General features: G+C 71.1%; 57 protein-coding genes and 1 pseudogene (1 of these 58 cut by a window edge). 8 read left to right on the forward strand and 50 right to left on the reverse strand.

Features of this window, described 5'->3' with window-relative positions; all coding sequences use genetic code 11:
• Positions 1-95 precede the first annotated feature (95 nt).
• The 18 genes and pseudogenes from ACZ7GJ_RS16615 to ACZ7GJ_RS16700 all read right to left on the reverse strand — a co-directional run.
• Positions 96-233, reverse strand: a pseudogene (locus tag ACZ7GJ_RS16615) (NAD(P)-binding domain-containing protein); the annotation flags it as partial.
• 48 nt (positions 234-281) lie between these two features.
• A complete protein-coding gene (locus ACZ7GJ_RS16620) occupies positions 282-1,775 on the reverse strand; it encodes an aldehyde dehydrogenase family protein (protein WP_470752284.1) in 1,494 nt (497 codons plus the stop codon).
• A 36-nt stretch (positions 1,776-1,811) separates the two neighbouring features.
• Positions 1,812-2,552, reverse strand: a complete 741-nt coding sequence (locus tag ACZ7GJ_RS16625) for a type 1 glutamine amidotransferase domain-containing protein (protein WP_470752286.1) — start codon at positions 2,550-2,552, stop codon at positions 1,812-1,814.
• 77 nt (positions 2,553-2,629) lie between these two features.
• Entirely contained in the window at positions 2,630-3,382 is a 753-nt protein-coding gene (locus ACZ7GJ_RS16630; protein WP_470752288.1) for a MinD/ParA family ATP-binding protein, read from the reverse strand.
• On the reverse strand, positions 3,383-4,642 hold the full coding sequence (locus ACZ7GJ_RS16635; RefSeq protein ID WP_470752290.1) for a PP2C family protein-serine/threonine phosphatase: 1,260 nt from the start codon (positions 4,640-4,642) through the stop codon (positions 3,383-3,385).
• The gene (locus tag ACZ7GJ_RS16640) at positions 4,624-5,079 is read right to left on the reverse strand and encodes an ATP-binding protein (RefSeq protein WP_470752485.1); all 456 of its coding nucleotides are present in this window, start codon (positions 5,077-5,079) and stop codon (positions 4,624-4,626) included. The genes ACZ7GJ_RS16635 and ACZ7GJ_RS16640 overlap by 19 nt, the downstream gene beginning before the upstream one ends.
• 19 nt (positions 5,080-5,098) lie before the next feature.
• A complete protein-coding gene (locus ACZ7GJ_RS16645) occupies positions 5,099-5,410 on the reverse strand; it encodes an STAS domain-containing protein (RefSeq protein ID WP_365918357.1) in 312 nt (103 codons plus the stop codon).
• A gap of 24 nt (positions 5,411-5,434) precedes the next feature.
• Positions 5,435-7,576 (reverse strand): glycogen debranching protein GlgX, encoded by a 2,142-nt coding sequence (glgX, locus tag ACZ7GJ_RS16650; protein WP_470752292.1) that lies wholly within the window; start codon positions 7,574-7,576, stop codon positions 5,435-5,437.
• Positions 7,573-7,953: an STAS domain-containing protein gene (locus ACZ7GJ_RS16655; RefSeq protein WP_470752293.1), complete on the reverse strand. Its 381-nt coding sequence runs from the start codon at positions 7,951-7,953 to the stop codon at positions 7,573-7,575. The genes glgX and ACZ7GJ_RS16655 overlap by 4 nt, the downstream gene beginning before the upstream one ends.
• Positions 7,954-7,990: 37 nt before the next feature.
• Positions 7,991-9,817, reverse strand: a complete 1,827-nt coding sequence (locus ACZ7GJ_RS16660) for an AGE family epimerase/isomerase (RefSeq protein ID WP_470752294.1) — start codon at positions 9,815-9,817, stop codon at positions 7,991-7,993.
• On the reverse strand, positions 9,814-10,251 hold the full coding sequence (locus ACZ7GJ_RS16665) for a VOC family protein (RefSeq protein ID WP_470752296.1): 438 nt from the start codon (positions 10,249-10,251) through the stop codon (positions 9,814-9,816). Before ACZ7GJ_RS16665 ends, ACZ7GJ_RS16660 begins: the two co-directional genes overlap by 4 nt.
• Complete coding sequence (locus tag ACZ7GJ_RS16670) at positions 10,251-10,865, reverse strand: DJ-1/PfpI family protein (protein WP_470752298.1); 615 nt, start codon at positions 10,863-10,865, stop codon at positions 10,251-10,253. Before ACZ7GJ_RS16670 ends, ACZ7GJ_RS16665 begins: the two co-directional genes overlap by 1 nt.
• A complete protein-coding gene (locus ACZ7GJ_RS16675) occupies positions 10,858-12,474 on the reverse strand; it encodes a GMC family oxidoreductase (RefSeq protein ID WP_470752300.1) in 1,617 nt (538 codons plus the stop codon). Before ACZ7GJ_RS16675 ends, ACZ7GJ_RS16670 begins: the two co-directional genes overlap by 8 nt.
• Before the next feature lie 9 nt (positions 12,475-12,483).
• Positions 12,484-12,873 (reverse strand): nuclear transport factor 2 family protein, encoded by a 390-nt coding sequence (locus tag ACZ7GJ_RS16680; protein WP_470752302.1) that lies wholly within the window; start codon positions 12,871-12,873, stop codon positions 12,484-12,486.
• Between the two features lie 13 nt (positions 12,874-12,886).
• Positions 12,887-13,342: a nuclear transport factor 2 family protein gene (locus ACZ7GJ_RS16685; protein WP_470752304.1), complete on the reverse strand. Its 456-nt coding sequence runs from the start codon at positions 13,340-13,342 to the stop codon at positions 12,887-12,889.
• A 24-nt stretch (positions 13,343-13,366) separates the two neighbouring features.
• Positions 13,367-13,798 carry a nuclear transport factor 2 family protein gene (locus ACZ7GJ_RS16690; protein WP_470752307.1) on the reverse strand — a complete coding sequence of 144 codons (432 nt, stop codon included), beginning with the start codon at positions 13,796-13,798 and terminating at the stop codon, positions 13,367-13,369.
• A gap of 29 nt (positions 13,799-13,827) precedes the next feature.
• The gene (locus ACZ7GJ_RS16695) at positions 13,828-15,495 is read right to left on the reverse strand and encodes a thiamine pyrophosphate-binding protein (protein ID WP_470752309.1); all 1,668 of its coding nucleotides are present in this window, start codon (positions 15,493-15,495) and stop codon (positions 13,828-13,830) included.
• A 44-nt stretch (positions 15,496-15,539) separates the two neighbouring features.
• Positions 15,540-16,364 carry a type 1 glutamine amidotransferase domain-containing protein gene (locus ACZ7GJ_RS16700; protein WP_470752487.1) on the reverse strand — a complete coding sequence of 275 codons (825 nt, stop codon included), beginning with the start codon at positions 16,362-16,364 and terminating at the stop codon, positions 15,540-15,542.
• Positions 16,365-16,646: 282 nt separating this feature from the next.
• On the opposite strand from ACZ7GJ_RS16700, the gene ACZ7GJ_RS16705 reads away from it, so the two are divergent.
• The 5 genes from ACZ7GJ_RS16705 to ACZ7GJ_RS16725 all read left to right on the forward strand — a co-directional run bounded on the left by ACZ7GJ_RS16705 (position 16,647) and on the right by ACZ7GJ_RS16725 (position 20,122).
• Positions 16,647-16,919 (forward strand): UBP-type zinc finger domain-containing protein, encoded by a 273-nt coding sequence (locus ACZ7GJ_RS16705; protein ID WP_365918335.1) that lies wholly within the window; start codon positions 16,647-16,649, stop codon positions 16,917-16,919.
• Complete coding sequence (locus ACZ7GJ_RS16710) at positions 16,916-18,643, forward strand: FAD-dependent oxidoreductase (protein ID WP_470752312.1); 1,728 nt, start codon at positions 16,916-16,918, stop codon at positions 18,641-18,643. Before ACZ7GJ_RS16705 ends, ACZ7GJ_RS16710 begins: the two co-directional genes overlap by 4 nt.
• A gap of 60 nt (positions 18,644-18,703) precedes the next feature.
• Positions 18,704-19,231, forward strand: coding sequence for a hypothetical protein (locus ACZ7GJ_RS16715; protein WP_470752314.1), 528 nt, complete (start codon positions 18,704-18,706; stop codon positions 19,229-19,231).
• A gap of 82 nt (positions 19,232-19,313) precedes the next feature.
• Complete coding sequence (locus tag ACZ7GJ_RS16720; protein WP_470752316.1) at positions 19,314-19,643, forward strand: putative quinol monooxygenase; 330 nt, start codon at positions 19,314-19,316, stop codon at positions 19,641-19,643.
• Positions 19,640-20,122: a group II truncated hemoglobin gene (locus ACZ7GJ_RS16725; protein ID WP_470752318.1), complete on the forward strand. Its 483-nt coding sequence runs from the start codon at positions 19,640-19,642 to the stop codon at positions 20,120-20,122. The genes ACZ7GJ_RS16720 and ACZ7GJ_RS16725 overlap by 4 nt, the downstream gene beginning before the upstream one ends.
• 34 nt (positions 20,123-20,156) lie before the next feature.
• On the opposite strand, the gene ACZ7GJ_RS16730 is transcribed toward ACZ7GJ_RS16725, so the two are convergent.
• The 5 genes from ACZ7GJ_RS16730 to rpe all read right to left on the reverse strand — a co-directional run bounded on the left by ACZ7GJ_RS16730 (position 20,157) and on the right by rpe (position 23,260).
• Positions 20,157-20,570: a barstar family protein gene (locus ACZ7GJ_RS16730; RefSeq protein ID WP_470752320.1), complete on the reverse strand. Its 414-nt coding sequence runs from the start codon at positions 20,568-20,570 to the stop codon at positions 20,157-20,159.
• Positions 20,567-20,842 carry a guanyl-specific ribonuclease gene (locus ACZ7GJ_RS16735; RefSeq protein WP_470752489.1) on the reverse strand — a complete coding sequence of 92 codons (276 nt, stop codon included), beginning with the start codon at positions 20,840-20,842 and terminating at the stop codon, positions 20,567-20,569. The genes ACZ7GJ_RS16730 and ACZ7GJ_RS16735 overlap by 4 nt, the downstream gene beginning before the upstream one ends.
• A gap of 244 nt (positions 20,843-21,086) precedes the next feature.
• Positions 21,087-21,308 (reverse strand): CarD family transcriptional regulator, encoded by a 222-nt coding sequence (locus tag ACZ7GJ_RS16740; protein WP_365918320.1) that lies wholly within the window; start codon positions 21,306-21,308, stop codon positions 21,087-21,089.
• Positions 21,309-21,435: 127 nt separating this feature from the next.
• Positions 21,436-22,449: a sugar-binding transcriptional regulator gene (locus tag ACZ7GJ_RS16745; protein ID WP_470752490.1), complete on the reverse strand. Its 1,014-nt coding sequence runs from the start codon at positions 22,447-22,449 to the stop codon at positions 21,436-21,438.
• A gap of 124 nt (positions 22,450-22,573) precedes the next feature.
• Positions 22,574-23,260 carry a ribulose-phosphate 3-epimerase gene (gene rpe / locus ACZ7GJ_RS16750; RefSeq protein ID WP_470752322.1) on the reverse strand — a complete coding sequence of 229 codons (687 nt, stop codon included), beginning with the start codon at positions 23,258-23,260 and terminating at the stop codon, positions 22,574-22,576.
• A 129-nt stretch (positions 23,261-23,389) separates the two neighbouring features.
• Here rpe and ACZ7GJ_RS16755 point away from each other — a divergent pair, with 129 nt between their 5' ends.
• The gene (locus tag ACZ7GJ_RS16755; RefSeq protein WP_470752324.1) at positions 23,390-23,770 is read left to right on the forward strand and encodes a nuclear transport factor 2 family protein; all 381 of its coding nucleotides are present in this window, start codon (positions 23,390-23,392) and stop codon (positions 23,768-23,770) included.
• A 27-nt stretch (positions 23,771-23,797) separates the two neighbouring features.
• Here the strand turns inward: ACZ7GJ_RS16755 and ACZ7GJ_RS16760 are convergent, their stop codons facing one another.
• Positions 23,798-25,282, reverse strand: a complete 1,485-nt coding sequence (locus tag ACZ7GJ_RS16760; RefSeq protein WP_470752326.1) for an RsmB/NOP family class I SAM-dependent RNA methyltransferase — start codon at positions 25,280-25,282, stop codon at positions 23,798-23,800.
• 60 nt (positions 25,283-25,342) lie between these two features.
• Entirely contained in the window at positions 25,343-26,287 is a 945-nt protein-coding gene (fmt, locus tag ACZ7GJ_RS16765; protein WP_470752329.1) for a methionyl-tRNA formyltransferase, read from the reverse strand.
• 282 nt (positions 26,288-26,569) lie between these two features.
• On the opposite strand from fmt, the gene ACZ7GJ_RS16770 reads away from it, so the two are divergent.
• Complete coding sequence (locus ACZ7GJ_RS16770; RefSeq protein ID WP_365918310.1) at positions 26,570-27,100, forward strand: hypothetical protein; 531 nt, start codon at positions 26,570-26,572, stop codon at positions 27,098-27,100.
• A gap of 207 nt (positions 27,101-27,307) precedes the next feature.
• Here the strand turns inward: ACZ7GJ_RS16770 and ACZ7GJ_RS16775 are convergent, their stop codons facing one another.
• From ACZ7GJ_RS16775 to pyrR, 14 genes are all read right to left on the reverse strand, one after another.
• Entirely contained in the window at positions 27,308-29,407 is a 2,100-nt protein-coding gene (locus ACZ7GJ_RS16775; protein ID WP_470752331.1) for a primosomal protein N', read from the reverse strand.
• Between the two features lie 105 nt (positions 29,408-29,512).
• Positions 29,513-30,721 (reverse strand): methionine adenosyltransferase, encoded by a 1,209-nt coding sequence (gene metK / locus ACZ7GJ_RS16780; RefSeq protein WP_470752333.1) that lies wholly within the window; start codon positions 30,719-30,721, stop codon positions 29,513-29,515.
• A 193-nt stretch (positions 30,722-30,914) separates the two neighbouring features.
• On the reverse strand, positions 30,915-32,129 hold the full coding sequence (gene coaBC / locus ACZ7GJ_RS16785; protein ID WP_470752335.1) for a bifunctional phosphopantothenoylcysteine decarboxylase/phosphopantothenate--cysteine ligase CoaBC: 1,215 nt from the start codon (positions 32,127-32,129) through the stop codon (positions 30,915-30,917).
• Between the two features lie 110 nt (positions 32,130-32,239).
• On the reverse strand, positions 32,240-32,512 hold the full coding sequence (gene rpoZ, locus ACZ7GJ_RS16790; protein WP_004948662.1) for a DNA-directed RNA polymerase subunit omega: 273 nt from the start codon (positions 32,510-32,512) through the stop codon (positions 32,240-32,242).
• 71 nt (positions 32,513-32,583) lie between these two features.
• Complete coding sequence (gene gmk / locus ACZ7GJ_RS16795; protein ID WP_365918302.1) at positions 32,584-33,147, reverse strand: guanylate kinase; 564 nt, start codon at positions 33,145-33,147, stop codon at positions 32,584-32,586.
• A gap of 61 nt (positions 33,148-33,208) precedes the next feature.
• Positions 33,209-33,532 carry an integration host factor gene (locus ACZ7GJ_RS16800; protein WP_008740406.1) on the reverse strand — a complete coding sequence of 108 codons (324 nt, stop codon included), beginning with the start codon at positions 33,530-33,532 and terminating at the stop codon, positions 33,209-33,211.
• A 302-nt stretch (positions 33,533-33,834) separates the two neighbouring features.
• Complete coding sequence (gene pyrF, locus ACZ7GJ_RS16805; protein ID WP_470752337.1) at positions 33,835-34,677, reverse strand: orotidine-5'-phosphate decarboxylase; 843 nt, start codon at positions 34,675-34,677, stop codon at positions 33,835-33,837.
• A 2-nt stretch (positions 34,678-34,679) separates the two neighbouring features.
• Positions 34,680-35,789 (reverse strand): quinone-dependent dihydroorotate dehydrogenase, encoded by a 1,110-nt coding sequence (locus ACZ7GJ_RS16810; RefSeq protein ID WP_470752339.1) that lies wholly within the window; start codon positions 35,787-35,789, stop codon positions 34,680-34,682.
• Positions 35,790-35,884: 95 nt separating this feature from the next.
• Complete coding sequence (gene carB, locus ACZ7GJ_RS16815; protein WP_470752341.1) at positions 35,885-39,193, reverse strand: carbamoyl-phosphate synthase large subunit; 3,309 nt, start codon at positions 39,191-39,193, stop codon at positions 35,885-35,887.
• Positions 39,186-40,343, reverse strand: coding sequence for a glutamine-hydrolyzing carbamoyl-phosphate synthase small subunit (gene carA, locus ACZ7GJ_RS16820; protein ID WP_470752343.1), 1,158 nt, complete (start codon positions 40,341-40,343; stop codon positions 39,186-39,188). Before carA ends, carB begins: the two co-directional genes overlap by 8 nt.
• Positions 40,340-40,921: a PH-like domain-containing protein gene (locus ACZ7GJ_RS16825; RefSeq protein ID WP_470752345.1), complete on the reverse strand. Its 582-nt coding sequence runs from the start codon at positions 40,919-40,921 to the stop codon at positions 40,340-40,342. Before ACZ7GJ_RS16825 ends, carA begins: the two co-directional genes overlap by 4 nt.
• Positions 40,918-42,204, reverse strand: a complete 1,287-nt coding sequence (locus ACZ7GJ_RS16830) for a dihydroorotase (protein WP_470752347.1) — start codon at positions 42,202-42,204, stop codon at positions 40,918-40,920. Before ACZ7GJ_RS16830 ends, ACZ7GJ_RS16825 begins: the two co-directional genes overlap by 4 nt.
• Positions 42,205-42,206: 2 nt before the next feature.
• The gene (locus ACZ7GJ_RS16835) at positions 42,207-43,196 is read right to left on the reverse strand and encodes an aspartate carbamoyltransferase catalytic subunit (protein WP_470752349.1); all 990 of its coding nucleotides are present in this window, start codon (positions 43,194-43,196) and stop codon (positions 42,207-42,209) included.
• Between the two features lie 101 nt (positions 43,197-43,297).
• Positions 43,298-43,891 (reverse strand): bifunctional pyr operon transcriptional regulator/uracil phosphoribosyltransferase PyrR, encoded by a 594-nt coding sequence (gene pyrR / locus ACZ7GJ_RS16840; protein WP_470752351.1) that lies wholly within the window; start codon positions 43,889-43,891, stop codon positions 43,298-43,300.
• Positions 43,892-44,122: 231 nt separating this feature from the next.
• Between pyrR and bldD the strand changes: the two genes are divergently transcribed.
• Positions 44,123-44,623, forward strand: a complete 501-nt coding sequence (gene bldD, locus ACZ7GJ_RS16845) for a transcriptional regulator BldD (RefSeq protein ID WP_069929708.1) — start codon at positions 44,123-44,125, stop codon at positions 44,621-44,623.
• A gap of 178 nt (positions 44,624-44,801) precedes the next feature.
• Here bldD and nusB read toward each other — a convergent pair whose 3' ends face one another.
• From nusB to alaS, 11 genes are all read right to left on the reverse strand, one after another.
• Complete coding sequence (gene nusB, locus ACZ7GJ_RS16850; RefSeq protein WP_365918283.1) at positions 44,802-45,236, reverse strand: transcription antitermination factor NusB; 435 nt, start codon at positions 45,234-45,236, stop codon at positions 44,802-44,804.
• Positions 45,237-45,238: 2 nt separating this feature from the next.
• Entirely contained in the window at positions 45,239-45,805 is a 567-nt protein-coding gene (gene efp / locus ACZ7GJ_RS16855; protein ID WP_385224782.1) for an elongation factor P, read from the reverse strand.
• A 59-nt stretch (positions 45,806-45,864) separates the two neighbouring features.
• The gene (locus ACZ7GJ_RS16860) at positions 45,865-46,974 is read right to left on the reverse strand and encodes an aminopeptidase P family protein (RefSeq protein WP_470752356.1); all 1,110 of its coding nucleotides are present in this window, start codon (positions 46,972-46,974) and stop codon (positions 45,865-45,867) included.
• Positions 46,975-47,076: 102 nt separating this feature from the next.
• On the reverse strand, positions 47,077-47,859 hold the full coding sequence (locus ACZ7GJ_RS16865) for an AAA family ATPase (protein WP_470752358.1): 783 nt from the start codon (positions 47,857-47,859) through the stop codon (positions 47,077-47,079).
• Between the two features lie 97 nt (positions 47,860-47,956).
• Positions 47,957-49,048: a 3-dehydroquinate synthase gene (gene aroB, locus ACZ7GJ_RS16870; RefSeq protein ID WP_470752360.1), complete on the reverse strand. Its 1,092-nt coding sequence runs from the start codon at positions 49,046-49,048 to the stop codon at positions 47,957-47,959.
• Positions 49,045-49,563 (reverse strand): shikimate kinase, encoded by a 519-nt coding sequence (locus ACZ7GJ_RS16875; protein ID WP_470752362.1) that lies wholly within the window; start codon positions 49,561-49,563, stop codon positions 49,045-49,047. The genes aroB and ACZ7GJ_RS16875 overlap by 4 nt, the downstream gene beginning before the upstream one ends.
• Positions 49,560-50,744 (reverse strand): chorismate synthase, encoded by a 1,185-nt coding sequence (gene aroC / locus ACZ7GJ_RS16880; RefSeq protein WP_470752365.1) that lies wholly within the window; start codon positions 50,742-50,744, stop codon positions 49,560-49,562. The genes ACZ7GJ_RS16875 and aroC overlap by 4 nt, the downstream gene beginning before the upstream one ends.
• A gap of 163 nt (positions 50,745-50,907) precedes the next feature.
• Complete coding sequence (locus ACZ7GJ_RS16885; RefSeq protein ID WP_470752367.1) at positions 50,908-51,735, reverse strand: shikimate dehydrogenase; 828 nt, start codon at positions 51,733-51,735, stop codon at positions 50,908-50,910.
• Positions 51,732-53,441 carry an endolytic transglycosylase MltG gene (gene mltG, locus ACZ7GJ_RS16890; protein ID WP_470752369.1) on the reverse strand — a complete coding sequence of 570 codons (1,710 nt, stop codon included), beginning with the start codon at positions 53,439-53,441 and terminating at the stop codon, positions 51,732-51,734. The genes ACZ7GJ_RS16885 and mltG overlap by 4 nt, the downstream gene beginning before the upstream one ends.
• A gap of 127 nt (positions 53,442-53,568) precedes the next feature.
• The gene (ruvX, locus tag ACZ7GJ_RS16895) at positions 53,569-54,039 is read right to left on the reverse strand and encodes a Holliday junction resolvase RuvX (protein ID WP_215018880.1); all 471 of its coding nucleotides are present in this window, start codon (positions 54,037-54,039) and stop codon (positions 53,569-53,571) included.
• A 2-nt stretch (positions 54,040-54,041) separates the two neighbouring features.
• On the reverse strand, positions 54,042-54,451 hold the final stretch of the coding sequence (gene alaS, locus ACZ7GJ_RS16900) for an alanine--tRNA ligase (protein WP_470752372.1). 2,260 nt of this gene lie beyond the right edge of the window; only the last 410 of its 2,670 coding nucleotides appear in the window; its start codon lies off the right edge, out of view — the gene reads right to left on this strand; the stop codon is at positions 54,042-54,044.

Consider the following 54,451-nt stretch of genomic DNA (forward strand, 5'->3'; position numbering starts at 1 on the left):
CCCCCCACCCCCCCCCCCCCCCCCCAACCACCCCCCCCCCCCCCCCCACCCCCCCCCCCCCCCCCCCCCCCCCCCCCCCCCCCCCCCCCCCCCCCGGGGCCGAGTTCGGCGACCAGGGCCGCCAGGCTCTGCGGGCCACGGGCGTTGGCGAGCACGACCTCGTGGCCCGCGGCCACCAGGATCCGTGCGAGGGTCGAGCCGATCCTGCCGGTGCCGATGATGCCTGTCCGCATTGACGCTCCTCGGGTCCGCGCGGGGCCTGTCGTGAACGGGTCGGGGTGTCAGTCCATGCCGATCCAGACCGACTTGGTCTGGGTGTAGCTCTCCAGCGACTCGGGGCCGCACTCGCGGCCGTAGCCGGAGGCCTTGTAGCCGCCGTAGGGCACGGAGGGGTCGTACTGGTTGTAGCAATTCACCCAGACCGTGCCCGCCTTGATCTGCGAGGCGACGCGGTGGGCGCGGCGCAGGTCCTTGGTGTGGACCCCGGCGGCGAGGCCGTACGCGCTGTCGTTCGCGATGCGTACGGCGTCCTCCTCGGTGTCGAAGGGGATGATCGACAGGACCGGCCCGAAGATCTCCTCCTGGGCGATCCGCATGCTGTTGTCGACACCGGTGAAGACGGTCGGCAGGAAGTACAGGCCGGCCGAGAGCTCGCCGGAGGCGCCCTCGGGGGTCCACCCGGTGCCGCCGGTGCGCAGGACCGCGCCTTCCTTCTCGCCGATCTCGATGTAGGAGCTGACCTTGTCGAACTGGCCCCGGTGGGCGAGCGGCCCGAAGAGGGTGGCCGGGTCGCGCGGGTCACCGGGTTTGAGGGCGGCGGCCCTGCGGACGAGGCGTTCGACCATCTCGTCGTGGATGGGGCGGTGCAGCAGCAGCCGGGAGCCGGCGGTGCAGATCTCGCCCTTGTTGTAGTAGATGCCGAAGAAGGCGAGTTCCTCGGCGGCGTCGAGGTCGGCGTCGGCGAAGACGATGTTGGCGGACTTGCCGCCGAGCTCCATCGTCACCTTCTTCAGGGTGCCGGCCGCCTTGCGGATGATGGACTGGCCGACGGAGGTGGAGCCGGTGAACGCGATCTTGTCGATGTCCGGGTGGTCGGTGAGGGTCTCCCCCAGTTCCACGCCGGGACCGGTGATGACGTTCAGCACCCCGTCCGGGATCTCCGCCTCCTGGAAGAGCTCGGCGATCTTCAGGGCGGTGAGCGGGGTGGCCGGGGAGGGCTTGTGGACCACCGTGTTCCCGGCCGCGAGGGCTGGGGCGATCTTGGTCATCGACAGCAGCAGCGGGAAGTTGAACGGGGTGATGGCGCAGACCACGCCCAGCGGTTCGCGCAGGGTGTACGCGAGCTGCCCGCCGGCCGGGGCCCGCGAGGAGCCGTCCACCCGGGTCACGGCCCCGGCGTAGTAGTGCATGAGCTGGGCGGCCATGGGGGCGTCGACGGTGCTGGAGAAGGCGAAGGGCTTGCCCATGTCCACCGTCTCCAGGAGGGCGATCTCCTCCAGGTCCCGCTCGATGAGCTCACCGACCCGGTTCAGCCGCAGCGCGCGCTCCTGGGCGGAGAGTCTGCTCCAGGGACCTTCCTCGTACGCCTTGCGGGCGGCGGCAACGGCCGCGTCCGCGTCGGCGGCGGTGGCCTGGGCCACCGGAACGATCTCCTGTCCGTCCACGGGGCTGATGTCCGGCTCGGTACGGCCGTCCCGGGCCGGGACCCAGGTGCCGCCGATGAACAGTTTCCCGGGGTTGGCCAAGGGCTGGTCGCTGAGCTCGCGCTTGGTCATGGCTGCCTTCCGGTGTCGGGGTGCGGGGCGGTCCTGCTAGCCCTGCGCGAGCTGCCGTAAGAACGTCTCGGCAAGGGCCTTGGAGGAGTACGGGTTCTGTCCGGTCGTGAGCCTGCGGTCCACGACGACGTGGGAGTCCCAGATCGCCTCGGCCTTCTCGTACCGCGCGCCGAGCCGGGTGAGCTCGGCCTCCAGGATCAGCGGGAGGCGGCCGGCCATGTTCGTGACCAGTTCCTCGCTGTGCGAGAAGGCCGTCATCCGGTAGCCCTCGAAGGGCCAGCGGCCCTCGCCGTCGCGCAGCGCGAGCAGCGAGGTGTGGCCGTGGCAGACGGTGGCGAGCGGCTTGTCCTGGGCGATGGCCCAGCGCAGGATCTGGGCCAGCTCGTCGGACTTGGGGAGGTCGCCGATGGCGCCGTGGCCGCCGCTGATGTAGATGCCGTCGTAGTCCGCGATGTCCTTCTCGCCGAGGCCCTCCAGGGCGATGGGGGCTCTCAGCTGGGGGGTGTTCTCGATGACCCGGACGTACTCGGCGGCGTTGGCCGCGTCCTCGTCCGGCGAACCCTGGGGGCGGACCCACTGGAGGAACTGGGGGTCGATGCTGGTCTGGTCGACCGTGGGGGCCGAGCCGCCGATCGTCGCCACGTCCACGGTGTGGCCGGCCGCCCTGAAGAGGTTATAGGGCACGACGAATTCCTCGGCCCAGAATCCCGAGGGGTGCTGTTCCCCGTCCAGCAGATGGAGCGTGGCCTTGGCCGTCATGACGACGAGAATCTTCATGACTCTTCTCCTGTTCTGATGTGCCGGATTCGCTGCCGATTCAACACGCCCCCCGCTAGGGGCGTAAGGGGATGGCGTCAGGCCCGCGATACTTCGTCACGTGCGTCCAACGCCGATATGATGGTGCGGAATTCACCGACCAGGGGGTGGTCGGGGTGGGCTTCGGCGAATATGCGTTCGCCGTAGAGGGCCGCCATTTCCGGTACATAGGGAAGGATTCCGGCGAGGGGCGCGCAGTAGACCTCCTCCGCGCGCCGGCGGGCCGCCTCGCGGTCGATGCCCTCGGGGGCCATGCTCATCACCAGGGCCCGCCGGCAGGACAGCCGCCCGGTCAGGGCGATGGTCTCCTCGACCCCCTGGAGGTCGATCCGGTCCGCCCGGGCCATGATCATCAGCACGTCGGCGCTCGCCATGGCGGTCACCGACTCGTTGTTGAGTCCGGCGTGGGTGTCGAGCAGCAGCACGTCGAGGGCGTAGTGCCCGGCCAGCCGGTCGAAGCCCTCCGGCAGCAGCCCCACGTCGTAGCCGGTGGTCATGATCTCCCGCAGGGCGGCCGTCCCGGTCCGGGCCGGGACGACGTAGAGGCCCAGGCCGGGATCGGCGCCCACCTGCTGGGCCGTGGCCTCGATCTCGCAGCGTCCGAGCAGGTAGTCGGCCAGGGCGGGACCCGGGCCGAGCCGGAAGAGCAGGTCCAGGGTGGGCGACTGGATGTCCGTGTCGACCACCCCCACCCGGCGTCCCTCGCCCGCGATGAGCAGGGCGAGGTTCGCCAGTACCGAGGACTTTCCGGTGCCGCCGCGGTGCGAGTGCACCACGATGGTCCTGGCCATCTAGGCCACCACCAGGTGACCGGCACCGCCCGCGTGCGGCCCCCGCGCCGCACGTGGCCGGTGCAGGGCCAGCATGGTGACGTCGTCGTGCTGTTCGGCTGTGCCGGTGTGTTCGCGTACGGCCATGTCCATCCGGTCGACCACCTCCCTGCCGCTCGCCGGGGGTCCGGCGAGCAGCTCCAGCATCCGGTCGTCGCCGAGGAAGCTGCCGCTGGGGCAGCGCGCCTCGGGCACTCCGTCGGTGAACACGAAGAGGGTGTCGCCGGGGTTCAACTGGGCGTAGCCGAGGGTGTACACGCAGTCGGGGAGCACCCCGACGGCCGGTCCGGTGACGTCCAGCGCGCGCGGCACGCTGCCGTCGGCGGACAGCAGCAGGGGCGGGTTGTGGCCGCCGTTGATGTAGACGAGGCTGCCGGTGAGCGGGTCCAGCACCCCGAAGAACAGGGTGGCGAAGTAGCCCTGACGCAGGTGGTTGCGGGTCAGGTAGCCGTTGGTTGCGGTGACCGCGTTGAGCAGCGGCGTCGCGCCGACGACCGGGATCCGCCGGCTGCCGCCCGCCCGGCCGGCGGCCACCAGGTGCTGGAGGCCGCTGTTCTCGGCGGTGTGCCGCAGCAGGGAGCGGATGAGCGCCATGAACAGCGCGGCGCCCACGCCCTTGTCGCAGACGTCGGCCACGACGAAGGCGAGCCGTCGGCCGCGGGAGATCTCGAAGACGTCGTAGAAGTCCCCGGCGACCTGCCGGGCGGGCCGGAACCGCACGTCGATCTCCCAGCCCTCGGGGACCGGCAGCGATTCCGGCAGGAAGCCGGCCTGGATCTCCCGGCCGATCTCCAACTCCTTCTCGTATCCCATGAGTTCGGCCCGGGCATCGGCCTCGCGCAGGGTGCGGCCGAGTCCGGCGCGCTCCGAGCAGCTGTGCAGGCGGGCCCCGACCAGGGTGGGCAGGAAGGGCGGTACGAGGTAGTCGTGGCCGAGCCGGACGTGTTCCTCCAGGGCGCCGAACTCGGCCACGGTCCACACGACCACGATGGGGGCCCCGGCCCAGCGGCGCAGCCGGCGCACGGCCGTCCGTACGGAGTCCCCGTCGGCCAGGGCCGGGGAGAGCAGCACGTCCGCGACGGGCAGCTCCTCCTGTGGTCCCGACAGCAGTTCGGCGAGGGTGCGCGGGATGAGCTCCGCGTCCATCTCGCGCAGTGCGTCGAGCAGTTCGAGCGGAGGAGGCGGGTACTCGTCGAGGATGATCACGGTCGTGGAGGGCATCGGTCCGTCCCCTCGGCCTTCACGGTCAGCGTGCTGATGTTGCGGCCGTCCCTGTGGACGTAGGCGAACTCGTCCACGCTGGTCAGCGCCAGGTGGATGCCGAGGCCGCCGATCCGCCTGCGCTCCGGGGGAACCCCGGGGTCGGGCGGGAGGCGGCCCCGGACGGGGTCGAAGGGGGGTGCCGCGTCCTCGATGGCGACCTGCACCCGCCCGGCACCGGAGCTGCCGCGGACGGTGATCCGCCCGTCGCCGCCCCGGTACCCGTGCATCACGATGTTCGTGGCCAGCTCGTCCACGGCCAGCCGGATCCGGTACGCGGCGCCCTTGTCCAGGCCCGCCCGGGCGGCCAGCCGCACGACGAACGCGGCGATGTCGCCCAGTGCCCCGAGGGTGGCGGGCACCTCCAGTTCGGCAGGCGTCCTCGCCAGTTCGACCATGTCGGCCACGGGACCGGACTCACTCGTCCGAGAGGACGATGCTGCGGTCCAGCCCGGCCGTCCGGATGGTCCGGGAGACGGGCTCGATGGCGCCGACCACCTTGATGGTGACGTGGTTCGCCACCTTCTGCTGGGCGAAGACCAGGGAGCGCAGCCCGGCGCTGGCCATGTAGCCGACGCCCGCCATCCTGATCTCGACGGTGTTGGTGCCGTGCCCGGCGGCCTTCTCGATGGTCTGGTGGAAGTCCGGCGCGGTCTTGGCGTCCAGCTCCCCCGCCAGTTCGATCACGGTGGTGTCGCCCTCGATGCTCAGGGACACGGAAAGCGGCATGTCAGGTCTCCTTCGGTGCGGGGGCTAGAGCTCGGGGTCGGGGTCGGGCGTGCGGCCGACCAGGATCACGACGGAGCGCGGACCGATCAGGTACTTGCCGGCGTTCTCCAGTTCGAGCTCGGCGCCGGGGCTGCGGATGTCGTGCGGGGCCGCGGCCCCGGTGTCCGCGAAGAGGTGCCAGCTGCGGCCGCCGGGCAGGGCGGGCAGTTCCAGGTCGTGCGGTTCCCAGTGCGCGTTCATGGCCACGTACACCACGTCGTCGTCCCCGGTGCCGCAGCGGGCCACGGCCAGCAGCCGGCTCTGCGCCGACCAGTCGGGCTGCCAGGCCCGCTCCCCGTGCCAGCTGATGTCGGGCAGCCCGAGGCTGTCCCGCAGCTGACCGGTGGGGTGGGCGGTGGAGCGCAGCTCGCGGTGGCGCCTCCGGAAGGCGATCATCTCCCGGGTGAACCGGAGCAGTTCGGCGTTGTCGTCGACCTGGTCCCAGTCGAACCAGGACAGTTCGTTGTCCTGGCAGTACGTGTTGTTGTTGCCCTGCTGGGTGCGCGCGACCTCGTCCCCGGCCAGCAGCATCGGAATGCCCTGGCTGGTGAAGAGGATCGCGAGGGCGTTCTTCATCTGGCGCAGCCGCAGCGCGCCCACCTCGGGGTCGTCGGTCGGCCCCTCGACCCCGCAGTTCCAGCTGGCGTTGTCGTTGCCGCCGTCGTTGTTGCCCTCGCCGTTGGCCTCGTTGTGCTTGTCGTTGTACGAGACCAGGTCCGCGAGGGTGAAGCCGTCGTGCGCCGTCAGGAAGTTGACCGAGGCCGAGGTCCCGCGGCTGGAGTAGAGGTCCGGCGAGCCGGCGATGCGGGTGGCGAGCTCCCCGGTCACCCCGGGGTCGCCCTTGAGGAAGCTGCGCACGGTGTCGCGGTACTTCCCGTTCCACTCGGCCCAGCGGCCGTACGCCGGGAAGTTGCCGACCTCGTAGAGGCCGCCGGCGTCCCAGGCCTCGGCGATGAGCTTGGTGTGCCGCAGGACCGGGTCGAAGGCCAGCAGCTCCAGCAGCGGCGGGTTGGGCAGCGGAGTGCCGTCCAGGGACCGGCCGAGGATGGCGGCGAGGTCGAATCGGAAGCCGTCGATGTGGTAGTCGGCGACCCAGTGGCGCAGGCAGTCGAGCACGTAGTTGCGCACGACGGGGTGGTTGCAGTTGACCGTGTTGCCCGTGCCGCTGAAGTTGAAGTAGTACCCCTCGGGCGTGAGCATGTAGTACGTGGCGTTGTCGAGGCCCTTGAAGGAGATCGTCGGGCCCTGCTCGTTGCCCTCGGCGGTGTGGTTGAAGACGACGTCGAGGATGACTTCGATGCCTGCCGCGTGCAGGTCCTTGATCAGGGTGCGGAACTCGTCGCCCTGCATCCCGTAGCGTCCGGTGGCCGCGTAGCCGGCCTTGGGGGCGAAGAACGAGATCGTGTTGTAGCCCCAGTAGTCGAAGAGCCGTTCCCCCGTCTCCGGGTTGGTGCGCGGGTTGTCGCTCTCGTCGAACTCGAACACCGGGAGCAGCTCGATGCAGTTGACGCCGAGCTCCTTCAGGTACGGGATCTTCTCCCGCAGCCCCGCGAAGGTGCCGGGGGCGGTGACCCCCGACGACGGGTGCCGGGTGAAGCCGCGCACGTGCGCCTCGTAGACGACGAGGTCCTCGGCGGGAGTCCGCAGCGGGGTGTCGTCGCCCCAGTCGAAGTCCTGGAGGCAGACCCGGGAGCGGTACTGGTAGCCGCGACTGTAGTCCGGCTCCACGCCCCACACGTCGCGGCCGGCGATCAGCCGGGCGTACGGGTCGGAGAGGATCTGGCGGGCGTCGAAGCGGTGGCCGGTGACCGGGTCGTACGGGCCGTCGGCCCGGTAGCCGTACTCGATGTTCTCGTGGTCGAGGCCGAAGACCGTCATGGCGAAGACGCTGCCGGTGCGGAACTCCTCGGGGAATTCCAGCTCGGCCATCGGCTCGGGCTCTCCGCGCTTGAAGATGACCAGGGTCATGGAGGTGGCCTGGTCGGAGAAGACGGAGAAGCTGACCCCGCCCGGGACCACGTTGGCCCCGAAGGGGAACGGTTTGCCGGCGCGGACGCGGTACCCGCCCACCTCGTGGGTCGGGTACGCGTCGACGCGCAGGACCTGATCGGACTGGGACTCGGTCATCGTGCGGCCCGTGCCTTGGCGCCCTCGGCGGCCTTGGCGTTCGCGGCGGCCTTGGCATTCGCGGCCTCGGCCTCGCCGGTCGAGAAGAAGTCGAGGAACCCGGTGGCCGACATGACGAACCGGACTTCCTCGCTGACCCCGTACAGGGTCACCGCGACCCCGGTGTGCTGGGCCTCGCGGTAGACGACGAGCAGGGTGCGCAGCCCGGCGCTGGAGACGTACGTGACGGCCGTGAGGTCGATGCGAAGCGGCCGGCCCTCGCGGACCAGCGGCAGCAGGGACTGGAGGAGTGCTCCGGACGTCTCGCTGTTGATCTCGCCGGTGGCGACGAGCACGGTGCCCGTCTTGTTGCGGCGTTCCTTCACGTTCAGTGTCATTGCTTTCCCCTCATGTTGGGGCGCCCCCCGTTGAGCGCTATGAAGTCACCGGCCGCAGCCGGACCTTGACCTTGACCCGGCCCTGGACGTCGGGGAGGCGGACGGTGAGCCCGTCCGCGTCGAAGTCCTCGTACGGCTTCTCGTCGATCTCCACGGACGCGATCCGCACCGAGCCCGCGGGCAGCAGGTCGGGCGAGACGCGCAGGACGCGGTCGGGCAGGCCGGTCGGGTCGGGCTGGAAGTGGAAGTCCATCTCCCGGCCGTTGATGAGCAGGTTGTTGTAGACGGCGGAGAGGTAGCAGAGCTCGGCCGAGTGGTACATGGACATCGAGTGGCTGCCCTTGAGCCGCTCGGTGCCGAGCAGGTACGGCGTACCGCTGGCGAGCACGTTGAAGTAGACGGCTCCCTCGTCGTGGTCGAGGAAGAAGGTGTTGTAGAAGGACTGCGCCTGCCGGGCCTCGCGCAGGAACGCGTCGCCGCCGACCGTGCCGTGCAGGATGAGGTAGGCGAGGATCGCCTGCTCCTGCTGCCACCAGGCCTTGCGGTCGTGCCAGGCGAAACGATACGTCTCCTGGTCCCCCCGCTTCACCCGCTCCACGACGTCGTACCAGCCGCCGCGCTGGACGTCGCTGCCGACCGCCGGCATGATCTCGCCGATCTTGCGGGCGAGCTCCTCGTACGCCGGCTTGGCCTTCAGCGAGTTCATCCGCATCAGGTTCCAGGCGATCTTCAGGTTGTGGCCGACGACCGCGCGGTCCTGCTGCCAGCTGTGCGCCTTGTCGTGGGACCAGTCGCGGTTGAAGCGCTCCTGGACGAAGGGGCTGTTCTTGTAGTCCGGGAACTTGTCCGCGATGGTGTCGAAGGTGTATTCGAGGAAGTCGGCGTACTTCTGCTCGCCGGTCGCCAGGTACAGGTTGATCAGGTACGCGGGCGCGTGGTCGCCGACCGAGTTCCAGTTCTTGCGCTCGGCGTTCTCTCCCAGGGACTCGTGGTCCGCGCTGAAGAGGATCGGGTCGATGTGCGAGTAGTAGCCGCCCTGCTCCGGATCGAAGAAGAACTTGTCGAACAGCCGGATGGTGGCGTCCGCGTCGTTCTTGATCCGGATGTCACCGGTGACCCGGTACGTCTGGATGGGCCCGGCCAGCGCGTAGATCTGCTCGTACATCGGGATCGCGTCGTAGTCGTCGGAGAACTCCGAGGTGAACAGCTTGCGTTCGGTGTCCCCGTCGACGCTGATGCCGTGGTACCAGAAGACCACGTCCTCCTCGCCGTCCACGACCCGCATGTGCTTGCGCAGGTACTCCGTGCCGCGCTCCGCGACCTCCAGGTACTCGTCCTTGCCGGTCAGCAGGTAGGCCGAGGCCATGCCGTAGACCAGGCGGGAGATCGTGTCGGTCTCCTGGACGTGGCTGGCGGTCTTGTCGCCGCCGAGCCGGATCTCGGTGCGGTACTCGGTGAAGTCCACCGGTCCGTCGCCGAACTGGGCCCGCTTGTAGAAGTCGGCCAGCGACTCGATCTGCTTGACCCACCAGCTGGGCTCCTCGAAGCGGAAGTCCTCGGCGCCGCGGCCCAGGAACACCAGGCGCTTGGCGTCGAAGCGGCCGCCGTGCTCGGGGTAGTGGACCCCGTAGACGAAGAGGAACCGGCCCGGCGAGAGCATCTCGTCGATGTGCCCGGAAGCGTCGATGTAGGGCTCGTCGAGGTTGCGGACCAGTTCGGCGCTCGGGTCGCCGGCCAGCGAGACGTCGAACTCTCGGCCGTCCGAGGTCCTCAGCCGCAGCAGCCTGGTCCCGGAGTCGAAGCGGCCGACATAGCCCGCGATGGTGTCGGAGAAGGAGAAGCTCACGGCGTCCGCCATGGTCATGCACCGTCCTTATTCTCTGAAGGCGTGCGGTCGTCCTCGAATCCCTGGCTGACCTCGACGATCACCCCGTCGGGGTCGCGGACCCACACGGTCCGCCAGCCGCAGATGAAGTCGTCGAAGTCCAGCGGCCCCAGGGTCACTTCGGCCGCGTCGCCGAGCGATGCCAGGAACGCGTCCACGTCGTCGGTCTGGAAGGCCAGGTGGCGCATCCGCCCCGCTGCCTGCGGCCCGTCGTCGTGCGCCTCGCGGGCCGGTTCGCCGTCGGCCGCGAAGAGCTCCAGGTACGCGTCCCCCCGGCGCAGGAACACGATCCGGGCCTCCCCCAGGTCGACCACCCGGGCCCGGGCGAAGCCGAAGTACCGGGTGTAGAACTCCTCGGTGGTCTTCTGGTCCGTGCAGTTCAGGGCCACGTGCGACCACCGCAGCCCGGCCATCAGCCGGCCCCCCGCGCACCCCGCCCGGCCGCGATCAGCTCGATGATCCGGCGGGCGAACAGGTGGTGGTGGGCGCCGGTGCGGCCGGTGACCAGGTCCGCGTCCACGACCACGTCCTCGTCGACGTACTCGGCGCCCATGTTGCGGACGTCTCCGATGAGGTTGTTGTGGCAGACCACCTTGCGGCCGCGGATCTTGTCCGGGATCGAGGAGGCCAGCCACATGCCGTGGCAGATGATCCCCTTGAGGACCGTCGGCTCCTCGAACGCCCGGCGCAGCAGCTCCGTCGCCGGGGCCAGTACGTCCACGTCCTCGGTGTAGCGCAGCCGGTCGGCCACCATGCCCGAGGGCACGATGAGCGCCGCGTACCGGCGCAGCTCCTCGTCGCTCAGCCCTTCCAGGGACCGGCTCGCGGTGAACGGCGCCCGGTACTCGTGGCCGGAGAAGGTGATGGACTCGTTGCCCCACAGCCGGGTCAGGAAGTCGACCTCGGCGCCCTCCTCGGCGAAGCGGTGCTGGTAGTAGAAGATCTCGGGCTCGTAGAAGTCGCTCTCGACCAGGACCGCGATCCTGGTCCCGGACAGCGCGCCCTCGCGCAGCACGGCGTCAGGCACGGGGAACCCCCCTGTTCGAAGCGCGGAGGAAGTCCGCCGCGCGCTCGGCGATCATCGCGATGGCGGTGTGGCAGTTGCCCGACGGAACGGCGGGCATCACGCCGGCGTCGACGACGCGCAGGTTGCGTACGCCGTGCACCCGCAGCTCGGGGTCGACGACGGAGAGGTCGTCGATGCCCATGCGGCAGGAGCCGGCCTGGTGGTGGTAGCTCTCCGACTTCTGCTTCACGAAGCGGTGCAGGTCCGCGTCGGAGACGTGGCCGGGACCCGGCTGGAGCTCCTGCTTGTACCAGGGCGAGAAGGCCGAGGTCGCGAAGATTTCGCGAGCGAGCCTGACGCCCTGCACCATGCGCTCCAGGTCCCAGCGGTCGCCCAGGTAGTTCGGGTTGATGAGCGGGTGCGCCAGCGGATCGGCGCTCGCCAGCCTGATCCAGCCGCGCGAGACCGGGCGTACGACACCCGGCAGGATGGACACCGTGTTGGGGTGGTCCTGGCCGACGATCACGTCGAACGGCACGTGTACGAAGGCGATCTGCAGGTCCGGGGCGGGCAGCCCGGGCCGTGAGGACAGGAACAGCGCGCTCTCCGACAGGTTCTGCGCCGGCGGCGGGAGCTCCTGGGTGACCTCGGCCATCAGCCCGGTCAGCACGTGGTTGTGGAAGTTCTCGCCGACCCCGGGCAGGGCCGTGGTGAGCGCGATGCCGTGCTCGCGCAGCTGCTCGGGGTGGCCGATGCCGGAGAGCAGCAGCAGCTTCGGTGACTCGATCGCCCCCGCCGCCACGAGCACCTCCCGGCGGGCCCGTACGGTGTGCAGCCCCGGCTCGGCGGGCGAGCTGTGGCCGTCGCGGACGGTCCGGCCGGGGAACTGGGCGGGCGGCGCGAGCTGGACGTACTCGACGCCCGTGCAGGTGTCGCCGTCGAAGAGCAGCCGGGTGCTCTGCGCGCTGGTGCGCAGGGTCAGGTTGGGGCGCTCCAGCGCCGGCTCCAGGTAGGCGGCGAGGACGCCCTGGCGGCGGCCGTCGGCCACGTCGATGTGGTGCCAGCCGGCGCCGAAGAGCCCGCGCCGGGGTCCGTCGGTGTTGAAGTCGGCGATCTCCTCGTGGCCGAGCTCGACGGCGGCGTCGATGAAGGCGCGGGAGACCGGGTTCGGGCCGTGCTGCCCGGCGTTGGTGATCCGCTGCGGGCCGCGGGTGCCGGTGGTGGCCGCGGTGACGTCCTCCTGGCCCTCCAGGAGCGCGAAGTACGGGAGCACGTCCTCGTACGCCCAGCCGGCCGCGCCCTGGTAGGCCCAGTTGTCGAAGTCCGAGGCGTGGCCCCGGATGTGCATCATGATGTAGAGGTTGCTGCTGCCGCCGGGGGCCTTGCCGCGCGGCTCGTAGGTGCGGCGGCCGTCGAGGCCGGGCTGCGGGACGCTGGTGTAGCCCCAGTCGACGGGCCCGCCGAGCAGCTTGTACCAGGAGGACGGGTCGTCCACCTCGGGCGGGATGCGGGAGCCGCCCGCCTCCAGGACCAGGACGGAGACGTCGGGGTCCTCGGAGAGCCGGTTGGCCAGGACGCTGCCTGCGGTGCCGGAGCCCACGATGACGTAGTCGTACTCTGCCACGCTCACGGGTCCCCCTCAGCCCTGGCTCAGCACCTGGAAGGGAACCGTGTCGTGGTAGTTCGCCATGTAGGCGATCCTTCCGTCCACGATCCGGAAGAAGTTCATGACCTCGGCCTCGATGGCCTCGCCCGAGGCGCTGACCGCGGTCAGGTGGGAGACGGCCGCGGCCTTCTCGCCCTGCCCGTCGACGATGAAGTGCACGGGCTCGTTGCGGAAGACGCGGTACATCGTCCCCATGCCCTTCATCATCGAGCGCAGGACCTCCAGGCCCTCGATGTGGCCGGCCAGCTGCTCGTCCATGACCTGGTCGTCGGCGAACAGGTCGCACCAGCGGTCCCAGTCCCCGGCGTTGGCGTACTCGTAGTACTTGCGCAGGACTTCGGTATTGGTCTCGCGTGCATCCATCGCGCACATCCCCCTATCGGTCCCTACGGGTTCCGTCCGGCGCGAACGGCGCCCAGAACTGGCTGAAGGCGGTCGCCGAGTCGCCGAAGAGCCCGTCGCGGCCCTCGATGATCCGGCCGTCCTGCCAGCGCATGAAATGGAAGACCGGGTAGTCCATCCGCTCGTACGGGGAGCGGCTCCCCTCGGCCGCGCCGCCGCGCAGGGCGACGTTGCGGCACACGTCCGCGGAGCAGTCCTCGCCCACGAGGACCGCCTCCAGGTCCATCCGGAAGGTGCCGCCCGTGAGCTTGTGGGTCTGTCCCATCAGCTCCAGGAAGGCGTCCAGGCTCTCGTACCAGCCGGCGAGCGGATGGTTGCCCGGCACCAGCCAGCGCAGGTCCTCGGAGTAGTACTCCAGGATGCGCGCCCGGTCGCCCGAGCCGAGGGCCGCGTACGCCGCCTCGACCCGCTCCCGTGTCACTTCGGTCATCGTCGCTCCTCCTTCGCCGGCGGTTCAGAGCGAGCCGGAACCGGGCATCGGCGCCAGGTCGTTGACGGTGTACTGCTTGATCAGCGGTCCGTCGGGGCCGGCCACCACCGTCCAGGTCTGGTCGGCGTCGAAGCCGAGCCACTGGCTGCGGGCGGCCGGCGGGTCCCAGATCTTGGCCTGCCAGTTCACGAGGACCCGGACGACGGCCCGCTCGCCCTCGATGACGGGCTCGACCTTCGTGACCGTGTGCACCTCGTCGAAGAACCGGTTGGTGACGGCCGCGTACCAGCGGCCGAAGCCCTCGTACCCGAGGAAGGTGTCCTCCGGGACCTTGAACTCCAGGTCCTCGGTGATGAGGGCGAGCACCTGGTCCGGGGGGAGGTGCTGGTCCAGGGCCACGTACCACTTGTCGGCGAAAGCGCGGATCGCGTCCTCGGTCAGCCGCTCGGCGGGCATGCGGTCTCCTCCTGTCCGTTGCGGGGGTGTCAGATCTGGATGTCGACGAGGAACGGCCCGGAGTGGGACAGCATCCGGCCCACGGCGGCGACCGCCTCGTCCGGCTTCTCCACCCGCATCCCGCCGGCGCCGAGCGACCTGGCCAGTGCGGCGAAGTCGATCTCGGGGTGCGAGAGGTCGAAGGAGCCCGGGAAGCCGTGCTCGGGTATCTCCCGCTCCCGCCAGTACTGGGCGATGTTGTCGTCCAGCAGGCGGTACTTGCGGTTGTTGCAGACCACGAACTTGGCTTCGATGCCGTGCCGGGCCGCGGTCCACAGCGCCTGGTACGTGTACATCGACCCGCCGTCGCCCGCGAAGCCGACGACGAGCCGGTCCGGGTGGGCGAGCTTGGCTCCGACCGCGCCCGGGAAGCCCACGCCGAGCGAGCCGCCCCTGGTCAGGTGGTAGTCGCCCGGCCGTTCGGGCGGCAGGTACTTCGTCACCAGCGGGGAGGTGGTCAGCGCCTCGTCGAAGACGATCAGGTCGCCGGCGGTGCGCTCGGCGAGCGTCCGCAGGAAGACCGCCATCGGCGAGCCGTCGGCCCCGCCCGCGCCTGCGCCTGCGTCCGCGGCCGACAGGACGGCCCGGGCCCGCTCCCTGGTGCGCGTGTCCAGCCGGGCCGCGGCCGCCGCCCGCTGCCGCGGGGTCCGTACCTGCTCCAGTACGCCGGCCAGCGCGCGCAGCGCCTGCCTGGGGTCGGCGGCGAGCCCGAGGTCGACGGGGTGGTTCTTGGCGATCTCGTACGCGTTGAGGTCGATGTGCACGACCTTCGCGCCCGGCCGGAAGGGGCTCTCCAGCTCGGGGAACACCTCGGGGAAGACGTAGGTGCCGACGATCAGCACCCCGTCCGCGGCCCCGATCAGCTCCTTGCTGTGCGGGCCGAACATGTGGCCCGTCTGGCCGCGGCGCAGCGGGTGCGAGGCCGCGATGTTCACCTCGGAGGAGTCCACCTCGTAGACGTCGGCGCCCAGCAGCTCGGCGACGGCGGCGAGCTCGTTCTGCGCCCCGGAGAGCGAGACCCCGTCGCCGACCAGGACGAGGGGCCGCTCGGCGGCGGCGAGCAGCCCGGCCGCCCGCCCCACCGAGGCGGGCGAGGGCGCCACGTCGGTGAGCACCGTCGTGGCGGGCACCACGGGCTCGGAGTTGAGCTCGTCCAGCACGTCCATCGGCAGCGCCACGAACACCGGTCCGCGCGGCGGGGTCAGGGCGATCTTGACCGCCCGGCGGATGGTACGGAGCACCGAGTTCCGGTCGGTGACGCGGGTCGCGTACTTGGTCACCGGCTTCGCCATCGCCACCAGGTCGCACGCCATCTGCGCGTCCATGGCGTCGTAGCGGACCCCGGCGTCGCCGGCGACCACGACCAGTGGGGTGTGGCCGCGCAGCGACTGGTAGAGCATGCCGATGCCGTTGCCCAGCCCGACCCCGGAGTGGAGCTGGAGCAGGGCCGCGCCGCCGGTGGCCCGGGCGTAGCCGTCGGCGATGCCGGCGGCCACGGTCTCCTGGAGGGCCAGGATGTAGGTGAAGTCCTCCGCCGCGTCCACCGCGTCGAGGAATCCCTGTTCCACCGTCCCCGGATTTCCGAACATCACATTCAGGCCGTCGGCCTTGAACTGCTCGATCAGCCTTTCCCGTCCGGGAGTGGCTTCGGAACTCATCGAACTCCCCCTCTTTGCCCGCGTGTTTCCGGGACGCTCCGGAATTACCAGCCGTACCGGGTGAGACCGTTCTCCAGGACTTCCACGATCTTCTGCCCCGTGAGATACGAGTCGGGGGTGGAACGGCCGGTCACGAACGGGAAGTCGACGATCACCGACAGCGGGTGTCCGAAATTCCCGTGGTACGCCCCGCGCGGCCCGGTGGCGTCGCGCAGGATGTACTCCAGCGGGTAAGGCGGCGGCCCCATGTTGAAGTCGGTGCCGAGGAATCCGGTGCCGTCCTTGTAGTCGTACTCCTTGCAGTGGCCGGTCACGTGCTTGCCCCAGATGATGCTCCTGCGGTCGCCCCAGTCCCGGGCGAAGGCCAGGCAGGCGACGCCGTAGCACTCCGCGGCCACCACCTTGCCGGCGTTCTTGAAGGCCAGGATGAGGGCGTGCACCCGCTCGTTGTTGGCGAGGTCGGCGATCGGGCCGCTGCCGCCGACGACGAGGATCGCGTCGTAGCCGGCGATGTCGGCCTGGAGCTTGTCCAGATCGCGGTGGTACTGCTCCAGCTTGGGCAGATAGGCCGAGTCGCTCGTGTACGGGCGCTCGGGCGCCCACGCCTCGATGTCGAGGGGAGAGTCGAGCCGGCTCGACTGCTCGAACTCGCGCCCCAGCCGGGCGTTCTCCTCGGTGGTGACCGAGCGTCCCAGTGGAGGATCGATGTAGTTCGCGTCGAGGCTCGGCGGAAGGGCGTGCGCACGCTTTCCGGTCGGCGTGGCGAATACGACTTCATAGCCCTGTTCGTCGAACTTGGATACGGGGCCTATCAGTTCCTCGGCCCAGTAACCGTGTTCGGAGACAATGACCAGAATCTTTCTGCTCACGGATTCCTCCAGGCGCCGCCTGTTGTCGTTGGCGTCCCCCACACTGGCCGGGCCCGGGTCCTGCGTCAAAGCGCCGGTGTGCGACTTGGTGAGGTAGCGGCCCAGGTCGTGGGGGCACTTCAGGAAGTCGCGCACCGACGTCATGAAGTAGCTTCAGGACTACCTGACTTCGGCCGAATCACTGAACCATTACCGAGGGCCCGTTTTATGGTCTGGACGCGCCGTGAATCACGGGCGCGAGGGCTGTGTTGGTGAACGAGCACGAGGAGAGGGACGGGGACTATGACGATGGACCTGTTGTGCCGACACACCGATCAGATACGTCCGGTGAAGCCCGGTACCGAGGGCTGCGAGGAGTGCCTCGCCTCCGGCGACAGCTGGGTACACCTGCGGATGTGCCTGAGCTGCGGGCACGTCGGATGCTGCGACTCCTCGAAGAACCGCCACGCCACCCGGCACTACGGCACCACGGAGCACCCCATCGCCGCCTCGCACGAGCCCGGTGAGGAATGGGCCTGGTGCTACGCCGACAAGCTGATGCTGGACCCGGCATGAGCGCCGCCCCGGAGAGCGCGCCCCGGACGGGCGCCCCGGCGGCCGCGACCGGGCACGCGGAGAGCAGGAAGCCCGTCATCCTGGCCGTGGACGACGACCCCCAGGTGCTGCGCGCCGTCCGCCGGGACCTGCGCAGCGCCTACGGCGACCGCTACCGGGTGCTCGGCGCCTCCTCGGCCGCCGACGCCCTGAAGATCCTGGACTCCCTCGACGAACGCGGCCACGACCCGGCCCTGTTCCTCGTGGACCAGCGGATGCCCGACGTCACCGGGGTCGAGTTCCTCCTCGAAGCCGTCAGCCGCTTCCCGGACGCCCGCCGCGTGCTGCTGACGGCGTACGCGGAGACGGACGCGGCGATCACCGCCATCAACCGCGTGCGGCTGGACTACTACCTGCTCAAGCCGTGGGACCCGCCGCACGAGCGGCTCTTCCCCGTACTCGACGACCTGCTCTCCGACTGGCTCGCCACCTACCGGCCGGCGTACGACGGGATCATCGTCGCGGGCCACCTGGTCTCCCCCGGCACCCACGCCGTCCGGGACTTCTTCACCCGCAACGGCCAGCCGTTCCGCTTCCTGAACGTCGAGCGGGACCCCGAGGCGCTGACCGTGATCGCCGCCGCCCGGGCCGACGCGGCGCTGCCGCTGGTGCGCTTCCCGGACGGTTCGGTGCTCTCGGCGCCCACCGACACCGAGCTCGCCCAGCGCCTGGGGCTGGCCACCACCGCCTCGCGCCCGCACTACGAGTGCGTCATCGTCGGCGCGGGCCCCGCGGGTCTGGCCGCGGGCGTCTACTCGGCCTCCGAGGGCCTGTCCACCCTCATGCTGGACTCCCGCGCCCCGGGCGGCCAGGCGGGCACGTCCAGCCTGATCGAGAACTACCTCGGCTTCCCCTCGGGCCTCTCCGGCGGGGACCTGACCCGGCGCGCCACCATCCAGGCCTCCCGGTTCGGCGCCGAGATCCTGCACCCGGTGGAGGTCGTCTCGCTGACCCGCGACGACCCGGCGAAGATCCTGACGCTGGCGGACGGCACGGAGATCAGCGCCGAGACGGTGCTCCTGGCCACGGGCGTCTCGTACAACCGCCTCCAGGCCCCGGGCGCGGACCGCTTCGAGGGCGCCGGCCTGTACTACGGGGCGGCCACCACGGAGAGCTCGGCGTGCATCTCGCAGCACGTGTTCATCGTGGGCGGCGCCAACTCGGCCGGCCAGGCGGCGGTGCACTTCGCCAAGTACGCGGCCCGGGTCACGATCCTGGTCCGCGCGCAGTCCCTGGACGCCAGCATGTCCCGCTACCTGATCGACGAGATCGAGCGCACCCCCAACATCGAGGTACGGGTCCACACGACGGTGGTCGCCCTGGACGGGGACGAACACCTGGAGCGCATCACGCTGCACGACTCGCGGACGGGCCTGGACAAGGAGATCCCGGCGCGCTTCATGTTCACCTTCATCGGCGCCCGCCCGCACACCGAGTGGCTGTCGGGCGTCGTGGAGCGCGACCAGTACGGATTCGTGCTCACCGGCTCCGACCTGATCTCCAACGGCGGCGAGCTCCCGGCGGAATGGAGCCTGGAACGGGCCCCCTACCCCCTGGAGACCAGCGTCCCCGGCGTCTTCGCGGCGGGCGACGTCCGCGCCCACTCGGTCAAGCGGGTCGCGTCGGGCGTGGGCGAGGGCGCGATGGCGGTGTCGCTGATCCACCGCTACCGCTCGATGGGCTGAGGGCGAACGCGGACGCGAACCGCTTGCGATCAAGCCCGCAGCAGATGCAACGTTGATTACATGATTACATCCGAGCTGAACGAGCAGCAGGGCGAACAGCTTCGCAAGTGGTTCGCGGACCGCCTGCCGGTGGACGTCTACGAGTCCCTGACCGAGGTCGCCGTCGACCGCGAGGAGATCACGGTCGTCGGCACCGTCCCGGCGACCGAGTCGGTCAAGGAGTTCCGCGAGCGCACCCGGGAACAGCGCATCGAGGTCGCGCGGGAGGCGGAGGGCCTCTACCGCCGCAAGGTCGCCTGGGCCGTGCAGTCGGGCGAGGAGCGGACCGTCTTCACCCACCTCGCGGTGCCGGTGATGACCCGCCTGCGCCAGCCCGAGCGCCAGGTCCTCGACACCCTGGTCGCCGGGGGCGTGGCGCGCAGCCGCGCCGACGCGCTGGCCTGGTGCGTCCGCCTCGTGGGGAACAACACGGACGAGTGGCTCACGGAGCTGCGGGACTCCCTGGCCAAGGTGCAGCAGGTCCGCGCGCAGGGCCCCGATGTCGCGCAGGGCCCCGATGTCACAGACTCCAGGAAGTCTGCGGCATAAGGAGGAAAGCGCCCCACACCCGCGCATGATCCCGAAAGGGTTGGCGGCGACCCGTACCCGCTCCCAGGGAGAGGCACGCACCATGACCACGACCGTCGAATACATCCGCTACCGGATCGCATTGGACGACCAGTCCGCCTTCGAGGAGTCGTACCGCAAGGCGGCCGAGGCCCTGGCCGCCTCACCCGAGTGCATCGACTACGAGCTGGCCCGCTGCGAGGAGGAGAAGGAGCGCTACATCCTGCGCATCCGCTGGACCTCCGTCGACGCCCACCTCAATGGATTCCGCAAGGGCGAGCACTTCCCGGCGTTCTTCAGCGCGATCCGCCCGTACGTGACGGCCATCGAGGAGATGCAGCACTACCTCGTCACCGCGGTGGCCGGTCCGGGAAAGGCCGCCGACCCGTCATGAGCAGCACCACACCCGGCACCACTCCGACCATCTACGAGTGGATGGGCGGGGCCGAGGCGATGGACCGCCTCACGGAGGCCTTCTACGCCCACGCCCTGCGGGACGAGATCCTGGCCCCGGTCTTCGCTGGCATGGACTCGGAGCACCCCCAGCACGTCGCGGTCTGGCTGGCGGAGGTCTTCGGCGGCCCGAAGCAGTACACGGCCGGGCACGGCGGCCACCAGCACATGGCCACCAAGCACCTGGGCCGCGGCATCACCGAAACACAGCGCCGCCGCTGGGTGGACCTGCTGATGGACACGGCCGACGAGGTCGGCCTCCCGACCGACCCGGAGTTCCGCGCGGTGTTCGCGTACTACATCGAGTGGGGCACCCGCATGGCCCTGATCTACTCGGGCCCCAACCCGCCCTCGGTCGACGCGGCGGACATCCCCGTGTGGTCCTGGGGCCAGACCCCGCCCTGGATCCCAAAGGGCTGACTCCGTGGGGCAGAGGTCCGCCTCTGCCCCACCTTCAGCGCCCGGCGGCCGGCCTGCGGCGCGCCTTCGGCGCCGGCGGTGCCTGCGGCGCTTCGGCCAGCAGCACGGTCAGACCGGCCCCGTCGTCCTCGCGCCAGAAGTCCACGGCCTCCTCCAGCACCTCCCGCAGGGTGTCCCAGTCGTCCGGCCGCGCCTCGGCGAAGGCCCGCCAGGACGTCACGACCAGGAGCCGCCCCGGCGACCGCGGCAGCCAGGACAGGTCGCGCAGCACGTCGGCCAGCGCGTCCCAGTTCCCCCCGAAGTACTCCGGCACCCGGAGCGCGTCCCCGCACCGCCGCATCAGCGCGGCCTTGCTCCGTACGCCGTCCAGGTCCAGGCGCAGCGTGGTCCAGCCCGCCTCCTCGGCGGCGGCGAGGGCAGGGGCCAGCGGCTGCGGGTCCAGCGTCATCGGAGAACCGCCTTGAAGGTCTTGTAGTGGTCGTCCGTGTAGTAGAACTCCCCACCCTCACCGGTCACGATCCGCCGTGCCCCGCGGTCCCGCTCCCCCGGCGTCTTCACCGTGAACTCGTGGTAGTAGCCGCGCTTCTGCTTGGGCAGGACCTTCTCGAAGTTCCCGAAGACCGTGCCGTCCTGCCGGTACGCGTACGGCCCGCCCTTGTCGATCAGCACAAGGACGTCCTGGGCCTGCTGCGGCAGCGCGGCAGCCCGTACGGTCGCCATGCCCTTCGCCCAGCCGGGCGTCGGCGCCGACGAGGAGGGCGCGACGGCGCCCGCGGAGGCGGCACTGGCGGCGGGCGCGGGATTCTTCCCGCCGCATCCCACCGCACCGACCAGCACCGCGCAGAGGAACACGGCCCCCAGCAAGCGCAGCAACGATCGGGGCACGTTCCGAAAGATCATGCACCGATCGTGCCAAATATCCGATTCGCTCGCGAATCGCGTAATGCCCGCACCGGCCGAAGCCTCAGAGCGCGGCCATCTTGGTGTAGGGACTCAGGACGCGTTTTTGGACCGAACCGAAGTCAACGAGGACAGCGATCCCCTCCTCGATACCGACGACACGGCCGAGACCGTGTTCGTCGTGGGTAACCCGGTCACCCACGCTGAACTGCCGTACCGGCGGTTCCACGGGAGCCTTGAACGGGCTGGACGGCAAATGGCGGCGAGGTACTGCTGACTTTGTCATTGGAACCAGTATGCGCCCCAGAGGCCCCCGCACGGTCCGCCGTTCGGATCTCAATTACGGCACCATCCGCATCAGCGAACACCGCGGAGCCGTGTTTGGGCGCCATTCGTCCGAACAATCCGAACAATCACTCGTCGGGATCAGCGCGCTCCAGAGCCGGACGCAGCCCGGGAGCCGATTCCGTCAGCAGGTAGTCCGCGACGGCCGTGTCGGTGACGAGGCTGGTGACCAGCCCCGACCGCAGCACGGCCCCGATCGCCGACGCCTTGCGCAGCCCGCCGGCGATGGCCACCACCTCGGGGATGCGCCGCAGCCGGTCCGCCTCCACGGTGATGCACCGCTCACCGAGGTCCCGGCCCACCCGACGACCCTCCGAGTCGAACAGGTGGGCGGACATCTCCGCCGCGACACCGAGCGAGGCGTAGTGCGCCCGCTCCTCGTCGGTCAGCATGTCGTGGACGGTGGAGATGCCCGGCTCCCAGGAGCCGATCGACACCGCCGCGACCGTGACCTTGTCGAAGTACTCGAAGGCCCGCGCGATCCCCGTCTGGCTGCGCAGCGCGGCCGCGGTGGCCGGGTCGGGCAGCAGCATCGGCGCGTAGATCGGGTGCGCGTCGCCGCCCGAGACCTGGGCGGCCCTGCGTACGGCCTCCACGGACCCGCGCTCGGCGGTGCCCGCGTCGTACACCCCGGTCAGCTGGACGACGGTGCAGGGGGGCAGCCGGTGCAGTGAGGCGGCCATGTGGATGGTCGACCGGCCCCACGCCAGCCCGAGCACGTCGCCCTCGTTGACCAGCTCGCCGAGGAGATCGGCGGCGACCGCGCCCAGGTTCTCCGGGTCCGGCGCGTCCTCGGTGGCGTCGGCCGGGGACTCGACCACCACCGCGTGCCGCAGCCCGTACCGGGCGCGGAGCGCGTCGGAGCGCTCCGCGTCCAGATCGGCCGGCACCCGGATCTCGATCCGTACGAGGTCGCGCTCAAGAGCGGTCTCCAGGACCCGGGCCACCTTGAAGCGGCTCACGCCGAACTCCTCGGCGATCTGGATCTTGGACTTCCCCTCCAGGTAGAAGCGGCGCGCCATGGCCGCCGCCTGCACCAGCTCCGCGGGTCCCATCCGCAGGGCTGACCGTCCCGCCGACATTGCAGACACCGCGTTCTCCTCACTGCTGTTCACACTCTCGACTCGCCGTTCATCCTGTCAGATCCAACGACTGTTGATCAGCCTGGACAGCTTCCGTTCACCGAGCTGTTCACCAACCCTTGGTTCAGTGGTCGCAAGCCCAGGGTGCCGCGGCGATGGCCGCGCCCGCCTGCTCGCGGAGCGTACGCACGGCTGCCGACGGGTCGACCGCTCCGTAGACCGCGCTGCCGGCGACGAACACGTCGGCACCGGCCTCGGCACAGCGTTCGATGGTCGAGGCCGAGACCCCGCCGTCGACCTGGAGCCACACCTCCAGGCCGTGCTTGGCGATCAGCTCACGGGTGCGGCGGATCTTGGGCAGCATGATGTCGAGAAAGGGCTGGCCGCCGAAGCCGGGCTCGACCGTCATGATCAGCACCATGTCGAGCTCGGGGAGGATGTCCTCGTACTGCTCGATGGGGGTGGCGGGCTTGAGCGCCATGGACGCCCTGGCCCCCTTGGCCCGGATCTCCCGCGCGAGGCGCACGGGCGCGGCCGCGGCTTCGGCGTGGAAGGTGACGGAGCCCGCACCGGCCTCGACGTACTGGGGAGCCCACCGGTCGGGGTCCGCGATCATCAGGTGCAGATCCAGCGGAATGTCCGTCGCACGGCTCAGCGACTCGACGATCGGCACGCCGAGGGTGAGATTCGGGACGAAATGGTTGTCCATGACGTCGACATGCAGCCAGTCGGCCCCCTCGACGGCCTTCGCCTCCTCGGCGAGTCGGGCGAAGTCGGCGGACAGGATGCTGGGATTGATCTGAACGGCCATGCCCCAAGCGTGCCATGCCGTCGGCGGGTTCCGGCCACGACCCCGGAAGTCGCCGTCCTGGCGACTTCCGGGCCCCCGCCGGCCCCGTTCCCCCCTGCGGGGGCGGGCCGGCGGACCTACGGTGGCTCCATGAGCGACCCGGAGCGGAACAAGGCCACGGCCAAGGCGTTCTACGACCTGATGTTCAATCAGTGCCGCCCCGCCGAAGCCGTCGCCCAGTACGTCGGCGACACCTACATCCAGCACAACCCGCACGTCGGCGACGGCAAGCAGGCGTTCATCGACTACTTCGAGCGCATGGCCGCCGAGTACCCCGGCAAGCGCGTCGAGTACCGGCGCGCCTTCGCCGAGGCCGACCACGTCGTACTGCACTGCCGCCAGGTCTGGCCCGACGAGGAGTACGCGGGCATCGACATCTTCCGATTCGACGCGGGCGGGAAGATCGTCGAACACTGGGACGTCCTCCAGGTCGTCCCGCCCGCCTCCGAGAACGGCAACACCATGTTCTGAGCGGGGACCGCGCACCGGCCCCGGGCGTTACCCCGTGCGGCGGATCAGCGCCAGGTACATCGCGTCCGTACCGTGCAAGTGCGGCCACAGCTGGACGTCCGGGCCGTCGCCCAGGGCCGGTACGCCGCTCATGTACGGACGGGCGTCGATCAGCTCCGCGGAGACCGCGGACGCGCCCGCGCCGCGGCCCTTGAGGACGTCGTCCACCACCACACGGGTCTCCGCCAGGTGCGGCGAACACGTCGCGTAGCCCACGACACCGCCCACCCGGACCGCCGACAGGGCCTCCCGCAGCAGCGCCCGCTGGAGCGGCGCGAAGCCCTCCAGGTCCTCCGGGCGGCGGCGCCAGCGCGCCTCGGGCCGACGGCGCAGCGCGCCCAGGCCGGAGCACGGGACGTCCATCAGCACCCGGTCGAAGGAGCCCGGCAGCCACGGCGGGCGGGTGCCGTCGGCGGTGATGACCTGGTAGGGCCCCGGGTTGCCGGCGAGCGCCCGCTCGACGAGGCGCGCCCGGTGCGGCTGCTTCTCGGAGGCCAGCAGGAACGCCCCGCGCTGCGCGGCCAGCGCCGCGAGCAGCGCCGCCTTGCCGCCCGGGCCCGCGCACCCGTCGAGCCAGCGTCCGTCGCGGCCCTCGACCGGTACCGCCGCCAGGGCCATCGCCACGAGCTGGCTGCCCTCGTCCTGGACGCCGGCGCGGCCTTCGCGCACGGCCTCCAGCGCGCCCGGCTCGCCGCCCTCGGACATCCGGACGGCGTACGGGGACCAGCGGCCCGGCAGCGCCGAGTCCTCGCCCACGGCTTCGAGCAGCTCCTGCGCGGTGGACCGGCCCGGCCGCGCCACCAGCGTGACCTCGGGCCGCTCGTTGTCGGCCTCCAGCAGGTCCTCGATGCCGGCGCGCCCGCCGCCGAGGGAGTCCCACAGGGCGCTGACCACCCAGCGGGGGTGGGAGTGGTAGATCGCGAGGTGTTCCTCGGCGTCGTCCTCGTAGGGCGGGGCCACCCGCTCCAGCCACCCGTCCAGGTCGTGCGCGGCGATCTTGCGCAGGACGGCGTTCACGAACTTGGCGCGTCCGTCGCCGAGCACCACGCGGGCCAGCTCCACGCTCGCGGAGACCGCCGCGTGGGTGGGGATCCGGGTGCCCAGCAGCTGGTGCGCGCCGAGCGAGAGCACGTCCAGCACCGGCGGGTCGACCTCGCGCAGCGGCCGGTCGATGCAGGCCTTGATGACCGCGTCGTACGTCCCCTGGCGGCGTAGCGTCCCGTACACCAGCTCGGTGGCCAGCGCCGCGTCCCGCGCCTGGAAGTTCTCGTCCTGGCGGGCCTTGCGCAGCAGCGGCGGCAGCACGAGGTTCGCGTACGCGTCGCGCTCGCCCACCGCCCGCAGCGCCTCGAAGGCCAGCATCCGGACGGGGTCCTTCTGCGGGCGCCGGTACGGCTTGGCCTGCTTGCCGGACGGCTTGCCGCCCCCGCCGGCGGCGGGTCGGCGACGGGGCTGACGAGGCTGTTCGCTCACGTGAAAGGTGCTCCGGGGTTACGAGGTGCTCAGTGGTGAAAACGGAAGGTACGGCTCGGTTCAGCCTACGTCGGCCCCGCCGAGCCGCTCGCCGGGCGCGATGCGCACCCCGCGGGCCCAGTCGGCGCCCTTCATCGGCTTCTTGCCCTGCGGCTGCACCCAGAGCAGCTCCACGGCGTGCGATCCGGTGCCGACGTAGAGGTTGTTCTTGGCGGGGGCGAGCACGCCGGGCGCCAGGTCCGTGCGGTCGGTCACCAGGGCCAGCGAGATCAGCTTGAGCCGCTCGCCGCGGAAGACCGTCCAGGCGCCGGGCGCGGGCGTGCAGCCGCGCACCACGCGGTCCGCGCGCATCGCCGGGGCGTTCCAGTCGATCCGGGCGTCCTCGACGGTGATCTTCGGCGCGAGCGAGAGCCCCTCGGCGGGCTGCGGGACGGCGTGCAGGGTGCCGTCCTCGATGCCGTCCATGGTCGCGGTCAGCAGACCGGAGCCGGCGAAGGCGAGCCGGGTCAGCAGGTCGCCGCTGGTGTCCGTGGGCCTGACCTCCTCGGTCAGGATCCCGTAGACCGGTCCGGAGTCGAGGCCCTCCTCGATCTGGAAGGTGGACGCGCCGGTGACCTGGTCGCCCGCCATGATCGAGTGCTGTACGGGCGCGGCCCCGCGCCACGCGGGCAGCAGCGAGAAGTGCAGGTTGACCCACCCGTGGCGGGGGATGTCGATGGCGCTCTTGGGGATCAGCGCCCCGTACGCGACGACGGGGCAGCAGTCGGGAGCGATCTCGCGCAGCCGGGCCTGGAAGTCGGGGTCGCGCGGGCGGACGGGCTTGAGTACCTCGATCCCGGCCTCCTCGGCGCGCTCGGCGACGGGGCTGGCGACGAGGCGGCGGCCGCGGCCGGCCGGTGCGTCCGGACGGGTGACGACGGCGGCGACCTCGTGGCGCCCGGAGGCGATCAGGGCGTCCAGGGCGGGTACGGCGACCTCGGGGGTGCCTGCGAAGACGAGCTTCACCGGTGTCTACCTCGCTATCTCGGCTGTCAGCAGCGCACCAGTCTATGGGCTGTCAGGTGGGCGGCCCACCTGCGGTCATGCCGCGTCCGCGGCCGGGCGCCGACCGGGCCGCGAGGGGGCGTACGCACACACGCGCGCCTCTCGCATATGCCGACACGCCCCCATAGCGTGACCTGGGCGCCGGGTGGCGCGTTGGTCAAGAGAGATTGACCGAAACGGGCCGCGTTTGAACGGTGTCTGCGGCCCGATCCGCTCTTCAGCACCGGTTCGAGAGGCTTCTTCATGGCCGACCACGCCACCCACGACGCCCAAGCACGGGCCAGCCTGCACCTCCTGGTGCGGGACATCGAGCGGGTCCGCCGACAGGTGGATGCTCTGCGTACGCTCACCGCCCAGCTCGGCAACGTGTACCGCCCGCGCCGCTCAGGTCCCTCCACGGGCTTCGTCGTCTACGGCCGGGCGCCCGCGCCCACCGTCCGCCTCGCGCAGGAGCTGCGGGACAGCGTCGAGACGCTGGTCACCGCCGCGGTGGACTTCGACCGCTCGCTCGGCTTCTCGTGGGACGCGGTCGGCTCGGCGCTCGGGGTCACCAAGCAGGCCGTGCACCGGCGCTACGGTGCACGGCGCGCGCAGAGCGCCGAGTCCGCCGAGCGCGAGCAGCTTGCCGAGGGTACGACGACCCGGCCGCTGGGCCCCCTGCCCACGGTCCCGGCGGCCCGCTCGGTCCCGCCGCAGCCGATGCGCGAGGAATCCCAGCCCGCGGCCGCGGGCGCGTCCCGCTCCTCGGCCTTCCCGGGCCCCCGCAACGGCTGACCCACCCCGCCGCCGGGACGCCGACCCCCGACGGCCCCGCCCCACCGCCCCCGGCGGAGCGCCCCCAAGGCCGCCCCACCGGGGGCGCCGACGTACCCGCCCCCGCGCGGCAGATCCCACCCCCGGTCGGGCAAATCCAGCCCCCGCGCGGCAAATCCGGCCCGTCCGGCGCTTGAGGACCGGGTCCGGGCAGGGCCCGGCGGGGCGTCAGCCGATGTCCGGGGGGTCGATGCGGACGCGGACGGCTTCCGCCGCCGGAACCCCCCGCGCCAGCCGGGCCGCCTGGGCCGACTTCAGGGCCGCGGCCAACGCGGCGCCGCTGCCCGGCGGGACCCGGACCAGCGCCCGCTCCCCCGCCGAAGGCTCACCGCGCCGCCCGGGTATCGGCACCGGGCCCAGGACCTCCGCATCGGCGGGGAGCCCGGCGTCGGCCAGGAATGCCTCCACCGCCTCCCCGCGGCCGGCCACCGCCGCCATCCGGGACACCGGCGGGAAGCCGAGCTGGGCCCGCTCCGCGAGCTCCCGCACCGCATGCCCGACGGGGTCCCACCGCACCAGCGCCTGCACCGGCCGCAGCGTCGGCTCGGCGACCACGACGACCTGCCCGTCCCCCCGTACCAGCGAAGCCGCGGAGATCCACCTCCGCAGCGCGTCCTCCCCGGCCCGCAGGTCCGGCCGGGTCAGCATCGCCCAGCCGTCCAGCAGCAGCGCCGCCGCATACCCGGCACCCGCCGCGACCGGCTCGGCGCCGGGGGTGGACACCACCAGCGCGGGCCGGTCCGGCACCTCGTCCAGCACGTGGTCGCGCCCGGAGGTCCGTACGGGCACGGCCGGGAAGGCCCGCCCCAGCTCCTCGGCGGTCCGCCGGGCCCCGACCACCTGGGCCCGCAGCCGGAACGACCCGCACTCCTCGCAGTGCCACGCCGGCTCGCCCCGCCCGCACCATCCGCAGTGCAGGTCCCGCTCGTCGGGGGCCTCCAGCGGCCCCGCGCAGACCGTGCAGCGCGCGGGCGTCCGGCACCGCTCGCAGGCGAGCCGCGGCACATAGCCGCGCCGGGGCACCTGGACCAGTACGGGCCCGGTCTTCAGCCCCTCCCGTACGGTCTCCCACGCCAGGCTCGGCAGCCGGGCGGCCCGGGCGGCGCCGTCGCGGGCCAGCAGCTCATCGCCGACCGTACGGATCCGCGGGGCGTACGCCCGCACCGTCTCGCGGCTCGCCACCAGCGGGCGCGCCCAGCCGGACTCCACGAGCTGGGCGGCCTCGACGGTGCAGCTCGTACTGCCCGCGAGGAAGCCGCAGCCGTCGCTGACCGCGCGCAGTTCCAGCACCTCCCGGACGTGCGGGAAAGGGGCCCGGTCGTCGCTGTGGCTGGAGTCCCCGTCGTCCCAGACGGCGACCAGCCCGAGATCGCGTACGGGTGCGAACATCGCGGCCCGGGTGCCGACGACGGCGCGCACCGAGCCCCGGCTGACGGCGAGCCACTGGCGGTAGCGCTTCTCGGGACCCGACTCCGCGGTGAGCAGCGCGTGCCGCCCCTCACCGAGCAGGGCGGTGAGCGCGGCGTCGACGCGGCCGGCGGCGCGCCCGTCGGGTACGACGGCCAGGGCGCCGCGACCGGAGGCGAGGGTGGCGGCCATGGCGCGGGCCAGCTCGTCGGCCCAGCCGGGGCCGGGCAGGGCGGTCCACACGGCGCGGGGCGTCCCGCCGGTGGCCAGGGCGCGCAGGAAGCCAGGACCGGCGCCGTAGCGCTCCCAGCCGCCGGGCTCGGGGGCGGCGGGCGGCGGCAGCGGCTCGGGCGAGGGTTTGGCCTCGGCGCGGGCGCTGCGCGCGGGCAGGGCGAGCTGGAGCACGTCGGCCAGGCTGCCGGCGTACCGGTCGGCGACGGCCCGGGCCAGGGCCAGCATGCGGGGGCCGAGCACGACCTCGGGCGAGACGACCTGGGCGAGGGCGGCGAGGGCTCCGTTGTAGTCGGACTCGGCGCGCCGCTCGACGATGAAGCCGTCGATGAGCCCGCCTCCCTCGCGGCGGCCGCCGTGCACCCGGTGGGAGCCGGCGCCGAAGCGGACCCGGACGCGGACGCCGGGCTGGGCGGACTCGGAGAGCTCGGCGGGAACGGCGTAGTCGAAGAGCCGGTCGAGGTGGAGCACGCCCTTGTTCACGAGGACGCGGGCAACGGGAAGTTCCTCGGCGACGGCGGCCCCGCGCCAGGTGCGGGGCTTGGCCTTGGGCGCCTTGGCCTTCGCCTCGGCGACCATCTCCCGGATCAGCGCCAGCTGCTCCGGCGGGGAATCGTTCGCGCTGCTCACACCAGCATTCTTACCAAACCCCGCTGACAGCGAGGGCGTGCGAACGGCCCCGGACCAGAAGGTCCGGGGCCGTTCGGTACTTCTCAGCGCTTCTGGCTGCTGCGCCTACAGACCGGCGGCGGCGCGCAGGGCGTCGACGCGGTCGGTGCGCTCCCAGGTGAAGTCCGGCAGCTCACGGCCGAAGTGGCCGTAGGCGGCGGTCTGGGCGTAGATCGGGCGCAGCAGGTCGAGGTCGCGGATGATCGCGGCCGGGCGCAGGTCGAAGACCTGGGCGATGGCTTCCTCGATCTTCTGGACGTCGACCTTGGCGGTGCCGAAGGTCTCGACGAAGAGACCGACCGGCTCGGCCTTGCCGATGGCGTACGCGACCTGGACCTCGCAGCGCGAGGCGAGCCCGGCGGCGACGACGTTCTTGGCGACCCAGCGCATCGCGTACGCGGCGGAGCGGTCGACCTTGGACGGGTCCTTGCCGGAGAAGGCGCCGCCACCGTGGCGGGCCATGCCGCCGTAGGTGTCGATGATGATCTTGCGGCCGGTGAGGCCGGCGTCGCCCATCGGGCCGCCGATCTCGAAGCGGCCGGTCGGGTTGACCAGCAGGCGGTAGCCCTCGGTGTCGAGCTTGATGCCGTCCTCGATGAGCTGGGCCAGCACGTGCTCGACGACGAACTCGCGGATGTCGGGTGCGAGCAGCGAGTCCAGGTCGATGTCCGCGGCGTGCTGCGAGGACACGACGACGGTGTCCAGGCGGACGGCCTTGTCACCGTCGTACTCGATGGTGACCTGGGTCTTGCCGTCGGGACGCAGGTACGGGATGGTCCCGTTCTTGCGGACCTCGGACAGCCGCTTCGAGAGGCGGTGCGCGATGTGGATCGGGAGCGGCATGAGCTCGGGGGTCTCGTCGCAGGCGTAGCCGAACATCAGGCCCTGGTCGCCGGCGCCCTGCTTGTCGAGCTCGTCCTCGTCGCCCTCGACGCGCTTCTCGTACGCGGTGTCGACACCCTGGGCGATGTCGGGGGACTGCGCGCCGATGGACACCGAGACGCCGCAGGAGGCGCCGTCGAAGCCCTTCTTCGAGGAGTCGTAGCCGATCTCGAGGATCTTGTCTCGGACGAGCTGGGCGATCGGCGCGTAGGCCTTGGTCGTCACCTCGCCCGCGATGTGGACGAGACCGGTGGTGATGAGGGTCTCCACGGCGACGCGCGAGGTCGGGTCCTCGGCGAGGAGCGCATCGAGGATCGTGTCGCTGATCTGGTCAGCGATCTTGTCGGGGTGACCCTCGGTGACGGACTCCGAGGTGAAAAGGCGACGGGACACAACGCTCCCTGGGGTTGCAGCGGCTGCTGGCTGATCATTGGCGGAACTTCATCGGGAGCTGCGCCCGATCACGTTCCGGATGCAGTTTATCGGTCGCCACCGTACGCCGGACCACCCGTCTCGCCCTTTGGGAGCCGTGTGACCTGCGGCACTCCATTCTTGCGCAAGGATTTGTCCGCGGAAAGGGTGCCACTCAGGCGCGTCGGAATGTGAGCCTGTCCGCGACCTGGTCCCAAATCACCTGGGCCAAAGCTTCCTTCGGACCATAGGGAACCGCAGTCTCGGCCCCGTCGGAGGCGAGGATGACCGCCTCGTTCTCCTCGGAACCGAAGGTCTTGGATTCACCGACCTCATTGACGACGAGAAGGTCACATCCCTTGCGCAGGAGTTTTGCGCGCCCATTGGCGAGCACGTCGTCCGTCTCGGCGGCGAAGCCGACCACGATCTGGCCCTCGCGGGCCCGGTCGGCGGAGATTTCGGCGAGCACGTCGGGGTTGCGTACGAGCGCGACAGGCGCGGGGTCCTGCCCGTCCTTCTTCTTGATCTTTCCGTCGGCGTATTCGGCCGGCCGGAAGTCGGCCACGGCCGCGGCCATCACGACGGCGTCGGCGTCCGCGGCCGCCTTGAGCACGGCCTCCCGCAGCTGGACGGCCGTACCGACCCGTACGACGTCCGCCCCGGCCGGGTCGGCGAGCGCGGTGTTGGCCGCGACGAGCGTGACCCGGGCGCCGCGCGCGACGGCGGTGCGGGCGAGCGCGTAGCCCTGCTTGCCGGAGGAGCGGTTGCCGAGGAAGCGGACCGGGTCGAGGGGTTCGCGCGTCCCGCCCGCGCTGATCACCACGTGGCGCCCGGCGAGGTCGGGCTCGGCCGCCCCGCGCGCCAGGACCCCGCGGCACACCTCGAAGATCTCCTCGGGGTCGGGCAGCCGCCCCTTGCCGGTGTCCTTGCCGGTGAGCCGGCCGACGGCGGGCTCGATGACGACGGCTCCGCGGCGGCGCAGCGTGGCCACGTTCTCCTGGGTGGCGGGGTGCTCCCACATCTCGGTGTGCATGGCGGGCGCGAAGACCACGGGACAGCGCGCGGTGAGCAGCGTGTTGGTCAGGAGGTCGTCGGCGAGGCCGTGGGCGGCCTTGGCGAGCATGTCGGCGGTGGCCGGGGCGACGACGACGAGGTCGGCGCCCTGGCCGATGCGCACGTGCGGCACCTCGTGGACGGTCTCCCAGACCTCGGTGGAGGCCGGGTTCCCGGAGAGGGCGGCCCAGGTGGCCTCTCCGACGAAGTTCAGGGACGCCGCCGTGGGCACCACCCTGACCTCGTGACCGGACTCGGTCAGCCGGCGCAGCAGCTCGCACGCCTTGTAAGCGGCGATCCCGCCGCTGACTCCCAGCACGACCTTCGGCTTACCCACCAGGCACTCCCCTTCAGGATCCATCTCACTGTGACACCTATGGGGCCTATGACACACCACAGGCCCGGCAGATGCTCTGCCGGGCCTGTGGTGAAAGGAATTCTCGTGCCTTACTGGGCCGGGGCCTCGATGGCCTCGGAGGTCAGCAGACCCGCGTTGATCTCGCGCAGCGCGATCGAAAGCGGCTTCTCGTGGACGTGGGTGTCCACCAGCGGGCCGACGTACTCGAGCAGGCCCTCACCGAGCTGCGAGTAGTACGCGTTGATCTGACGCGCGCGCTTGGCCGCGTAGATCACGAGGCTGTACTTCGAGTCAGTTGCCTCGAGCAGCTCGTCGATCGGCGGGTTGATGATGCCCTCGGGCGCAGTGATGGAAGAGGACACGCTCTACCTTCCGAAGATGGGTGAAAGATTGGGCCGCCCTGGAATCGACCGATTCAAAAATCGATCAACGATCAGACAACTTCCATCAAGGCTAGCAGCTCGCGGGCCACGTCCTCGACGGAGGTGTTGACAAGGGTGGTGTCGAACTCGGACTCGGCAGCGAGTTCGATCTTGGCGGTGTCGAGCCGACGCGCGATCACCTCCGCCGATTCGGTGCCCCGGCCGGTGAGCCGGCGGACCAGCTCGTCCCAGCTCGGTGGGGCCAGGAAGACCAGCTGTGCCTCGGGCATCGACTCGCGGACGAGTCGGGCGCCCTGGAGGTCGATCTCCAGCAGTACCGGTTCGCCGTTCTCCAGGCGTTCCAGCACTGCGCCGCGCGGTGTGCCGTAGCGGTTGCCCGCGAACTCGGCCCACTCCAGCAGCTCGCCATTGGCGATCAGCTTGTCGAACTCGTCGTCGTTGACGAAGAAGTACTGGACTCCGTGTCGCTCACCGGGCCGCGGCTTGCGGGTGGTGGCCGACACCGAGAGCCAGACCTCGGGGTGAACCTTGCGCATATGCGCGACGACCGTGCTCTTGCCGACCCCCGAAGGGCCGGAGAGCACGGTCAGCCGCGGACGAACCTCTGCTGCCATAGAGCGATTATCCAGCTTCTCGGGACTGCCTGAGAACGCCGGGAGCCCTTCAGGTGGCGCGTCAGCCGGCAGGAGTGCCGAACTCACGCTCCAGAGAGGCGATCTGGTTGGAGCCGAGACCTCGAACACGCCGAGACTCGGAGATGCCGAGGCGCTCCATGATCTGCTTGGCGCGCACCTTGCCCACGCCAGGCAGGGACTCCAGCAGGGCGGAGACCTTCATCTTTCCGATGACGTCGTTCTCCTGGCCCGTCTTGATGACCTCTTGGAGCGAGGCGCCGGAATGCTTGAGTCGATTCTTCACCTCGGCCCGCTCCCGGCGAGCCGCGGCGGCCTTTTCGAGCGCGGCTGCGCGCTGTTCAGGGGTAAGGGGCGGAAGAGCCACGCCTACGTCACCTCGGATGTCGAACTGTCGGATACGGACCAGTGGGGAGCCCGAAGGCACCACACCAGGCGAGTGCCCGAACAACGGTTGTGCTCGATCGTTGTTCGTTCGCTCTGGTCGGAGACTAGCGGCCATGACCGCTCCAGTCAGCGAGAACGGACGAAAAGTCCTGGTCAGCCTCCACTGAACCGTACATCACGGACAAACCACCCTGGATTTGTCCGAGGAAAGACGTTCGAATTTCGTCAGGTGATGCGACGAGCCCGTCCGACGGCTTCCCGGAAAGACCCGAAACCGCGCGGCTAGGCCGCGACGGCCGCGCGGATCTCGTCCGCGAACTGCTTCGCCGAGGCGCGCAGCGCGGCCGCGTCCGGGCCGTGCTTCAGGACGCCCCGCGACACGTTGGGCACGACGTTGCGCACGGCCGCGCCGAAGACCGCCGGGAGGTCGGCCGCCGTCGCGCCCTGCGCGCCGATCCCCGGGGCCAGCAGCGGCCCGTTGATGTCCAGGTCGAAGGAGGACAGATCGCCGAGCGTGGCGCCCACCACGGCCCCGAAGGAGCCCATCGGGGAGGCACCGGCGTTCTCCGCCGCCAGGTGGGCCAGCATCGTCGCGCCGATCGAAGCTCCGTCGGCCCGCACCGCCCGCTGGACCTCCGCGCCCTCCGGGTTGGAGGTGAGGGCCAGTACGAACAGCCCCGCCCCCGACTCGCGCGCCAGGTCCACGGCCGGCTTCAGCGAGCCGTAGCCCAGGTACGGGGACACCGTCAGCGCGTCCGAGAACAGCGGCGAGGACGGGTCCAGGAAGGCGGCGGCGTACGCGGCCATCGTCGAGCCGATGTCACCCCGCTTGGCGTCCATCACGACCAGCGCCCCCGCGGCCCGCGCGTCCGCGACGGTCTGCTCCAGGACCGCGACGCCCTTGGACCCGAACCGCTCGAAGAAGGCGGCCTGCGGCTTGAAGACCGCCACCGAGTCCGCCAGTGCCTCCACGACGGTGCGGGAGAAGCGCTCCAGGCCCGCGATGTCGTCGTCCAGGCCCCAGGAGGCCAGCAGGGCGGCGTGCGGGTCGATGCCCACGCACAGCGGGCCTCGGGTGTCCATCGCCTCGCGGAGGCGGGTGCCGAAGGGGGTCACGGCGCTCACGGTCACTGCGCGGCCTTTCGGGTCTCGGCGCCCACCGCGTCGGCGAGCGTCTCGTACGGGCTGGCGGCCAGCCGTGCGGCCAGCCCCTTGTGGATGGCGCGGGCGTAGCACGGGCCCTCGTAGATGAAGGCGCTGTAGCCCTGGATCAGGGTCGCGCCGGCCAGGATCCGCTGCCAGGCGTCCTCGGCGTTCTCGATGCCGCCGACGCCCACCAGTACCAGCCGGTCCCCCACGCGGCCGTAGAGGCGCCTGAGGACCTCCAGCGAGCGCTCCTTGACCGGGGCGCCGGACAGGCCGCCCGTCTCCTTGACCAGGGACGGCTCGGAGCGCAGGCCCAGGCCCTCGCGCGCGATCGTCGTGTTCGTGGCGATGATGCCGTCCAGGCCCAGCTCCAGCGCGAGGTCGGCGACCGCGTCCACGTCCTCGTCGGCGAGGTCCGGCGCGATCTTGACCAGCAGCGGCACCCGGCGGTCGGTGACCACGCGGTCCGCGGCCTCGCGTACGGCCGTCAGCAGCGGGCGCAGGGACTCGGTGGCCTGGAGGTTGCGCAGGCCGGGGGTGTTCGGGGAGGAAACGTTCACGACGAGGTAGTCGGCGTGGCGGGCGAGGCGCTCGGTCGAGGCGACGTAGTCCGCGGCGGCTTCCTCCTCCGGGACGACCTTCGTCTTGCCGATGTTGACGCCGACGACGGTCTTGAAGACCGGCGTACGGGTGGCCAGGCGCTCGGCGACGGCCGCCGAGCCCTCGTTGTTGAAGCCCATGCGGTTGATCAGCGCGCGGTCCGGCACCAGCCGGAAGAGGCGCTTCTTCGGGTTGCCCGGCTGCGCCTGGGCGGTGACCGTGCCGATCTCGATGTGGTCGAAGCCGAGCATCGACATGCCGTCGATGGCGACGGCGTTCTTGTCGAAGCCGGCCGCGAGGCCGAAGGGGCCGTGCATCCGCAGGCCGAGCGCCTCGGTGCGCAGGGACGCGTGGCGCGGGGCCAGGGCCGCCGCCACGAAGGTGCGCAGCACGGGCGTGCGGGCCGCGAGGCGGATCCAGCGGAAGGCCATGTAGTGGGCCTGCTCCGGGTCCATCCGCTTGAAGACCAGGTTGAAGAAGAGTTTGTACATCGTCAGTCGAATCCTCGTGCGCTCATGAAGAGGGGGACACCCGTCGCATCAGCGAATCCGGTGTCCCCCTCCCCGTGTCCGGGCTGTACGGGCTGCTAGTCGCGGGCCGCCGTCAGGTGCTCCGCGTGCTCCTGGAGCGAGCGGACACCGACATCGCCGCGGTTGAGCGCGTCGATGCCCTGGACGGCCGCGGCGAGCGCCTGGACCGTCGTCAGGCACGGGACGCTGCGCGCCACGGCCGCCGTGCGGATCTCGTAGCCGTCGAGGCGGCCACCGGTGCCGTACGGGGTGTTGACGATCAGGTCGACCTGGCCGTCGTGGATCAGCTGGACGATGGTCTTCTCGCCGTCCGGGCCCTCGCCCTCGCTGAGCTTGCGCACCACGGTGGCGTTGATGCCGTTGCGGCGCAGCACCTCGGCGGTGCCGGAGGTCGCGAGCAGCTCGAAGCCGTGGGCGACGAGCTCGCGCGCCGGGAAGATCATCGAGCGCTTGTCGCGGTTGGCGACGGAGATGAAGGCGCGGCCCTTGGTGGGCAGCGGGCCGTAGGCGCCGGCCTGCGACTTCGCGTACGCCGTGCCGAAGACGGAGTCGATGCCCATGACCTCGCCGGTGGAGCGCATCTCCGGGCCGAGGACGGTGTCGACGCCGCGGCCGTGGATGTCGCGGAAGCGCGACCACGGCATGACGGCCTCCTTGACGGAGATCGGCGCGTCGAGCGGCAGGGTGCCGCCGTCGCCGGTCTTGGGCAGCATGCCCTCGGCGCGCAGCTCGGCGATGGTGGTGCCGAGCGAGATGCGGGCGGCGGCCTTCGCGAGCGGGACGGCGGTCGCCTTCGAGGTGAAGGGGACCGTCCGGGAGGCGCGCGGGTTGGCCTCCAGGACGTAGAGGATGTCACCCGCCATCGCGAACTGGATGTTGATCAGGCCGCGGACGCCGACGCCCTTGGCGATGGCCTCGGTGGAGGCGCGCAGGCGCTTGATGTCGTAGCCGCCGAGGGTGATCGGGGGCAGGGCGCAGGCCGAGTCGCCGGAGTGGATGCCGGCTTCCTCGATGTGCTCCATGACGCCGCCGAGGTAGAGCTCGGTGCCGTCGTAGAGGGCGTCGACGTCGATCTCGATCGCGTCGTCGAGGAAGCGGTCGACCAGCACGGGGCGGGTCGGCGAGATCTCGGTGGACTCGGCGATGTACGACTCGAGGCGGGCCTCGTCGTAGACGATCTCCATGCCGCGGCCGCCGAGCACGTACGACGGGCGGACGAGGACGGGGTAGCCGATCTCGTCGGCGATGGCCTTGGCGCCGGTGAAGGTGGTGGCCGTGCCGTGCTTGGGGGCCGGCAGGCCGGCCTCGGCGAGGACCTGGCCGAAGGCGCCGCGGTCCTCGGCGGCGTGGATGGCCTCCGGGGAGGTGCCGACGACGGGGACGCCGTTGTCCTTGAGCGCCTGGGCGAGACCGAGGGGGGTCTGGCCGCCGAGCTGGACGACGACACCGGCGATCGGGCCCGCGAGGGACTCGGCGTGGACGATCTCCAGCACGTCTTCGAGCGTGAGCGGCTCGAAGTACAGGCGGTCGGAGGTGTCGTAGTCGGTGGAGACGGTCTCCGGGTTGCAGTTGACCATCACGGTCTCGTAGCCGGCGTCGCTGAGCGCGAAGGAGGCGTGGACGCAGGAGTAGTCGAACTCGATGCCCTGGCCGATGCGGTTCGGGCCGGAGCCCAGGATGATGACCGCGGGCTTGGTGCGCGGGGCGACCTCGGACTCCTCGTCGTACGAGGAGTAGAAGTACGGGGTCTTCGCGGCGAACTCGGCGGCGCAGGTGTCGACCGTCTTGTAGACGGGGCGGACGCCGAGCGCGTGGCGGACCTCGCGGACGACGTCCTCGCGCAGGCCGCGGATCTCGGCGATCTGGGCGTCGGAGAAGCCGTGGCGCTTGGCCTCGGCGAGCAGCTCGGGGTGGAGCTTCTCGGCGGCGGCCAACTCGTCGGCGATCTCCTTGATCAGGAAGAGCTGGTCGACGAACCAGGGGTCGATCTTCGTGGACTCGAAGACCTCTTCCTGGGTGGCGCCGGCGCGGATGGCCTGCATGACGGTGTTGATGCGGCCGTCGGTCGGGCGGACCGCGGTGGCGAGGAGCTCGGCCTTGTCGCCGACCGGGCCGACGAAGGTGAACTGCGAGCCCTTCTTCTCCAGGGAGCGCAGGGCCTTCTGGAGGGCCTCGGTGAAGTTGCGGCCGATGGCCATGGCCTCGCCCACCGACTTCATGGTGGTGGTGAGGGTGGAGTCGGCGAGCGGGAACTTCTCGAAGGCGAAGCGCGGGGCCTTGACGACGACGTAGTCGAGGGTCGGCTCGAAGGAGGCCGGGGTCTTCTCGGTGATGTCGTTGGGGACCTCGTCGAGCGTGTAGCCGATGGCCAGCTTGGCGGCGATCTTGGCGATCGGGAAGCCGGTGGCCTTCGACGCGAGCGCCGAGGAGCGCGAGACGCGGGGGTTCATCTCGATGACGATGACGCGGCCGTCGACCGGGTCGATGGCGAACTGGATGTTGCAGCCGCCGGTGTCGACGCCGACCTCTCGGATGATCGCGATGCCGATGTCGCGCAGCCGCTGGTACTCGCGGTCGGTGAGCGTCATCGCCGGGGCGACGGTGATCGAGTCACCGGTGTGGACGCCCATCGGGTCGAAGTTCTCGATGGAGCAGACGACGACCACGTTGTCCTTGGTGTCGCGCATCAGCTCCAGCTCGTACTCCTTCCAGCCGAGGATGGACTCCTCCAGGAGCACCTCGGTGGTCGGGGAGAGCGTCAGGCCCTGGCCGGCGATGCGGCGCAGCTCTTCCTCGTCGTGGGCGAAGCCGGAGCCGGCGCCGCCCATGGTGAAGGAGGGGCGCACGACGACGGGGTAGCCGCCGAGGGTGTCGACGCCCTGGATGACGTCGTCCATCGAGTGGCAGATGACCGAGCGGGCGGACTCGCCGTAGCCGATCTTGGCCTTGACGGCCTCGACGACGCCCTTGAAGAGGTCGCGGTCCTCGCCCTTGTTGATGGCCTCGACGTTGGCGCCGATGAGCTCGACGCCGTACTTCTCCAGCACACCCTGCTCGTGCATGGAGATGGCGGTGTTCAGCGCGGTCTGGCCGCCGAGGGTCGGGAGCAGCGCGTCGGGGCGCTCCTTCGCGATGATCTTCTCGACGAACTCGGGGGTGATCGGCTCGACGTACGTGGCGTCGGCGATCTCCGGGTCGGTCATGATCGTCGCGGGGTTGGAGTTCACCAGGATGACCCGCAGGCCCTCGGCCTTGAGGATGCGGCAGGCCTGGGTGCCGGAGTAGTCGAACTCGGCGGCCTGGCCGATGACGATCGGGCCGGAGCCGATGACCAGGACGGACTGGATATCGGTGCGCTTAGGCACGCTCGGCCTCCATCAGGGCGGTTTCCATCAAAGACGTGAAGCGGTCGAAGAGGTACGCGGCGTCGTGCGGGCCGGCAGCCGCCTCGGGGTGGTACTGGACGCTGAAGGCCGGCTGGTCGAGCAGCTGGAGGCCTTCCACCACGTTGTCGTTGAGGCAGACGTGGGAGACCTCGGCGCGGCCGTAGGGGGTCTCGGAGACCTTGTCGAGGGGCGCGTCCACGGCGAAGCCGTGGTTGTGCGCGGTGATCTCGACCTTGCCGGTGGTGCGGTCCTGGACCGGCTGGTTGATGCCGCGGTGGCCGTACTTCAGCTTGTACGTGCCGAAGCCCAGCGCACGGCCCAGGATCTGGTTGCCGAAGCAGATGCCGAAGAGCGGGGTCTTGCGCTCCAGGACGCCCTGCATGACGGCGACGGGGCCGTCGGCGGTGGCCGGGTCGCCCGGGCCGTTGGAGAAGAACACGCCGTCGGGATTGACCGCGTAGACGTCCTCGACGGTGGCGGTGGCGGGGAGCACGTGCACCTCGATGCCGCGCTCGGCCATCCGGTGCGGGGTCATGCCCTTGATACCGAGGTCCACGGCGGCCACGGTGAACTTCTTCTCACCGATGGCGGGGACGATGTACGTCTCCTTGGTGGCGACCTCGGCGGAGAGGTTGGCGCCCTTCATCTGCGGGGCTTCCAGGACGCGGGCCAGCAGCGCCGCATCGTCGGCGAGGGTCTCGCCGGAGAAGATGCCGACGCGCATGGCGCCGCGCTCGCGCAGGTGGCGGGTCAGGGCGCGGGTGTCGATGCCGCAGATGCCGACGACGCCCTGCTTGACCAGTTCCTCGTCCAGCGAGCGCTGCGAGCGCCAGTTGGACGGGACGCGGGCGGGGTCGCGCACGACGTAGCCGGCCACCCAGATGCGGGAGGACTCGGGGTCCTCGTCGTTGACGCCGGTGTTGCCCACGTGCGGGGCGGTCATCACGACGACCTGCCGGTGGTACGACGGGTCGGTGAGGGTCTCCTGGTAGCCGGTCATGCCGGTGGAGAACACGGCCTCGCCGAAGGTCTCCCCCACAGCGCCGTAGGCGCGGCCGCGGAAGATCCGACCGTCCTCCAGGACGAGTACGGCGGGAGCTTTGGCTGCTCCCCTGGTGGAGGTCGTCATCGTTCGGCGCCTTCCGTCGTGATGGATGAGTTCATGAGGTTGAGCGCTTCGACCCATGCGGCGTGCTCGGCCGCGCGGTCGGAGCGGAATCCGGAGTCGATCAGCCTGTCGCCGTGCGCCCATGTGACGACGAGCAGACCGCCCTCGGTGAGTACCTTGCCCGCGATTCCCTTGTCGAGGCGGGCGCCGCGCAGTTGCGCGGCCGGTACGAAGAAGTCGGTGGCACCCGGACGGACCACGTCGAGGCCCGCGTCGGTGAGCGTGAGCTCGACCCGGCTGCGGACGCCCAGACCGTGGGCGACGATCCGGTCGAGCCACTGCCCGGCGGTGGTGGACCCGTGGTACCGGCCGGTCAGCGCCAGCCGGTGCGCGGGGAGACCGCCGGGGGCGACGGGCAGCTCCGGCAGATCGCTCTGCAGGGTGCCTCGCCATTTCCAGCCCTGCCGCATCAGCCAGTACACGAAGGCGATGAAGGCGAGCAGACCGATCACCCATGCGATGCGGGCGCCCCAGTCCGTCACCTCCGCCGACTGTCGTTCGGCGGCCTCGGCGGCCAGTTGGATTACTGCAGGTGTCACGCCAGCTTCCCGTCCACGACCGTTGCCCGGCCCCGCAGGAAGGTGTGAGTGACGCGACCCGGCAGCTCACGGCCCTCGTAAGGCGTGTTGCGGCTGCGGGAGGCGAAGTGTGCGGGGTCCACGAGTCCACGGTACGAGGTATCGACCAAGGTCAGGTTCGCGGGTTCACCTGCCGAGACGGGCCGGCCGTGGTTCTCCAGGCTGCCGATGCGCGCCGGAGCGTGCGACATGCGCTCGGCGACGCCCGCCCAGTCGAGCAGTCCGGTCTCCACCATCGTCTGCTGGACGACGGAGAGCGCGGTCTCCAGGCCCACCATGCCCATGGCGGCGGCGGCCCACTCGCAGTCCTTGTCCTCGTGCGGGTGCGGGGCGTGGTCGGTGGCGACGATGTCGATCGTGCCGTCGGCGAGCGCCTCGCGCAGGGCCATGACGTCGCGCTCGGTGCGCAGCGGCGGGTTGACCTTGTAGACCGGGTTGTACGAGCGGACCAGCTCGTCGGTGAGGAGCAGGTGGTGCGGGGTGACCTCGGCGGTCACGTCGATGCCGCGGGACTTGGCCCAGCGGACGATCTCGACGGAGCCGGCCGTGGACAGGTGGCAGATGTGCACGCGGGAGCCGACGTGCTCGGCGAGGAGGACGTCGCGGGCGATGATCGACTCCTCGGCGACGGCCGGCCAGCCGCCGAGGCCCAGCTCGGCCGAGACGATGCCCTCGTTCATCTGGGCGCCCTCGGTCAGGCGGGGCTCCTGGGCGTGCTGGGCGACGACGCCGCCGAAGGCCTTCACGTACTCCAGGGCGCGGCGCATGATCACCGCGTCGTCGACGCACTTGCCGTCGTCGGAGAAGACGGTGACGCGGGCGGCGGACTCGTGCATGGCGCCCAGCTCGGAGAGCTTCTTGCCCTCCAGGCCCACGGTGACGGCGCCGATCGGCTGCACGTCGCAGTAGCCGGACTCCTTGCCCAGGCGCCAGACCTGCTCGACGACGCCGGCGGTGTCGGCGACGGGGAAGGTGTTCGCCATGGCGAAGACGGCGGTGTAGCCGCCGGAGGCGGCGGCGCGGGTGCCGGTGAGGACGGTCTCGGAGTCCTCGCGGCCGGGCTCGCGCAGGTGGGTGTGCAGGTCGACGAGGCCCGGGAGGAGGACCTGGCCCTCGGCCTCGATGACGGTCGCGTCGCCGGCGTCCAGGTTCGCGCCCACGGCGGCGATGGTCTCGCCGTCGATCAGGACGTCCTGGACGTCGCCACCGAGTACCTTCGCGCCACGGATAAGGATCTTGCTCATCTTTACTTGCTCTCCTCGGTGCGGGGCGTGCTGGTGGTGGTGACGGCGGGCTCGGATCCCCCGAGCAGCAGGTAGAGGACGGCCATCCGGATGGAGACGCCGTTGGCGACCTGCTCGACGACCGTGCAGCGGTCGGAGTCGGCGACCTCGGCGGTGATCTCCATGCCGCGGACCATCGGGCCGGGGTGCATGACGATGGCGTGCTCGGGCATCCGCGCCATGCGGGCGCCGTCCAGGCCGTAGCGGCGGGAGTACTCGCGCTCGGTCGGGAAGAAGGCCGCGTTCATGCGCTCGCGCTGCACGCGCAGCATCATGACCGCGTCGGACTTCGCCAGCGCGTCGTCGAGGCTGTACGAGATCTCGCACGGCCAGGTCTCGACGCCGACCGGGACCAGGGTGGGCGGGGCCACCAGGGTGACCTCGGCGCCGAGGGTGTGCAGCAGCTGGACGTTGGAACGGGCCACCCGGCTGTGCAGGATGTCGCCAACGATGGTGATGCGGCGGCCGTTCAGGTCCTTGCCGAGCCCGGCGTCCTTGCCGACCAGGCGGCGGCGCATGGTGAAGGCGTCGAGCAGGGCCTGGGTGGGGTGCTCGTGGGTGCCGTCACCGGCGTTGATGACCGGGGCGTCGATCCAGCCGGAGGTCGCGAGCCGGTAGGGGGCGCCGGAGGCGTGGTGCCTGATGACGACCGCGTCGACGCCCATGGCCTCCAGGGTCTGGGCGGTGTCCTTGAGGGACTCGCCCTTGGAGACGCTGGAGCCCTTCGCCGCGAAGTTGATCACATCGGCGGACAGGCGCTTCTCGGCGGCTTCGAAGGAGATCCGGGTGCGGGTGGAGTCCTCGAAGAAGAGGTTGCAGATCGTGCGGCCGCGCAGGGTCGGCAGCTTCTTTATCGGCCGGTCCGCGACGCGTGCCATCTCCTCGGCGGTGTCGAGGATGAGGACGGCGTCGTCGCGCGTGAGATCGGCGGCCGAGATGAGGTGGCGCTTCATCTGGGTGCTCCGTAAGTCGGGGAGGGCAGAGGGCCGGGCTGGCTGGAGGTACGGGCAGGGCAGGCTGCGGCGCGGACCCGGGGGCCCGTGGCGCGTGCGGGCTAGAGCCCGGCTGCCCGGTCGGTCCGCTGGCCGAGCAGTACGGCGTCTCGGCCGTCCTCCTCCTGGAGCTGGACCTTGACGGTCTCCCGCAGCGACGTGGGGAGGTTCTTGCCGACGTAGTCGGCGCGGATCGGCAGCTCGCGGTGGCCGCGGTCGACGAGGACGGCGAGCTGCACGGCGCGGGGACGGCCGATGTCGCCGAGGGCGTCGAGGGCGGCGCGGATGGTGCGCCCGGAGAAGAGCACGTCGTCGACGAGGACCACGAGGCGGCCGTCGATGTCGTCGCCGGGGATCTCGGTGCGGCCGATCGCGCGGGCGGGCTTCATCCGCAGGTCGTCGCGGTACATGGTGATGTCGAGGGAGCCGACCGGGATCTTCGAACCGGTGATCTCTTCGAGCTTGGCGGCCAGCCGGCGGGCCAGGTACACACCGCGGGTGGGAATGCCGAGGAGCACCACGTCGTCGGCGCCCTTGGCGCGTTCGACGATCTCGTGGGCGATGCGGGTCAGGACCCGGGCGATGTCCTGTGCGTCGAGTACGGGACGCATGGCATCGGAGAGCCCAGAGCTCTGGGCAGCGTTCTGAGTGTCCATGAAAAGGACCTCCTTCTCCGCCTCACGGGACGGACCTTAAAGGACGTCTGATGTACGCGTCCCACGGTACCAGGGAGAATCCAGCGGAATTGCATCGGGGCTGGCCGGAGCCCCTCTAAGAGGGGGTTGGTGACCATTCGGCTTGACGCACCCAAGTAACGCTGCGTAACCTCACAGTGAGTTACCAGCCGCGCGGCGGAGCCGCTCGTCGTCAAAGCGTCCGGGAGCCTTATGTCCAGCGAATACGCCAAACAGCTCGGGGCCAAGCTCCGCGCCATCCGCACCCAGCAGGGCCTTTCCCTCCACGGTGTCGAGGAGAAGTCCCAGGGCCGGTGGAAGGCCGTAGTGGTCGGTTCTTACGAGCGCGGGGACCGCGCCGTGACCGTCCAGCGCCTTGCCGAGCTGGCGGACTTCTACGGGGTGCCGGTCCAGGAACTGCTGCCGGGGACGACTCCCGGCGGGGCTGCCGAGCCGCCGCCGAAGCTGCGCCTCGACCTGGAGCGCCTGGCCCACGTACCCGCCGAGAAGGCCGGACCGCTGCAGCGTTACGCCGCGACGATCCAGAGCCAGCGCGGCGACTACAACGGCAAGGTGCTGTCGATCCGCCAGGACGACCTGCGCACCCTCGCCGTCATTTACGACCAGTCCCCCTCGGTCCTGACCGAGCAGCTCATCAGCTGGGGAGTCCTGGACGCCGATGCCCGCCGCGCCGTGGCGCACGAGGACATCTAGTCTCTGGGCCCTGGGCCAGCAGAAACGTTACCGGTGGGTGCCGCGAGAGCCGAGAGGCTCCCGGTGCCCACCGGTTTTTTCGTACCCGCGCTCCCGCCGCAGAGCGGCGCGCATACGGAAGGGCCCGCAGCGCGTGCGCTGCGGGCCCTTCCGTATGACGCGTGAAGCGGTGCGCGCGTCAGCTCTCGCTGCGGCGCAGGTTCGGCTTCAGGTCCTTGAACCGGCCGAGCAGTCCGTTCACGAACGAGGGCGACTCGTCCGTCGAGAACTCCTTGGCCAGTTGGACGGCCTCGTCGATGGCCACGGCGTCCGGGGTGTCGTCCACCCAGATCAGCTCGTACGCACCGAGGCGCACGATGTTCCGGTCCGCGACCGGCATGCGGTCGAGGTCCCAGTCCACGGCGTAGGTGATGATCAGGTCGTCGATGCGGTCCACCTTGTCGGCGTACCCCTCGACGAGATCCATCGTGAAGGCGCTGACCGGCGGCTGCCGGTCGTCCGACCTCGCGTGGCGGATCCAGTCCGCGAGGACCTCGCGCACGGACACCCCGCGCTGGTCGGCCTCGAACAGGATCTGGAAAGCGCGCTTGCGCGCGTTGCTCCGGGCAGCCACGGTTAGCTGTTCACCCGGCCGAGGTAGCCGCCGGTGCGGGTGTCGACCTTGACCTTCTCGCCGGTGGTGACGAAGAGCGGAACCTGCATCTCGTAGCCGGTCTCCAGCGTGGCGGGCTTGGTGCCGCCGGTGGAGCGGTCGCCCTGGACGCCCGGGTCGGTGTGCTCGATGACGAGCTCGACCGCGGCGGGGAGCTCGACGTAGAGCACCTCGCCGTCGTGCTGCGCCACGGAGGCGGTGAAGCCCTCCAGCAGGAAGTTGGCGGCGTCGCCGACAGCCTTCTTGTCGACCATCAGCTGGTCGAAGGTGCCCATGTCCATGAAGACGAAGTACTCGCCGTCCATGTACGAGAACTGCATGTCACGGCGGTCGATGGTGGCCGTCTCGACCTTCGTGCCGGCGTTGAACGTCTTGTCGACGACCTTGCCGGAGAGCACGTGCTTGAGCTTGGTGCGCACGAAGGCCGGGCCCTTGCCGGGCTTGACGTGCTGGAACTCGACGACGGACCAGAGCTGGTCACCGTCGAGCTTGAGCACCATGCCGTTCTTGAGGTCGTTCGTGGAAGCCACGGTTGCGGAATCTCCTGCACTGGAAGACCACGGGTGCGCGCACAGTCCGCCGCGGCGGACTAGAGCGCGAGCAGCTCCTTGGTCGTAATGGTGAGTAGCTCGGGACCGCCGTCCGCCTCGGGGCGTACGACGAGCGTGTCATCGATCCGGACACCTCCCCGGCCCGGGAGGTGAACCCCCGGTTCGACGGTGACCGGCACGCAAGCGTCCAGTTTACCCATGGCCGTAGGTGCAAGCTGCGGGTCCTCGTCGATTTCGAGGCCGACACCGTGTCCGGTCCACGGGGCGAGGGCCTCCCCGTGGCCCGCCGAGTCGAGTACGGAGCGCGCGGCATGGTCCACATCGCGGTAGGCGGCACCGGGCAGCAGGGCTTCCCGGCCGGCCCGTTGTGCGGCGAAGACGAGGTCGTACAGCTCGATCTGCCAGTCGGCGGGGGTGGTGCCGATCACGAAGGTACGGCCGATCTCACACCGGTAGCCGCGGTAGTTCGCCCCCAGGCAGACGGAGAGGAAGTCGCCCTCCTCCACCCGCCGGTCGGAGGGCCGGTGGCGGGAGCGGCCCGAGTGCGGCCCGGTGCCCACGGAGGTCGGGAAGGCGGGGCCGTCGGCCCCGTGGTCGACGAGGCGGCGCTCCAGCTCCAGGGCCAGGTGCCGCTCGGTGCGGCCCACGAGGATCGACTCCAGGAGCTCTCCCAGGGCCTGGTCGGCGATCTCCGCGGCGATCCGCAGGCAGGCGATCTCCTCCTCGTCCTTGACGAGGCGCTGCTGCTCGACGGCCGTGCCGAGGTCCGTGAGGCGCAGCCTGGGCGCGACGGAGCCCAGGGCGCGGTGGCGCCCGACGGTCAGGTGGTGCTCCTCGACGGCGAGGGACTCGGCCCGCGCGGAGGCGGCCATGTCGGCGGCCGCGACGGCGGGGTCGCCGCCGGGAGCCGCCAGCACGGAGAGCCGCAGCCGCTCGTCGAGCCGTCCTTCGTCGACCTCGCCGGTGGGCTGGCCGGCGCAGAACAGCATGTCCTCGCCGCCCGGTCCGACCAGCAGTACGGCGCCCGTCGGTGACGCCCCGGAGAGATAGCGGACGTTCGCCGGACGCGTGATCAGTGCGGCGGCGTTCCCCGCGGCGGCACAGCGGTCGCGAAGCAGGCCCCGGCGGGCCGCGTACACGTCTGACATGTTTTCGAGCCTACGAGCGCACGGCGCATCCGGCCTGGTGAGCGCGTCCGGACGGGGCCCTGGCGGGCGCCGGGCGGGACCCTGGCGGCCGTCGCCCCGGCATCACCAGGGCGGGGGCGCCGTGATGGCCCTGGCCAGGGCCTCGTCGAGGGCGCGGGCGGTGCCTTCGACGTCGAGGTGCGAGTTGTCGATGATCGGCAGCCCGGAGCCGTACCAGCCCGCCATGCGGCCGTGGATCCGCGCGACCTCCTCGTCGGAGAGCCTGCGGTTGCCGGAGCGGGCCGCGTTGCGCTCCAGGACGATCTCCAGGCCCGGCAGCAGCACCACGGGGAGCAGGGCGGGGCCCACGTGGCGCTTCCAGCCGCCGAGACCGACCACCGGGCGGTCGGGGAAGACGGCGTCGTCGAGGATGCAGGAGATGCCGTTCGCGAGGAAGTTGCGGGCGGCGAAGCCGCAGGTGCGGCGGGCGAGGCGGTACTGGGCCTCGGAGTGGTCGTTCCAGCCCGCCTGCGGGTCGGCGAAGCCCGAGCACACCCATTCCCGTACGTCGTCCAGGCTGACGTGCGCGGTGGGGACGGGGCGGGTGCCCGCCCAGTGGCGGGCCACCGTGGTCTTGCCCGCCCCGGCGGGGCCGATGAGCAGGACGGCCAGCGTGGCCCCGCCGGTCCCCGGGACCGCGGGCGGCAGCGGGATGTGCCCGGTGGCCCCGTCGGGGGCCGGCGCGGCCATCGCGGCGGGCGCCAACGGCGCGTGCTGTACGGGGGGCGCGGACGCCGGCACGGGAGGCACCGGCCAGCCCTGCGCAGGGGGTATCGGCGGCTGCGGGGGCGCCGCCGGGTGTTGACCCGACGGCTCCCAACCCCCGCCACCCACTCCATGCTGCATCCGGTGCCACTCCGTCTCGTTCCCGCGCGACTGATGCGAGAACGTTATACGACTGCGGATGTCCGGCGGTTCACGCCCACCGGTCATCCCAGGAGAGTCAGGCCGCGACCTCGCCGAACGCCGCCATCAGAACGGCCGGATCGGGACCTTCCAGGACGGTCGGCTTGGCCAGCCCGTCGAGGACGATGAAGCGCAGCAGGTCCCCGCGCGACTTCTTGTCGACCTTCATGGTCTCCAGCAGCTTGGGCCACTGGTCGCCGCGGTAGGTCAGCGGCAGCCCCACCGAGGCGAGGACCGCCTTGTGCCGGTCGGCCGTCGCGTCGTCGAGGCGGCCCGCGAGCCGGCCGAGCTCGGCGGCGAAGACCATGCCGACCGATACGGCGGCGCCGTGGCGCCACTTGTAGCGCTCGTTCTTCTCGATGGCGTGCGCCAGGGTGTGCCCGTAGTTGAGGATCTCCCGCAGCCCCGACTCCTTGAGGTCGCTGGAGACCACGTCGGCCTTGACCTGGATCGAGCGCACGATGAGCTCGGCCGTGTGCGGGCCGGCGGGCGTACGCGCCGCCTCCGGGTCCGCCTCGACCAGGTCGAGGATCACCGGGTCGGCGATGAAACCGGCCTTGATGATCTCGGCGAGGCCGCTGACGTAGTCGTTGACCGGCAGCGACTCCAGCGCGGCGAGGTCGCACAGGACGCCCGCCGGCGGATGGAAGGCGCCGACGAGGTTCTTGCCCTCGGCGGTGTTGATGCCGGTCTTGCCGCCGACCGCCGCGTCCACCATGGCCAGGATGGTGGTCGGCACGGCGATCCAGCGGACCCCGCGCAGCCAGCTGGCCGCGACGAAGCCCGCGAGGTCGGTGGTGGCTCCGCCGCCGACGCCGACGATGACGTCGCTGCGGGTGAAGCCGGACTGGCCGAGCGCCTTCCAGCAGTACGCCGCGACCTCGGCCGTCTTGGCCTCCTCCGCGTTCGGCACCTGGATGGCGACGGCCTCGTAGCCCTGCTCGGCGAGGTCGTCGCGCAGCGCCTCACCGGTGGAGGCGAGCGCCTCGGGGTGGATCACGGCGACCCGCTGGGCCTTGCTGCCGATCAGGCCGCCCAGCTCGCCGAGCAGCTGGTGCCCGACCAGCACGTCGTACGCGTCGTTCCCGGCGCTCGCGCCGATGTGGATCCGCGTCACCTGGTCTGTCATACGTCCTTCAACTCCAGAGCGTCGAGGACCGCCTGGGCGACCTCTTCGGGGGTGCGGTCGTCGGTGGCCACCACGACTCTCGCGACTTCGGTGTACAGGGGGCGCCGGGCCTCCATCAGCTCGCGCCACTGGCGGCGCGGGTTGACGGCGAGCAGCGGGCGCGCGGCGCCGAGGCCCACGCGCCGTACGGCTTCCTCGACGTCCATCGACAGGTAGGCGACGGGCAGCCCGGCCAGCAGCGCACGCGTCCCCGCGTCGAGGACGGCCCCGCCGCCCAGGGCGAGGACTCCGGTGTGCTCGGCGACGGCGGCCGCGACCGCCTGCCGCTCCAGCTCGCGGAAGTGCGGCTCGCCCTCGTCGACGAAGATGTCGGAGATCTCGCGGCCCTGGGCCGCGACGATGTCCGCATCGGTGTCGCGGTAGGCCGCGCCGAGCCGCGCGGCGAGCAGCTCCCCCACCGTGGACTTGCCGGACCCCATGGGGCCGATCAGGACGACCAGCGGTCCGCCGGTCACCGGATCTGCAGGTTGTCGAGGTACGACTGGACGTTGCGCCGGGTCTCGGGCACCGAGTCCCCGCCGAACTTCTCGACGATCGCGTCGGCCAGCACCAGCGCGACCATGGCCTCGGCGACGATGCCCGCGGCGGGTACGGCGCAGACGTCGGAGCGCTGGTGGTGGGCGACCGCGGCCTCGCCGGTGGCGACGTCCACGGTCGCGAGGGCCTTCGGAACGGTCGCGATGGGCTTCATGGCGGCCCGTACGCGCAGCAGTTCGCCGGTGGTCAGGCCGCCCTCGGTGCCGCCGGAGCGACCGGAGGTGCGCTTGATGCCCTCGGGGGTGGAGACGATCTCGTCGTGCGCCTGCGAGCCGGGCACGCGGGCGAGGTCGAAGCCGTCGCCGACCTCGACGCCCTTGATGGCCTGGATGCCCATGAGCGCGCCGGCGAGGCGCGCGTCGAGGCGGCGGTCCCAGTGGACGTGCGAGCCGAGTCCGACCGGTACCCCGTAGGCGAGGACCTCGACGACGCCGCCGAGGGTGTCGCCGTCCTTGTGGGCCTGGTCGATCTCCGCGACCATCGCCTTCGACGCGTCGGCGTCGAGGCAGCGGACCGGGTCGGCGTCGAGCTTCTCGACGTCCGCGGGGGTCGGGTAGACGCCGTACGGGGCCTTGGCGGCGGCCAGTTCGACCACGTGCGAGACGATCTCGACGCCCGCGACCTCCTTGATGAAGGAGCGGGCGATGGCGCCGAGGGCGACGCGGGCAGCGGTCTCACGGGCGCTGGCGCGCTCCAGGATCGGCCGGGCCTCGTCGAAGCCGTACTTCTGCATGCCGGCGAGGTCGGCGTGGCCGGGCCGCGGCCGGGTCAGCGGTGCGTTGCGGCCGGTGTCCTTCAGCAGCGAGGGGTCGACGGGGTCGGCCGACATGACCGTCTCCCACTTGGGCCACTCGCTGTTGCCGACCATCACGGCGACCGGCGAACCGAGCGACAGACCGTGGCGGACACCGCCGAGGAAGGTCACCTCGTCCTGCTCGAACTTCATCCGGGCACCGCGCCCGTAGCCGAGCCGGCGCCGGGCGAGGTGATCGGCCACCAGCTCGGTGGTGACCGGGACGCCGGCGGGAAGCCCCTCCAGCGTCGCGACCAGTGCCGGTCCGTGCGATTCCCCGGCGGTCAGCCAACGCAACCTGCTCAACGATGCTCCTCATGCTCGCGCCTGGTACAGCGACGGCGCGATCGGGTGCGCGGCCCGGCCCGCCTTACCCGATCCTCCCATGTCCGGGCCGGTGCGCCGCCCCCGGTCCAACTGTCGGACGACGACGCACCCACGCACGGTGACGGGCGGGACTATCCGCTCCCTACATGTGGCGGCCGCGCAGGGCCGCCTCACCGGCGGCCCGCATGGCGGCGAGCGGACCGGGGGTGCGGCCCGTCATCTGCTCGACCTGGAGGACGGCCTGGTGGACCAGGAGGTCCAGGCCGCCGAGGAGGTTCCCGCCGCGCTGCGTCCAGGCAGCCGCGAGCGCGGTGGGCCAGGGGTCGTACAGCACGTCGAACAGGGTGCCCGGGGCCGCGGGCACGGCGGCGGCCAGCTCGTCCGTGGCACCGGCCGGGGTGGTCGCGATCACCAGCGGCGCGGTCAGCGCCCGGGCCGCGTCCGACCAGTCGGCCGTACGGACGGCCACGCCGAGCCGCTCGCCCCACTGGCGCATCTCCGCGGCCCGGGCCGCGGAGCGTACGTACGCGGTGACCTCGCCGGAACAGATCCGCGAGAGCGCGGCGAGGGCCGAGGAGGCGGTGGCGCCCGCGCCGAGGACGGCGGCGGATTCCACCTTCTCCACGCCCCGTTCGCGCAGCGCGGAGATCAGGCCGGGGATGTCGGTGTTGTCGCCGACCCGGCGGCCGTCCCCGGTGAGGACGACGGTGTTGACCGCCTCCACGGAGGCGGCCGTGTCGCTGATGCCGTCGAGCAGCGGGATGACCGCCCGCTTCAGCGGCATCGTCAGGGACAGCCCGGCCCACTCGGGGCCGAGTCCTTCGACGAACTGAGGGAGCGCGGCCTCGTCGATCTCGAAGCGGTCGTAGGACCAGTCGTCGAGGCCGAGCTCCTGGTAAGCGGCGCGGTGCAGCACCGGGGAGAGGGAATGCTCGATGGGCGAACCCAGCACTGCTGCGCGGCGTATCACTGTCCGGTCTTCTTCCGTTCCTCTTCGTACCGCTGGCGGTTGCGGTTGTGCTCGGCGTTGGTCACGGCGAACAGCGTCTCGTTCTCGTTGATCGACACGAAGTAGTACCACGGGCCGGGCTCCGGGTTGAGCGCCGACTTCAGCGCGTCCGGACCCGGGTTGCCGATCGGACCGGCCGGCAGGCCCTTGATCTTGTACGTGTTGTACGGGTCGTCGATCTTGCGGAGCTCGTCGACGGAACCGATGTCGAGGGTGCTCTGGCCCTTCATGTAGTTGACCGTGGAGTCGAAGTCGAGCAGGCCGTAGGTCTCGGTGTTGCCCGGCTTGAGGCGGTTGTAGACGACTCGGGAGATCTTGTCGAAGTCGTGCTGGTACCGGCCCTCGGCCTGGACGAGGCTCGCGACGGTGAGGAGCTGGAGCGGGCTCTGCAGGCCCAGCTTCGCGGCCTGGCCCTTGAGGTCGGCGTTCCCGTAGGCCTGGTTGGACTTGGCCACCATCTCCTTGAGCAGGCTCTGCGGGGTCGCGTCCTTCTTGAGGTCGTACCGCGCCGGGTAGAGGAAGCCCTCCAGCGGATCCTTTATCTTCGGGTTGCTGTTCGCCCAGTCGGGCAGCCCGAGGGTCTTGAACTCCTTGGTGGCGACGTCGCGCGTCGTGCCGTCCTGGAGCTTGAGGCGCTTGTCGATCGCCTCGTAGACCTGGACGTTGCGCCAGCCGGGGATGACGTCGAGGGCGTTGAGGCCGGCGCCGTTCGCCATGAGGTCCACGGCCGCCTTGGCCGACATGTGCTCCTTCATCGCGTACGAGCCGGCCTGGATGGCCCCGCCCTTGGGGTGCGCGTTGGCGGCGGTGACGAAGGCCTGCGCGCTCGCCACGACGCCGTGCGCCTTGAGGATGCGGCCCATCTCGCCGAGGCCGGTGCCCTTGGGGATGTCGATGGAGACGGAGCCGGTGCCCTCGCCCGCGTAGTCCTCGGCGGCGCCGAACTTGGACTTCAGGTAGGTGTAGCCGTAGTAGCCGCCACCGCCGACCACGCCGATGATGACGACGGCCGCGATGAGGCAGGCCATGCCGCTGCGCTTCTTCGGCTGGTCCTTCGAGCGGCCGGAACGGCGGCCGCTGCCGGGGGGCTCGTCGCCGTCGTCGCCTCCGTCGTCGGCCAGGAACGAGGACTCGGCCTCGTCGGCCTCGGGCTCCGTGGCCAGGTGACGCCGGCCCGGGGGCTGCGGCGGCGGGTAGGCCTCGGCCGTGCCGTAGAGGTCGGGGGCCTCGCCGGGATAGTCGGCGACGGGCTGCTGCTGGGCGTACTGGTCGAGGCCCGCGTACTGGCCCTGGCCGGCGTACGGGTCCGGGGCCTGCGGGACGCCCGCGTACTGGCCGTGGCCGGTGTCCCAGCCCTGGTCCCCGTACATCGGCTGCTGGGGGTGCTGCGGGTGCTGGTGCTGCTGAGGGTGCTGGGGCTGCTGCTGCGGGTGATGGGGGTGCTGCTGGTACTGCTGCGGCTGCTGGTACTGGAGCGGCTGCTGCGCGTACTGCTGCTGGTACTGCGGCTCCTGCTGGTACTGCGGCTCCTGCGGATACTGCTGCTGCGGGCCGCCGTAGGGCATGTGCCCCTGCTGGGTCTCGTGCCCGATCCACCCCTGGTCCCCGTACTGCGGGTCCTCAGGGTGCCACGGTTCGGGGCCACGGCCCCGGCCATACTCAGTCATCGATCCCCTAGAGCCGCGAGACGAAGGCCGCGGCTCCGTCTGCCGCGACACCCGGTACCGCCTCTTTGGTGGTGGGCGACGGCTGTTCGAACGCCGTCACTTCGCGCGGAACGTTACCGTATTGCGATCAGACAACCACTTCGACGCACTCGCCAGGCGGATTGCCTGATACCCGTTCGGTCTCAAGCGCGTTCTGGAGGATCACCACCGCGGCCGCCTGGTCGATCACCGACCGGCCCTTCTTCGCGTTCCGCCCCGAGGCCCGCAGCCCCTGGGCCGCGGTGACGGTCGTCATCCGCTCGTCGACCAGACGTACCGTCACCGGCTTGATGCCCTTCGCCAGTTCGTTCGCGAAGGCGCGGACCTTGACCGCGGCCGGCCCCTCCCGCCCGCTGAGCGAGCGGGGCAGGCCGACCACCACTTCGAGGGGCTCGTACTCCTCGACGAGCTGCCGCAGCCGCCGGTGGGCGAAGGGGATGTCCCGTCCCGGAACGGTCTCCACCGGTGTGGCCAACACCCCATCGGGGTCGCACGAGGCGACCCCGATCCGGGCGTCCCCGACATCGATGGCGAGCCGGCGGCCGCGGCGCAGAGTCATCGTCAGGCCGTCTCGACGACGAGGCGCTCGACGGCGCTGATGGCCTCCGGGACGGCACCCGGGTTCTGGCCGCCGCCCTGGGCGACGTCCGGCTTGCCGCCACCGCCGCCGCCGAGGGTCTTGGCGGCCGTACGGACCAGGTCGCCGGCCTTGAGGCCGCGCTCACGGGCGGCCTCGTTGGTGGCGATGACGGTCAGCGGGCGGTCGTTCGCCACGGCGAACAGGGCCACGACGGCCGGGCGGTCGCCCTGGATGCGGCCGCGGACGTCGAGGACCAGCTTGCGCAGGTCGTCGGCGCCCGTGCCGTCCGGCACCTGGCCGACGACGAGGGCGACGCCGTGGATGTCCTGGGCGTTCGCGGCGAGACCGGCGGCGGCCTGGAGGACCTTCTCCGCGCGGAACTTCTCGATCT

This window comes from Streptomyces sp. NPDC037242, from assembly GCF_055604165.1.

What these genes read in the sequence shown, in the direction of transcription:
- ACZ7GJ_RS16620 (WP_470752284.1), bottom strand. Translation starts at nt 1,775, where the DNA reads ATGACCAAGCGCGAGCTCAGCGACCAGCCCTTGGCCAACCCCGGGAAA.
- ACZ7GJ_RS16625 (WP_470752286.1), bottom strand. Translation starts at nt 2,552, where the DNA reads ATGAAGATTCTCGTCGTCATGACGGCCAAGGCCACGCTCCATCTGCTG.
- ACZ7GJ_RS16630 (WP_470752288.1), bottom strand. Translation starts at nt 3,382, where the DNA reads ATGGCCAGGACCATCGTGGTGCACTCGCACCGCGGCGGCACCGGAAAG.
- ACZ7GJ_RS16635 (WP_470752290.1), bottom strand. Translation starts at nt 4,642, where the DNA reads ATGCCCTCCACGACCGTGATCATCCTCGACGAGTACCCGCCTCCTCCG.
- ACZ7GJ_RS16640 (WP_470752485.1), bottom strand. Translation starts at nt 5,079, where the DNA reads ATGGTCGAACTGGCGAGGACGCCTGCCGAACTGGAGGTGCCCGCCACC.
- ACZ7GJ_RS16645 (WP_365918357.1), bottom strand. Translation starts at nt 5,410, where the DNA reads ATGCCGCTTTCCGTGTCCCTGAGCATCGAGGGCGACACCACCGTGATC.
- glgX (WP_470752292.1), bottom strand. Translation starts at nt 7,576, where the DNA reads ATGACCGAGTCCCAGTCCGATCAGGTCCTGCGCGTCGACGCGTACCCG.
- ACZ7GJ_RS16655 (WP_470752293.1), bottom strand. Translation starts at nt 7,953, where the DNA reads ATGACACTGAACGTGAAGGAACGCCGCAACAAGACGGGCACCGTGCTC.
- ACZ7GJ_RS16660 (WP_470752294.1), bottom strand. Translation starts at nt 9,817, where the DNA reads ATGACCATGGCGGACGCCGTGAGCTTCTCCTTCTCCGACACCATCGCG.
- ACZ7GJ_RS16665 (WP_470752296.1), bottom strand. Translation starts at nt 10,251, where the DNA reads ATGGCCGGGCTGCGGTGGTCGCACGTGGCCCTGAACTGCACGGACCAG.
- ACZ7GJ_RS16680 (WP_470752302.1), bottom strand. Translation starts at nt 12,873, where the DNA reads ATGGATGCACGCGAGACCAATACCGAAGTCCTGCGCAAGTACTACGAG.
- ACZ7GJ_RS16685 (WP_470752304.1), bottom strand. Translation starts at nt 13,342, where the DNA reads ATGACCGAAGTGACACGGGAGCGGGTCGAGGCGGCGTACGCGGCCCTC.
- ACZ7GJ_RS16690 (WP_470752307.1), bottom strand. Translation starts at nt 13,798, where the DNA reads ATGCCCGCCGAGCGGCTGACCGAGGACGCGATCCGCGCTTTCGCCGAC.
- ACZ7GJ_RS16695 (WP_470752309.1), bottom strand. Translation starts at nt 15,495, where the DNA reads ATGAGTTCCGAAGCCACTCCCGGACGGGAAAGGCTGATCGAGCAGTTC.
- ACZ7GJ_RS16705 (WP_365918335.1), top strand. Translation starts at nt 16,647, where the DNA reads ATGACGATGGACCTGTTGTGCCGACACACCGATCAGATACGTCCGGTG.
- ACZ7GJ_RS16710 (WP_470752312.1), top strand. Translation starts at nt 16,916, where the DNA reads ATGAGCGCCGCCCCGGAGAGCGCGCCCCGGACGGGCGCCCCGGCGGCC.
- ACZ7GJ_RS16715 (WP_470752314.1), top strand. Translation starts at nt 18,704, where the DNA reads ATGATTACATCCGAGCTGAACGAGCAGCAGGGCGAACAGCTTCGCAAG.
- ACZ7GJ_RS16720 (WP_470752316.1), top strand. Translation starts at nt 19,314, where the DNA reads ATGACCACGACCGTCGAATACATCCGCTACCGGATCGCATTGGACGAC.
- ACZ7GJ_RS16725 (WP_470752318.1), top strand. Translation starts at nt 19,640, where the DNA reads ATGAGCAGCACCACACCCGGCACCACTCCGACCATCTACGAGTGGATG.
- ACZ7GJ_RS16730 (WP_470752320.1), bottom strand. Translation starts at nt 20,570, where the DNA reads ATGACGCTGGACCCGCAGCCGCTGGCCCCTGCCCTCGCCGCCGCCGAG.
- ACZ7GJ_RS16735 (WP_470752489.1), bottom strand. Translation starts at nt 20,842, where the DNA reads ATGGCGACCGTACGGGCTGCCGCGCTGCCGCAGCAGGCCCAGGACGTC.
- ACZ7GJ_RS16740 (WP_365918320.1), bottom strand. Translation starts at nt 21,308, where the DNA reads ATGACAAAGTCAGCAGTACCTCGCCGCCATTTGCCGTCCAGCCCGTTC.
- ACZ7GJ_RS16745 (WP_470752490.1), bottom strand. Translation starts at nt 22,449, where the DNA reads ATGTCGGCGGGACGGTCAGCCCTGCGGATGGGACCCGCGGAGCTGGTG.
- rpe (WP_470752322.1), bottom strand. Translation starts at nt 23,260, where the DNA reads ATGGCCGTTCAGATCAATCCCAGCATCCTGTCCGCCGACTTCGCCCGA.
- ACZ7GJ_RS16755 (WP_470752324.1), top strand. Translation starts at nt 23,390, where the DNA reads ATGAGCGACCCGGAGCGGAACAAGGCCACGGCCAAGGCGTTCTACGAC.
- ACZ7GJ_RS16770 (WP_365918310.1), top strand. Translation starts at nt 26,570, where the DNA reads ATGGCCGACCACGCCACCCACGACGCCCAAGCACGGGCCAGCCTGCAC.
- gmk (WP_365918302.1), bottom strand. Translation starts at nt 33,147, where the DNA reads ATGGCAGCAGAGGTTCGTCCGCGGCTGACCGTGCTCTCCGGCCCTTCG.
- ACZ7GJ_RS16810 (WP_470752339.1), bottom strand. Translation starts at nt 35,789, where the DNA reads ATGTACAAACTCTTCTTCAACCTGGTCTTCAAGCGGATGGACCCGGAG.
- carA (WP_470752343.1), bottom strand. Translation starts at nt 40,343, where the DNA reads ATGACGACCTCCACCAGGGGAGCAGCCAAAGCTCCCGCCGTACTCGTC.
- ACZ7GJ_RS16830 (WP_470752347.1), bottom strand. Translation starts at nt 42,204, where the DNA reads ATGAGCAAGATCCTTATCCGTGGCGCGAAGGTACTCGGTGGCGACGTC.
- ACZ7GJ_RS16835 (WP_470752349.1), bottom strand. Translation starts at nt 43,196, where the DNA reads ATGAAGCGCCACCTCATCTCGGCCGCCGATCTCACGCGCGACGACGCC.
- pyrR (WP_470752351.1), bottom strand. Translation starts at nt 43,891, where the DNA reads ATGGACACTCAGAACGCTGCCCAGAGCTCTGGGCTCTCCGATGCCATG.
- bldD (WP_069929708.1), top strand. Translation starts at nt 44,123, where the DNA reads ATGTCCAGCGAATACGCCAAACAGCTCGGGGCCAAGCTCCGCGCCATC.
- ACZ7GJ_RS16860 (WP_470752356.1), bottom strand. Translation starts at nt 46,974, where the DNA reads ATGTCAGACGTGTACGCGGCCCGCCGGGGCCTGCTTCGCGACCGCTGT.
- ACZ7GJ_RS16865 (WP_470752358.1), bottom strand. Translation starts at nt 47,859, where the DNA reads ATGCAGCATGGAGTGGGTGGCGGGGGTTGGGAGCCGTCGGGTCAACAC.
- aroB (WP_470752360.1), bottom strand. Translation starts at nt 49,048, where the DNA reads ATGACAGACCAGGTGACGCGGATCCACATCGGCGCGAGCGCCGGGAAC.
- mltG (WP_470752369.1), bottom strand. Translation starts at nt 53,441, where the DNA reads ATGACTGAGTATGGCCGGGGCCGTGGCCCCGAACCGTGGCACCCTGAG.
- ruvX (WP_215018880.1), bottom strand. Translation starts at nt 54,039, where the DNA reads ATGACTCTGCGCCGCGGCCGCCGGCTCGCCATCGATGTCGGGGACGCC.